At 62.4% G+C, this 57,671-nt stretch carries 45 protein-coding genes, 1 tRNA gene and 1 pseudogene (1 of these 47 running past the window's edge); 24 read left to right on the top strand and 23 right to left on the bottom strand.

The annotated features are described in order from the left end of the window. The 3 genes from NKI95_RS29595 to NKI95_RS29585 form a co-directional block, all read left to right on the top strand. Window positions 1–450, top strand: partial view of a L,D-transpeptidase gene (locus tag NKI95_RS29595; RefSeq protein ID WP_352721255.1) — the 3' portion only. 375 nt of this gene lie to the left of the window's left edge; only the last 450 of its 825 coding nucleotides appear in the window; its start codon lies off the left edge, out of view; the stop codon is at window positions 448–450. 400 nt (window positions 451–850) lie between these two features. Then, on the top strand, window positions 851–2,059 hold the full coding sequence (locus NKI95_RS29590) for an ImmA/IrrE family metallo-endopeptidase (protein WP_352721254.1): 1,209 nt from the start codon (window positions 851–853) through the stop codon (window positions 2,057–2,059). Beyond that, window positions 2,031–2,570 carry a DUF4411 family protein gene (locus NKI95_RS29585; RefSeq protein WP_352721252.1) on the top strand — a complete coding sequence of 180 codons (540 nt, stop codon included), beginning with the start codon at window positions 2,031–2,033 and terminating at the stop codon, window positions 2,568–2,570. The genes NKI95_RS29590 and NKI95_RS29585 overlap by 29 nt, the downstream gene beginning before the upstream one ends. A gap of 199 nt (window positions 2,571–2,769) precedes the next feature. Here the strand turns inward: NKI95_RS29585 and NKI95_RS29580 are convergent, their stop codons facing one another. Next, a complete protein-coding gene (locus tag NKI95_RS29580; RefSeq protein WP_352721250.1) occupies window positions 2,770–4,302 on the bottom strand; it encodes a helicase HerA-like C-terminal domain-containing protein in 1,533 nt (510 codons plus the stop codon). Window positions 4,303–4,577: 275 nt separating this feature from the next. Between NKI95_RS29580 and NKI95_RS29575 the strand changes: the two genes are divergently transcribed. The 4 genes from NKI95_RS29575 (at window position 4,578) to NKI95_RS29560 (ending at window position 8,827) form a co-directional block, all read left to right on the top strand. Beyond that, a complete protein-coding gene (locus NKI95_RS29575; RefSeq protein WP_352721248.1) occupies window positions 4,578–6,020 on the top strand; it encodes a methylmalonyl-CoA mutase subunit beta in 1,443 nt (480 codons plus the stop codon). After that, window positions 6,017–8,140 (top strand): methylmalonyl-CoA mutase, encoded by a 2,124-nt coding sequence (gene scpA / locus NKI95_RS29570; protein ID WP_352721246.1) that lies wholly within the window; start codon window positions 6,017–6,019, stop codon window positions 8,138–8,140. The genes NKI95_RS29575 and scpA overlap by 4 nt, the downstream gene beginning before the upstream one ends. A 73-nt stretch (window positions 8,141–8,213) precedes the next feature. Beyond that, complete coding sequence (locus tag NKI95_RS29565; protein WP_352501761.1) at window positions 8,214–8,444, top strand: AbrB/MazE/SpoVT family DNA-binding domain-containing protein; 231 nt, start codon at window positions 8,214–8,216, stop codon at window positions 8,442–8,444. Next, a complete protein-coding gene (locus tag NKI95_RS29560; RefSeq protein WP_352721244.1) occupies window positions 8,441–8,827 on the top strand; it encodes a type II toxin-antitoxin system death-on-curing family toxin in 387 nt (128 codons plus the stop codon). Before NKI95_RS29565 ends, NKI95_RS29560 begins: the two co-directional genes overlap by 4 nt. On the opposite strand, the gene NKI95_RS29555 is transcribed toward NKI95_RS29560, so the two are convergent. Further along, complete coding sequence (locus NKI95_RS29555; RefSeq protein WP_352566519.1) at window positions 8,824–9,297, bottom strand: GreA/GreB family elongation factor; 474 nt, start codon at window positions 9,295–9,297, stop codon at window positions 8,824–8,826. The genes NKI95_RS29560 and NKI95_RS29555 overlap by 4 nt on opposite strands. A 130-nt stretch (window positions 9,298–9,427) precedes the next feature. On the opposite strand from NKI95_RS29555, the gene NKI95_RS29550 reads away from it, so the two are divergent. Next, on the top strand, window positions 9,428–10,804 hold the full coding sequence (locus NKI95_RS29550; RefSeq protein WP_352721242.1) for a TIGR03808 family TAT-translocated repetitive protein: 1,377 nt from the start codon (window positions 9,428–9,430) through the stop codon (window positions 10,802–10,804). Here NKI95_RS29550 and NKI95_RS29545 read toward each other — a convergent pair. Next, window positions 10,797–11,801, bottom strand: coding sequence for an asparaginase (locus NKI95_RS29545; protein WP_352721240.1), 1,005 nt, complete (start codon window positions 11,799–11,801; stop codon window positions 10,797–10,799). The genes NKI95_RS29550 and NKI95_RS29545 overlap by 8 nt on opposite strands. A 129-nt stretch (window positions 11,802–11,930) precedes the next feature. Further along, window positions 11,931–13,097 carry an acetyl-CoA acetyltransferase gene (locus tag NKI95_RS29540; protein ID WP_352721239.1) on the bottom strand — a complete coding sequence of 389 codons (1,167 nt, stop codon included), beginning with the start codon at window positions 13,095–13,097 and terminating at the stop codon, window positions 11,931–11,933. Between the two features lie 225 nt (window positions 13,098–13,322). Here NKI95_RS29540 and betI point away from each other — a divergent pair, with 225 nt between their 5' ends. Genes betI through betB form a run of 5 tightly spaced genes read left to right on the top strand, consistent with a single transcriptional unit; the run spans window position 13,323 to window position 19,625 of the window. After that, on the top strand, window positions 13,323–13,913 hold the full coding sequence (betI, locus tag NKI95_RS29535) for a choline-binding transcriptional repressor BetI (protein WP_352721237.1): 591 nt from the start codon (window positions 13,323–13,325) through the stop codon (window positions 13,911–13,913). Then, window positions 13,910–15,439: a choline-sulfatase gene (betC, locus tag NKI95_RS29530; RefSeq protein ID WP_352721235.1), complete on the top strand. Its 1,530-nt coding sequence runs from the start codon at window positions 13,910–13,912 to the stop codon at window positions 15,437–15,439. Before betI ends, betC begins: the two co-directional genes overlap by 4 nt. Further along, entirely contained in the window at window positions 15,439–16,446 is a 1,008-nt protein-coding gene (locus tag NKI95_RS29525; RefSeq protein ID WP_502909275.1) for a pyridoxal-phosphate dependent enzyme, read from the top strand. Before betC ends, NKI95_RS29525 begins: the two co-directional genes overlap by 1 nt. 3 nt (window positions 16,447–16,449) lie before the next feature. Further along, the gene (gene betA, locus NKI95_RS29520) at window positions 16,450–18,102 is read left to right on the top strand and encodes a choline dehydrogenase (RefSeq protein ID WP_352721231.1); all 1,653 of its coding nucleotides are present in this window, start codon (window positions 16,450–16,452) and stop codon (window positions 18,100–18,102) included. Window positions 18,103–18,161: 59 nt separating this feature from the next. Beyond that, complete coding sequence (gene betB / locus NKI95_RS29515; RefSeq protein ID WP_352721230.1) at window positions 18,162–19,625, top strand: betaine-aldehyde dehydrogenase; 1,464 nt, start codon at window positions 18,162–18,164, stop codon at window positions 19,623–19,625. Here betB and NKI95_RS29510 read toward each other — a convergent pair. Further along, window positions 19,589–21,859: an AGE family epimerase/isomerase gene (locus NKI95_RS29510; protein ID WP_352721228.1), complete on the bottom strand. Its 2,271-nt coding sequence runs from the start codon at window positions 21,857–21,859 to the stop codon at window positions 19,589–19,591. The two genes, betB and NKI95_RS29510, sit on opposite strands and share 37 nt — an antisense overlap. 17 nt (window positions 21,860–21,876) lie before the next feature. Next, on the bottom strand, window positions 21,877–23,391 hold the full coding sequence (locus NKI95_RS29505) for a phosphomannomutase/phosphoglucomutase (RefSeq protein WP_502909276.1): 1,515 nt from the start codon (window positions 23,389–23,391) through the stop codon (window positions 21,877–21,879). A 206-nt stretch (window positions 23,392–23,597) separates the two neighbouring features. On the opposite strand from NKI95_RS29505, the gene NKI95_RS29500 reads away from it, so the two are divergent. Next, window positions 23,598–23,674: transfer RNA gene (locus tag NKI95_RS29500), tRNA-Pro, on the top strand. A 70-nt stretch (window positions 23,675–23,744) separates the two neighbouring features. Here the strand turns inward: NKI95_RS29500 and NKI95_RS29495 are convergent. The 4 genes from NKI95_RS29495 to NKI95_RS29480 all read right to left on the bottom strand — a co-directional run bounded on the left by NKI95_RS29495 (window position 23,745) and on the right by NKI95_RS29480 (window position 29,158). Then, window positions 23,745–25,364, bottom strand: coding sequence for an ABC transporter ATP-binding protein (locus tag NKI95_RS29495; protein WP_352721226.1), 1,620 nt, complete (start codon window positions 25,362–25,364; stop codon window positions 23,745–23,747). Between the two features lies 1 nt (window position 25,365). After that, a complete protein-coding gene (locus tag NKI95_RS29490) occupies window positions 25,366–26,484 on the bottom strand; it encodes an ABC transporter permease (protein WP_352468531.1) in 1,119 nt (372 codons plus the stop codon). Further along, on the bottom strand, window positions 26,477–27,400 hold the full coding sequence (locus NKI95_RS29485) for an ABC transporter permease subunit (protein WP_352721224.1): 924 nt from the start codon (window positions 27,398–27,400) through the stop codon (window positions 26,477–26,479). Before NKI95_RS29485 ends, NKI95_RS29490 begins: the two co-directional genes overlap by 8 nt. A gap of 165 nt (window positions 27,401–27,565) precedes the next feature. Then, window positions 27,566–29,158: a peptide ABC transporter substrate-binding protein gene (locus tag NKI95_RS29480; RefSeq protein ID WP_352721222.1), complete on the bottom strand. Its 1,593-nt coding sequence runs from the start codon at window positions 29,156–29,158 to the stop codon at window positions 27,566–27,568. A gap of 381 nt (window positions 29,159–29,539) precedes the next feature. Between NKI95_RS29480 and NKI95_RS29475 the strand changes: the two genes are divergently transcribed. Together NKI95_RS29475 and NKI95_RS29470 are read left to right on the top strand one after the other, a co-directional pair. Further along, on the top strand, window positions 29,540–30,019 hold the full coding sequence (locus NKI95_RS29475) for a TadE/TadG family type IV pilus assembly protein (protein ID WP_352721220.1): 480 nt from the start codon (window positions 29,540–29,542) through the stop codon (window positions 30,017–30,019). A 1-nt stretch (window position 30,020) separates the two neighbouring features. After that, complete coding sequence (locus tag NKI95_RS29470) at window positions 30,021–31,805, top strand: pilus assembly protein TadG-related protein (protein ID WP_352721219.1); 1,785 nt, start codon at window positions 30,021–30,023, stop codon at window positions 31,803–31,805. Between the two features lie 16 nt (window positions 31,806–31,821). Here the strand turns inward: NKI95_RS29470 and bglA are convergent, their stop codons facing one another. The 10 genes from bglA to NKI95_RS29420 form a co-directional block, all read right to left on the bottom strand. Continuing rightward, on the bottom strand, window positions 31,822–33,450 hold the full coding sequence (gene bglA / locus NKI95_RS29465) for a beta-galactosidase BglA (RefSeq protein WP_352721217.1): 1,629 nt from the start codon (window positions 33,448–33,450) through the stop codon (window positions 31,822–31,824). Continuing rightward, window positions 33,440–35,446: a glycogen debranching protein GlgX gene (gene glgX / locus NKI95_RS29460; protein WP_352721216.1), complete on the bottom strand. Its 2,007-nt coding sequence runs from the start codon at window positions 35,444–35,446 to the stop codon at window positions 33,440–33,442. The genes bglA and glgX overlap by 11 nt, the downstream gene beginning before the upstream one ends. Before the next feature lie 401 nt (window positions 35,447–35,847). Next, complete coding sequence (locus NKI95_RS29455; protein ID WP_352721214.1) at window positions 35,848–37,476, bottom strand: alpha-D-glucose phosphate-specific phosphoglucomutase; 1,629 nt, start codon at window positions 37,474–37,476, stop codon at window positions 35,848–35,850. Between the two features lie 3 nt (window positions 37,477–37,479). Then, on the bottom strand, window positions 37,480–38,925 hold the full coding sequence (glgA, locus tag NKI95_RS29450; protein WP_352721212.1) for a glycogen synthase GlgA: 1,446 nt from the start codon (window positions 38,923–38,925) through the stop codon (window positions 37,480–37,482). Between the two features lie 3 nt (window positions 38,926–38,928). Next, window positions 38,929–40,194 (bottom strand): glucose-1-phosphate adenylyltransferase, encoded by a 1,266-nt coding sequence (glgC, locus tag NKI95_RS29445; RefSeq protein WP_254819896.1) that lies wholly within the window; start codon window positions 40,192–40,194, stop codon window positions 38,929–38,931. Window positions 40,195–40,229: 35 nt separating this feature from the next. Beyond that, window positions 40,230–42,443, bottom strand: a complete 2,214-nt coding sequence (gene glgB / locus NKI95_RS29440) for a 1,4-alpha-glucan branching protein GlgB (protein WP_352721211.1) — start codon at window positions 42,441–42,443, stop codon at window positions 40,230–40,232. A gap of 145 nt (window positions 42,444–42,588) precedes the next feature. Then, window positions 42,589–45,057: a glycogen/starch/alpha-glucan phosphorylase gene (locus NKI95_RS29435; protein ID WP_352721209.1), complete on the bottom strand. Its 2,469-nt coding sequence runs from the start codon at window positions 45,055–45,057 to the stop codon at window positions 42,589–42,591. 175 nt (window positions 45,058–45,232) lie between these two features. Further along, window positions 45,233–46,021 (bottom strand): ATP-binding cassette domain-containing protein, encoded by a 789-nt coding sequence (locus NKI95_RS29430; RefSeq protein WP_352721208.1) that lies wholly within the window; start codon window positions 46,019–46,021, stop codon window positions 45,233–45,235. Continuing rightward, complete coding sequence (locus NKI95_RS29425) at window positions 46,018–47,100, bottom strand: ABC transporter permease (RefSeq protein ID WP_352721207.1); 1,083 nt, start codon at window positions 47,098–47,100, stop codon at window positions 46,018–46,020. Before NKI95_RS29425 ends, NKI95_RS29430 begins: the two co-directional genes overlap by 4 nt. 88 nt (window positions 47,101–47,188) lie before the next feature. Then, window positions 47,189–48,205, bottom strand: a complete 1,017-nt coding sequence (locus NKI95_RS29420; protein ID WP_352721264.1) for a sugar ABC transporter substrate-binding protein — start codon at window positions 48,203–48,205, stop codon at window positions 47,189–47,191. Between the two features lie 229 nt (window positions 48,206–48,434). Here NKI95_RS29420 and NKI95_RS29415 point away from each other — a divergent pair, with 229 nt between their 5' ends. The 6 genes from NKI95_RS29415 to NKI95_RS29390 all read left to right on the top strand — a co-directional run bounded on the left by NKI95_RS29415 (window position 48,435) and on the right by NKI95_RS29390 (window position 53,830). After that, on the top strand, window positions 48,435–49,664 hold the full coding sequence (locus tag NKI95_RS29415; RefSeq protein ID WP_352721205.1) for an ROK family transcriptional regulator: 1,230 nt from the start codon (window positions 48,435–48,437) through the stop codon (window positions 49,662–49,664). Window positions 49,665–49,666: 2 nt separating this feature from the next. Then, entirely contained in the window at window positions 49,667–50,113 is a 447-nt protein-coding gene (locus NKI95_RS29410) for an RbsD/FucU family protein (protein ID WP_352721203.1), read from the top strand. Continuing rightward, entirely contained in the window at window positions 50,110–51,033 is a 924-nt protein-coding gene (locus tag NKI95_RS29405; protein ID WP_352721201.1) for a carbohydrate kinase family protein, read from the top strand. The genes NKI95_RS29410 and NKI95_RS29405 overlap by 4 nt, the downstream gene beginning before the upstream one ends. Before the next feature lie 254 nt (window positions 51,034–51,287). Beyond that, on the top strand, window positions 51,288–52,430 hold the full coding sequence (locus NKI95_RS29400; RefSeq protein WP_352721200.1) for a DegT/DnrJ/EryC1/StrS family aminotransferase: 1,143 nt from the start codon (window positions 51,288–51,290) through the stop codon (window positions 52,428–52,430). Window positions 52,431–52,448: 18 nt separating this feature from the next. Further along, complete coding sequence (locus NKI95_RS29395) at window positions 52,449–52,655, top strand: hypothetical protein (protein ID WP_352721199.1); 207 nt, start codon at window positions 52,449–52,451, stop codon at window positions 52,653–52,655. A 155-nt stretch (window positions 52,656–52,810) separates the two neighbouring features. Further along, window positions 52,811–53,830, top strand: coding sequence for an LLM class flavin-dependent oxidoreductase (locus tag NKI95_RS29390; protein ID WP_352721198.1), 1,020 nt, complete (start codon window positions 52,811–52,813; stop codon window positions 53,828–53,830). A gap of 56 nt (window positions 53,831–53,886) precedes the next feature. Here the strand turns inward: NKI95_RS29390 and NKI95_RS29385 are convergent, their stop codons facing one another. Beyond that, window positions 53,887–54,513, bottom strand: a complete 627-nt coding sequence (locus NKI95_RS29385) for a CDP-alcohol phosphatidyltransferase family protein (protein ID WP_352721196.1) — start codon at window positions 54,511–54,513, stop codon at window positions 53,887–53,889. Window positions 54,514–54,765: 252 nt separating this feature from the next. Here NKI95_RS29385 and NKI95_RS29380 point away from each other — a divergent pair, with 252 nt between their 5' ends. Next, the gene (locus tag NKI95_RS29380) at window positions 54,766–55,239 is read left to right on the top strand and encodes a phosphatidylglycerophosphatase A family protein (RefSeq protein ID WP_352721195.1); all 474 of its coding nucleotides are present in this window, start codon (window positions 54,766–54,768) and stop codon (window positions 55,237–55,239) included. 95 nt (window positions 55,240–55,334) lie between these two features. Next, window positions 55,335–55,739: pseudogene (locus NKI95_RS29375) on the top strand (isocitrate/isopropylmalate family dehydrogenase); the annotation flags it as partial. A gap of 150 nt (window positions 55,740–55,889) precedes the next feature. On the opposite strand, the gene NKI95_RS29370 reads toward NKI95_RS29375, so the two are convergent. Next, window positions 55,890–57,197: a type II toxin-antitoxin system HipA family toxin gene (locus NKI95_RS29370; protein WP_352721194.1), complete on the bottom strand. Its 1,308-nt coding sequence runs from the start codon at window positions 57,195–57,197 to the stop codon at window positions 55,890–55,892. Next, entirely contained in the window at window positions 57,197–57,448 is a 252-nt protein-coding gene (locus NKI95_RS29365; RefSeq protein ID WP_352721192.1) for a helix-turn-helix domain-containing protein, read from the bottom strand. The genes NKI95_RS29370 and NKI95_RS29365 overlap by 1 nt, the downstream gene beginning before the upstream one ends. Window positions 57,449–57,671 lie beyond the last annotated feature (223 nt).

Below are 57,671 nucleotides of genomic sequence, written 5' to 3'. Positions count from 1 at the left end.
GGCTTCGAATGGTCGGGCGATGCCGTGGTCCAATGGAAGCAGAAATGGCCGAAATGGACGCCGCCAGACGAAATGATAGCGCGGCAGCCGGAGTTGAAGCCGTACAGCGCCGATAATGGCGGCATGCCGGGGGGGCTCAAGAACCCGCTAGGCGCGCGGGCGCTCTATCTCTTCCAGGGCAACCAGGACACGCTCTACCGCTTGCATGGTTCGCCGGAATGGAGGTCGATCGGCAAGTCGGTGTCGTCCGGCTGTGTTCGCCTGATGAACCAGGACATTATCGATCTCTACGATCGTGTGCCGAACAAGACCCCGGTCGTGGTGACGGCCGATATCGGCCAGCCGATGGTGGCGACAGCAAACCGCAAAGCCATTCCGATCGACGCCGGCGTGCCGGAAGGATCGATCCTGCTCGGCCCGATAAAATCGATCACAAATTCGATCTTCTGAGCTGGTCGAAAGCGCAGGGGCGGCGGGCTTTCGCCGCTCTGGCTGGCTTCCGGTCAGATAGCACCCCTGGCCCAAGACTTTTTGCGTTATGTGGCAATTTATGACCCGGACGTGACTTCCGCAGTCGGCGTGCCAACGGCAGATCTGCGCCGCATGTCGGTCGTAAAGGCCAGTCTTCCCGTTGCCCAGAAGTTGACGACTTCGGCGACCGCGCTGGACCTCATGATTGCGGAGCGGGCATTTGACCGACGCGGGATTGCTATCGACAATCGTCGTGTCGATAGACGTTGGGCGAAGCCGTTGACCTGTTCCTAAATATATGTCCACCTCGCAACGAAGCGTTCGCTTACGGGTTGTATGATGGCGCGAGCAAATATGACCGGCCCAACAAAGGTGAGGAATGCCAAGCGTCAATCCCGACGTGCTGAAGTGGGCCCGCGAAACGGCTGGGCTTGACCTTGAACGCGCAGCGAAAAGGCTGGGCCTCAAGGACACGCGTTCTGTCGCCGGTGCGGATCGTCTTGCGGCGTTGGAAAATGGCGATGGCGAACCGTCCAGGCCATTGCTCCTGAAGATGGCAAAAAACTACCGGCGCCCATTACTTGCGTTTTATCTGCCCGCGCCGCCAAAGCGGGCCGAGCGTGGCGAAGATTTCCGCACCTTGCCAGTAGACTATGCTCGGCGGGACGAGGCCTTGGTTGATGCTTTGTTGCGCGAAGTCCGGGCAAGGCAGGAGATGGTCCGCTCGCTTCTCGAAGTTGAAGACGAGGCAAGAAAGCTGCCTTTTGTTGGTGGCTTCGATATCAATGGTGGCACCAAGGCACTCGCAAAAGAAATTGAGGGCACTCTCAGTTTCAACCTCGCTCAATTCAGGCGCGGTGGCCGAAATGATGCCTTCGCCTACCTGAGGGACCTCGCCGAACAAGTCGGTGTCTTCGTGCTCCTGATTGGGAATCTTGGGAGTCACCATAGCACCCTTGATGTCGAGCTTTTTCGCGGAGTTGCCTTGGCGGACCCTGTCGCTCCTGTCGTCGTCATCAACGATCAGGACAGCGAAGCAGCATGGGCTTTTACTCTGCTCCACGAACTGGCGCATATCTGGATCGGCCGCACGGGAATCAGCGGGGCAAATCCTTCCTCCGCGATAGAGGTGTTTTGCAACGACGTTGCTGGGCAAATCCTGATGCCTGAAGGCGAATCTGCACGTGAAGACGCTCTACGAGGCGCACCAACCGAACAAGTCATCGCGAGAATAAGGCAACTCGCTGACGCTTGGCGCGTGAGCCATTCTGCAGTTAATTATAAGTTGTTTCGCGAGGGATTTATTTCGCGTGAGGTGTGGGCCGAGATCAGTGGCATCCTTCGTCGCTTTTGGCTTCAAAGCCGAGCGGCGGCGCGAGAGCGAAATAAGGAGAACGAAAACGGACCCGACTACTACGTCGTTCGTCGGCACAGGCTGGGTAATCGGCTGGTGACCCTTTCCGGACGGATGCTTGCGGAGGGCGCTCTCTCGCCATCTATGGCAGGCAGAATCTTGGGAGTTAAGCCGACCAACGTTTACGCTTTGACGGGGGCGTCGGGTGTCGACGCCTCTGGCCGCGCAGCCTGAGGGGGCAACGATTTATCTCCTCGATGCGAACGTCCTAATCACCGCCATGAATTCATACTACGCATTCGATCGCGTGCCCGAGTTCTGGGAGTGGTTATTGCACTGGGCTGAACGCGGTGCGGTCAAGATTCCCCTCGAAATCCTCGAGGAGATCGTTGGAGGAACCGATGACCTGGCTCAATGGCTTGGTGACAAAGACAATAGGAATGCGCTTTGCTTCGAAGAAGAAGCCGATGTTGGACGAGTTCGGAACGTCCTGGCGAATGGTTATGGAAATGATCTTACAGACGCCGAAATCATCAAGATTGGACGTGACCCCTTCCTAATATCGTATGCCATGTTTGCCCCGGATGTCCGGACAGTTATTACGACCGAAGTATCAAAGCCGGCAGCCCAACATGCAAACCGCAGGATTCCTGATGTCTGTAATCAAATGCACGTCACGTGGGGCGACAGTTTCTTGCTCATTCGAGACCTCAATTTCGCGACCAAATGGCGCGATCGCATTTAGAACGTCGTTCGCTCTACTTGTAAGAACGTTTGGCCGAACGTCGTCCGCTAGGGGTCAGATCAGGTCGCTGCTCGCGAGGGCCTGAGGGTCCGCCTATGTCAATCGGTGCCTCGAAGCTGCCAGTCGCTGTCGGCCGCGATTTCGGTCTAACAAGCATCGCGACGGTAGCTCATCGCGCGAAGCTGACCTTCGCCCTGCCTCACCGCCCCCTGGCCAAACTCCCCAGAATACCCCGCACGATCGCCCGTCCGACCGACGAGCCGACCGAGCGCACCACGGATTTGATCGCCGCCTCCGCCACCGTCTGGCGGTTGGAGGGGCGCGGCGCGCGGCGGCCGCCAGCTGGCTGAGGATCGTCATTGCCGAAGCCGGGAATGGTCCAGCGCGAACGGCCGCCCTCCTGCTGCTGGGCTTGCGCCTCCTGGGCGTCCTTGGCCTTTTTCTGCAGCATCTCGAAGGCCGATTCGCGGTCGATGGTCTGATCGTATTGTCCCGCAACCGGGCTCTCAGTGATCAGCTTGCGGCGCTCTTCGGGTGTGATCGGGCCAAGGCGCGAGGACGGCGGGCGGATCAGCGTCCGCTGCACCATGGACGGCACGCCCTTGGCTTCCAGCGTCGAGACCAGCGCCTCGCCGGTGCCGAGCTGGGTGATCACGGTCGCGCAGTCGAAATCGGGATTGGGTCTGAACGTCTCGGCCGCCGTCTTGACGGCCTTCTGTTCGCGCGGCGTATAGGCACGAAGTGCGTGCTGCACGCGGTTGCCCAACTGGGCCAGCACCGTTTCAGGGATATCCAGCGGATTTTGCGTGACAAAATAAACGCCGACGCCCTTCGAACGGATCAGCCGGACCACCTGTTCGACGCGGTCGACCAGCACCTTCGGCGCGTCGTCGAACAGAAGGTGCGCCTCGTCGAAGAAGAAGACCAGCTTCGGCTTGTCCGGGTCGCCGACCTCGGGCAGTTCCTCGAACAGTTCCGACATCAGCCACAGAAGGAACGTCGCATAGAGCCGCGGATTCATCATCAGCTTGTCGGCGGCGAGCACGCTGATGGCGCCGCGTCCATCGCGCGTGGTGCGCATGATATCGGCGATCCGCAATGCCGGCTCGCCGAAGAAATTGGCAGCGCCCTGCTGTTCCAGAACCAGCAGCGTGCGCTGGATGGCGCCGACGGAAGGTTTCGTCACATTGCCGTAGCGGGCGCCGATCTCTTCGGCGCGGTCGGCGATATTGGCCAGCAGTGACTGCAGGTCCTTCAGGTCGAGCAGCAGAAGGCCTTCCTCGTCGGCGATGCGGAAGGCGATGTTCATGATGCCTTCCTGCGCCTCGGAAAGGTTCATCAACCGCGACAGAAGCAGTGGCCCCATCTCCGAGATGGTGGCGCGGATCGGGTGGCCCTGCTCGCCGAACAGATCCCAGAAGATGACCGGGAATTCCTGGAATTCATAGGGATCGAGCTTGACCTGCTCAGCCCGCTTCACCAGGAAATCCTGCGCTGTGCCCATCATGGCGATACCCGACAGGTCGCCCTTGATGTCGGCGCAGAATACCGGCACGCCGGCATTGGAGAAACCCTCGGCCAATATCTGCAGGGTCACCGTCTTGCCGGTGCCGGTCGCGCCGGTGACCAGGCCGTGACGATTGCCATATTGCAGCAAAAGCTGTTCGGGCCGCTGATAGCTGTCGTCCGGCTTGCGGCTGGCTCCCATGAAGATACTGGTATTGTCGGCCATGTGTCCGGTCTCCGCAAACCTATAGGGTTGAATGCCCTGATCCCTTGAAGAAAAGGGAGCCCCGCCGCAGGTATAGTGAGGCCATTGCGCAGCGACAATGGGCGTCGTCGAAAATGGCTTTTGGAGCTTGCGGAACCTGCCCATGTTTGGCAATCGGTTGACGGTCACCATCACGGAAGGCGTGTCGTACGGCATGTGTGCTGCATTGTGATATCGGGCCGGGGACCGTAGACTGACATAGTCGGCCGCTGCGGCCGCTAGAACGAGGAGAACCGATGGGCGCCGGTGCCTTGACCCAGGATGCCGACCTTCCGAACGCCGACCGGCAACGATGGCTGGCGCTGGCAGAGAAGGCGCTGGCCGGCGGGTCCTTCGAGGAAAAGCTCGTCTCGCATACGGACGACGCCATCCGCATCGAGCCGCTCTACGAGCGTTCGGTAACCGCCGAGCCTGTCGTGCGCGCCAACCCGGAATCACCGTGGATCGTCAGCCAGCGTATCGACGATCCGGACATAGGCCGCGCCAGTGCGCAGGCGCTGGAAGACGTCGCGCAGGGTGCTACAGGACTGTCGCTTGTCTTCGAAGGTGCGCCGAACGCCTTCGGCTACGGCTTGCCGAGGACGGCGGAGGCGCTGGAGGGCGTACTCGACGGCGTGCCGCTCAACCGCATCCAGATCCGCATCGACGCCCATCCCTGGAGCCGCGCCGTGGCCGACTGGCTGGTGGCGTTTTTGACCAAGCGCCGCTCCGACCCGGCAAAGCTCAATCTCTCCTTCGGCATCGATCCGGCGGCGATCTTTGCCGGGACCGGCAGGCTGCGCATGTCGATCGAGGCTTTACAGGCTTCGATGCCGCAGTCGCTGGCGCATTTTTTTTCGATGGGTGTGCCTGGTGTCCTGCTGGAAGCGGACGGGCGGGTATTCCACAACGCCGGCGCCACCGAGGCGCAGGAGCTTGGCACCATGCTCGCGTCGGCCGTCTCCTATCTGAGGCTGTTCGAGAAGGCGCGCCAGCCGCTTGTCTATGCGGCGCCGCATATCGGCTTTGCGCTGAGCGTCGACCAGGACCAGTTCGTGTCGATGGCCAAGGTCAGGGCGTTGCGCAGACTGTGGGCGCGTGTCCAGGAGGCTTGCTCGATACCGCCCTCCACCGCCAGCATCCATGCCGAAACCTCCTTCCGGATGATGACGGCGGCCGACCCGGAAACCAACATCCTGCGCACCACCATCGCCGCTTTTGCGGCTGCCGCCGGCGGCGCGGATTCGATCGCCATCCTGCCGCACACCATCGCGCACGGCCTGCCCGCGGGTTTTGCCCGCCGCGTTGCCCGCAACGCGCAACTGATCATGGCCAATGAAAGCCACATCGACCACGTCGCCGATCCGGCTTGCGGTTCGGGCGCTGTCGAAGCGCTGACTGCGGAGCTCTGCGCGGCGGCCTGGCAGGAGTTCCAGCAGATCGAGGCGGAAGGCGGCGTGCTGTCCAGCCTCGAACAAGGCCACATCCAGAGACGCGTCCAGGCAGCTTCCGCGCGCCGCAACGCAGCCTACCAGGCGGGCGAACGGGCGATCGTCGGCACGACGCTGCACCCGTCGAAAACCGAACGTCCTGTCGAGACGCTGGCGGCGGAGCGGCGGCCTGCCTTCACCGAAGGCGTTGCGGTGTGCGAGCCGCTGTTTCCGATCCGCATCGATCAGTCGATCGGAGCCGTACCATGATCCCGGATTTCAGCCAGATCGGCTGGTCGCCGCCACGGCGGGCGCCGGTCGAGGTCAAAGGCCAGCGGATGACGCCGGAAGGCATCGCCGTCAAGCATCTCTACAACCAGGGCGATCTCAAGGGCTTGCCGCATCTCGATACCTATCCGGGCCTGCCGCCCTTCGTGCGCGGCCCCTATCCGACAATGTATGTCCAGCAACCCTGGACGATCCGGCAGTATGCCGGCTTCTCGACGGCAGAGGAATCCAACGCCTTCTACCGGCGCAACCTTGCCGCCGGCCAGAAAGGCCTGTCGGTCGCCTTCGATCTCGCCACGCATCGCGGCTACGACAGCGACCATCCGCGCGTCGCCGGCGATGTCGGCATGGCCGGCGTCGCCATCGATTCCATTCTCGACATGCGCCAGCTGTTCGACGGCATCCCGCTTAACGAGATGACGGTATCGATGACGATGAACGGCGCGGTGCTGCCGATCATGGCGCTCTATATCGTGGCGGCGGAGGAACAGGGCGTTGCGCAGAAGGACCTCACTGGGACCATTCAGAACGACATCCTGAAAGAGTTCATGGTGCGCAACACCTACATCTATCCGCCAAAACCTTCGATGCGGATCGTGTCGGACATTTTTTCCTACACCTCAAAGCATATGCCGAAGTTCAATTCGATCTCGATCTCCGGCTACCACATGCAGGAGGCGGGAGCGACGGCGGACCTTGAACTCGCCTACACGATTGCCGACGGTATCGAATATGCCCGCGCCGGTGTCGCGGGCGGCCTCGACATCGACCGTTTCGCGCCGCGCCTTTCCTTCTTCTGGGCGATCGGCATGAATTTCTTCATGGAAGTCGCCAAGCTGAGAGCAGCGCGCCTTTTGTGGGCCAGCCTGATGCTGAAGAACTTTTCGCCTAAGGACGAGCGCTCGCTGTCGCTGCGCACCCATTGCCAGACTTCGGGCTGGTCGCTGACGGCGCAGGATCCCTACAACAACATCATCCGCACCGTGATCGAGGCGATGGCCGCCACTCAAGGCCACACGCAGTCGCTGCACACCAATTCCTTCGACGAGGCAATGGCGCTGCCGACCGACCATTCGGCCCGCATCGCCCGCAACACACAGCTCATCCTGCAGAAGGAGTCCGGCACGACGCGCATCATCGACCCGTGGGGCGGCTCCGCCTATCTCGAACGGCTGACGCATGATCTGGCGGCGCGTGCGCTAGCACATATCGAGGAGGTCGAGAACCTCGGCGGCATGGCCGCGGCGATCGAAAAGGGCCTACCGAAGCTGCGCATCGAAGAGGCAGCCGCGCGCACCCAGGCGCGCATCGATTCAGGCGAACAGATCGTGGTCGGTGTCAATGCCCACCGGCCTGGGACGGATATCGATGTCGACGTGCTGAGGATCGACAATGCCGAAGTCAGGGCGCGGCAATTGTCGAAGCTGCAGCGGCTGAAAGGCACGCGTGACGTCGCCGCCGTCGAGAGCGCGCTCGATGCGCTTACCCGTGCTGCCGGGAGTAACGGAAACCTGCTGGAATTCGCCATCCGGGCCGCACGCGCCAACGCCACGGTCGGCGAGATTTCGCTGGCACTGGAAAAAGTCTTCGGCCGCCATGTCGCCTCGGTGCAGACGATCTCCGGCGTCTATCGCAACGCGCTTGCTCACAGTCCAGTGGTCGACCGGCTGCAGGACAAGATCGTAGCGTTCGAGGAGAAGTCCGGCGGCAGGCCGCGCATTCTGGTCGCCAAGATGGGGCAAGACGGCCATGATCGCGGCCAGAAAGTGATCGCCACCGCCTTTGCCGACCTCGGCTTCGACGTCACCGTCGGGCCGATGTTCCAGACGCCGGACGAGATCGCCAAGCTGGCGGTCGAGCATGACGTGCACGTCGTCGGCGCCTCGTCGCTGGCAGCAGGCCATTTGACGCTCATTCCCGAACTCAAGCTTGCACTGAAGAAGCTCGGCCGCGACGACATGCTGATCGTCGCCGGCGGCGTCATCCCGCCGCAGGATTACGACGCAGTCCGGCAGGCAGGCGCCACTGAAATCTTCCCGCCCGGCACGGTCATCCCGGAAGCGGCGGACCGACTGATGGACCGGCTGCTGCAGGCGGGCTGACGCTTTGTTATAATGTCTGTTGTAACGAGAAGCACGCTGAGTTATAATCAGCGTTGCAACAGGATGTCTCACCATGAACACGACCATTCGCAAGATCGGCAATTCCGAAGGCGTGATCCTGCCGAAGGAAATTCTCGATCGCATGAATCTGAAGGCGGGCGACAGCATCGTCATCGTTCAGGAAGGCGATGAGCTTCGCCTACGCCGCACCGAGGACACTGCCGAAGAATTCGAGCGCAAGATGAAGATTGCGCGCGAGCGGATGAAAAAGTATGAGGTTGCTTACCGCGCGCTCGCAAAATGACCGAGCATCATTCGAGGGAGTTCGTGGAGGCGCTTCATGCCGAGCAGTTGCGCCTCCACGGCGGCGCAGCGGGCATCCGCGACGAAGGAATGCTGGAGTCGGCGCTCTACAGGCCGCAGCAGAGGGAAATCTATGGCGAGCCCGATCTCTGTGAGTTGGCGTCCGGCTACCTTTTCGGTATTGCCAAAAACCATCCATTCGTCGACGGCAATAAGCGTACTGCTTTCGCGGCGGCCGATCTGTTCCTTTATTTCAATGGCTTGAGCATCGAAGCCGAGCAGGCGGACATTATTCAACTGGTCATGATGGTCGCCGCCGGCGAAATCGACGAGGCCGGTGCCGCGGCGTTCTTCCGCGACCATGTCGTCGAGCTCAAAGACTAACTGTCGGAGAGCTTGACGATCTCCCATTCCTTGCCATTGACCACGGCAACTTCGCCGACCTTCTTGCCGAACAGCGCCATCGCCATCGGCGACATATGGGAAATTGTCCCCTTGGCCGGATTGGCTTCATCCTCGCCGACGATCTTCCAGTGCACCTTTTTGCCGTCGTCGCTTTCCAGGGTGACGCCCATGCCGAAGCGAACCATGTCGCTGCCCGGTTCCGGCACCGAAAGCTCAGCGCTTTCACGCCGCGCCGTCCAATAGCGGAGATCACGCGACACCAGCGCGATCCGCTCGCGGTCGGCCCTCTTTTCGGCTCTGCCCAGTTCGTCGCGCAGAGCGGCCACCTCCGCATCGATCAGCGCCAGGCCGCGTTCCGTCACCAGATTGCGGTGATGGCTGATCGGCCGCTCGCCGATGCCGGCGATGGCGTTTTCGCTGTCTTCCTCGCGGGTGAAGGCCCTGCTCATTTATCGAACTTATGCCTGACGCGACGACTCCACAAGCCGTAGCCGGCGAACCGACGTCGGGGCCGATCCGGCCGATCCTGTCTGGCACGAATCCTGCGGCGCGACCGTTGAACGCAAGGAATCTGTGCCGATGTTGAACAGACGAACGCTGCTTGCGCAGACCGCCGGCTTTGCCGTCATGGGGCTTTCGCTCGGCAAGGCAGCGGCGAAAAACCTGCCCGGCATCGAGAAAGCCGCGATGCGTAGCGCGATCAACGCAAGCGAGCTCGGCGTCCGGCCCGGCGCGCTTGACGACCAGAGCAAGGCCTTCACCAAGCTGCTGCGCGACGCGCACGACCGCGACATGCCGGTGTTCCTGCCGCCGGGGATCTATATCGTTTCCAACCTGTCGCTGCCCGGCCGCGTGCGCCTGTCCGGCGTGCCGGGCGCATCGCGGATCGTCTACGGCGGCAATGGCCATCTCATCATGGCCGAACAGGCCGAGCATATCGAACTCAGCGGGCTGGTGTTCGACGGCAGCAACCGCTGGATGGGCGACTACACGCATGGCCTGCTCGATCTGCGCCGCATCGCCCATCTGGTCGTCGACAACTGCCAGCTTACCGACAGCGGCAAGAACGGTCTGGCGCTCGAACACGCCTCGGGCCGCATCGAGCGCTCGGAGATTTTCGGTGCGGCCGATGCCGGCATCTATTCGGTCGAGGCCGATGGCCTGGAAATATCAGGCAATAGCGTCTCCGACTGCGCCAATGGCGGCATCCTCGTGCACCGCTGGCAGGCGGCTGAAGACAACACCATCGTCAGCGGCAACCGGATCGAACGCATCCAGGCGCGCGGCGGCGGAACCGGCCAGAACGGCAATGGCATAAATGCCTTCCGCGCCGGCAATGTCATCATCTCCGGCAATATTGTTTCGGACTGCGCGTTTTCGGCGATCCGCGCCAACAGTGCCAGCAATTTGCAGATCACCGGCAATACCTGCTCGCGCTCGGGCGAAACGGCCGTGTATTCCGAATTCTCCTTTGAAGGTGCCGTCATCGGCAATAACATCGTCGATGGCGCTGCGAACGGTATTTCGATCGTCAATTTCAACGAAGGCGGCCGCATGGGCGTCTGCTCCGGCAACATCGTCCGCAATCTGTCGACCAGCGGCCCCTACCCTGCCGACGCGCCCGGCTTCGGCGTCGGCATCAGCGTCGAGGCAGACACCACCGTTTCCGGTAATGTCGTCGAGAATGCGCCGCTCTACGGCATGCAGATCGGCTGGGGACCGTTCATGCGCAATGTGGTCGCCATGGGAAACATCATCCGCAAGGCGGGGACCGGTATCGTCGTCACCGTGGTCGAAGGTGCCGGAACGGCAATCATTTCCGACAATGTCATCGACGGGGTCCAGAACGGCGCAATCATCGGCCAGCGCTGGGCCGAGCCGGTGACCGGCGACCTCGCCGCGTCAGGCAATGCCGGCTATGCGCATCTGACCGTCGAGCGCAACCACGTCAGTTGAGGGTGGCCGTCGGCCGGAGCGCGCCGACTTTGGCGCCGATCCGGCTTTCGATAGGCGGATTTGCCTGTTCGATCAGTTTCGCAGCGAGCGCGTGGTCGGCGTGCAAAAGCTTTGCCAGCACAGCCGCCACCATCACTTCAGCGGCGCGGCCGGCGCCATCGTCGCATTTCAGCGCGATGCCAAGGCCAAGCTCCGGAACGGCGGCGCAAAAAACACCTTCGGCGCCTCCCTTGACGAAAATCCGACCCGGGGCGGCCTCCATCATCGCGACGTCGGACCTGCCCGTGCCGGCGACGAAAAACGGCTCGGCCATGCAGGCAGAAAGCAGCCGCTTCGCCGCCCGGGCGCGCACCGGCTCGAAGCCGGCACCTGTCGCCATGCGGGCAAAGCCAAGGGCAAAGCTGCGCAATGGCACGGCATAGGTCGGAATCGAGCAGCCGTCGGTGCCGCGGTGATCGGCGTCATGGGCAGCGCCGGTCACCGCCTCCATCGCTTCGCGCACCATCTCCTGCAAAGCATGGCCAGCCTTGACGTAACCAAGATGGGCGATGCCGCTGTGAACGCAGGTGCATAGGAAGCCTGAGTGCTTGCCGGAACAATTGTTGTGCAGCGCGTTCGGCACGCTGCCGGCGCGGGCAAGCGCCAGCGTCGCTCCATGGCTCGACGGCCAATGCGCGCCGCATTCGAGTGCCGTCTCGTCCAGGCCGGCCTTCGCCAGCATGGCGCGCGCGAGCTCAACATGTGGCGGCTCGCCGGAATGCGAGGCGCAGGCCAGCGCCAGCTCCCGGTCACCGAAGCCGTAGACATCGGCAGCGCCGCTCTCGACCAGCGGCAACGCCTGGATCGCCTTGACCGCCGAACGCGGGAACACCGGCTGTGCCGTGTCGCCGATCTCCCAGACAGGCTTGCCGGCAGCGTCGAAGACGGCAACAGCGCCGCGATGCGCGCTCTCGACGATTGCGCCGCGCAAGACTTCGACCAGAACCGGATTTGTCATGAATTCCCCGCTAGCGCATGATCTCGAAAATCGGAATCCATTTCGAAAAGGATCATGCGCAAAATCAAAGTGTTACAGCGTCCTTTGCGCTCCCGAACGGTCGCGCGGCGCTGTAATGCGGGGCCGCTTTTATCTGATCCGGTCGAGAATGGAAACGTAGTTGGCGACCGCGGCGCCGCCCATGTTGAAGATGCCGCCGAGCTTTGCTCCCGGCACCTGGATGCCGCCCGCCTCGCCGACGAGCTGCATGGCGCTCAGCACATGCATCGATACACCGGTGGCGCCGATCGGATGGCCCTTGGCCTTCAGCCCGCCCGACGGATTGACCGGCAGCCTTCCATCTTTCGCCGTCTCGCCATCCAAGGCCAGCTTGGCGCCCTCGCCCGGCTTTGCCAGGCCCATCGCCTCATACTCGATCAGTTCGGCGATGGTGAAACAGTCGTGCGTCTCGACGAAGGACAGGTCGCCGAGCGTCACGCCCGCCTTCTTCAACGCCTGGTTCCAGGCCTGCTCGCAGCCTTCGAAGGCGAGGATGTCGCGCTTCGACATCTGCAGGAAATCCTGCACATGCTCATTGGCGCGGAAAGCGACCGCGCGGCGCATCTTCAGCGCCGTGGCCGTGTCGGCAAGGACAAGCGCGGCGGCACCGTCCGACACCAGCGAGCAGTCTGTGCGCTTCAGCGGACCGGCGACGAAGGGGTTTTTTTCGCTTTCCTGCCGGCAGAACTCGTAGCCGAAATCCTTGCGCATCTGCGCGTAGGGATTGTCGACGCCGTTCTTGTGGTTCTTGGCGGCGATCATCGCCAGCGCATCCGACTGGTCGCCGTAGCGCTGGAAATAGGCTTGGGCGATCTTGCCGAAGACGCCGGCGAAGCCTGCCGGCGTGTCACCGTCCTCCGGCAGATATGAGGCCTTGAGCAGGTTCTTGCCGATCTCCGGACCGGGCGTCGTCGTCATCTGCTCGGCGCCGACCACCAGCACGATACGGGCGGCATTGGCGTCGATGGCGCGGATGCCTTGCCTGACCGCCGCCGAGCCGGTGGCGCAGGCGTTCTCGACGCGGGTCGCCGGCTTGAAGCGCAGCCGGTCGTCGGCCTGGAGGACCAGGCTCGCGGTGAAATCCTGGGCGGAAAACCCGGCGTTGAAGTGGCCGAGCACGATCTCGTCGACGTCATCTGGACCGATGCCGGCATGGTCGAGCGCCTCGACTGCCACCTTGGTGATCAGGCCCTCCAGCGTCTCGCCTTCGAGCTTGCCGAAGCGCGAATGCGCCCAACCGACGATGCATGCTGTCATGGCGATCTCCATCCTGTGGACTGGGCTACGCGATACTGCGGCGCGCCTCAGCATTGTTCAAGCATGAACCGTTCCGCCGGCGTCGTGAAGGGGCCAGAACCGCACAATCGCTTGATCTTGATATCTGGTCATAGTGCCTGGCTTTTGCCAGCAAATCAGGCTGGATTTTTGTTGATTGATGCGTCAATAAAAAATAATCTTCGCCATGACAAGACCGGAGCAAGAATGCCGAAACTCGGAATGGAGCCGTTGCGCCGCAGGGCGCTCATCGACGCAACGATCTCGGCGATCGGCGAGCGCGGTTCGCTTGATGTGACGATGTCGGAAATCGCCGGGCGCGCCGGCGTGTCCTCGGCGCTTGCCCACCATTATTTCGGCGCCAAGGACGAATTGCTGTTGGCGACGATGCGGCACATCCTGAGCGAGCTCACCGCCGATACACGCCGTGCACTTCGCGCGGCCGGCACGGCGCGCCAGCGCGTCTCGGCAGTGGTCGCGGTCAATTTCTCCGACATCCAGTTCCAGCCCGAAACGATCGCCGCCTGGCTCGCCTTTTATGTCGAAGCGCAGAAATCGGCAGCACTTCGCCGGCTGCTCAAGGTCTATGCGCGGCGGCTGCATTCCAATCTGCTCAGCGGGCTGACCGGCATCCTGCCGAGAAGCGAGGCCGACCGGGTCGCCGAAGCGACGGCGGCACTGATCGACGGGCTCTATATCAGGCGCGCGCTGAAGGACGGCGTCCCCGATGCCGCGACCGCGATTGCACTGGTCGAGGACTATCTCGAAACGAAGCTCAGCGGACGGCAGAAGCAGTGACATCCAAGCGACCCAACATCCTGATCGTGATGGTCGATCAGCTCAACGGAACGCTGTTTCCGGATGGGCCGGCGGAGTTCCTGCACGCGCCGCATCTGAAGGCGCTGGCCACACGTTCGGCGCGTTTTTGCAACAATTACACCGCCTCGCCGCTCTGCGCGCCGGGCCGCGCCGCATTCATGAGCGGCCAGTTGCCGTCGCGCACCGGGGTCTACGACAACGCCGCCGAATTCGCGTCTTCGATCCCGACCTTTGCCCATCATCTGCGCGCTGCCGGCTATCACACCTGCCTCTCCGGCAAGATGCATTTCGTCGGCCCGGACCAATTGCACGGTTTCGAGGAGCGGCTGACCACCGACATCTATCCGGCCGATTTCGGCTGGACGCCGGACTATCGCAAGCCCGGCGAGCGGATCGACTGGTGGTATCACAATCTCGGCTCGGTGAGCGGCGCCGGTACTGCCGAGATCACGAACCAGCTGGAATATGACGACGAGGTCGCCTTCCATGCGGTGCAGAAGCTTTACGATTTTGCCCGCGTCTCCGACGATGCCGCACATCGGCCCTGGTGCTTGACGGTTTCCTTCACCCATCCGCACGATCCCTACGTCGCACGCCGGCGTTACTGGGACCTCTACGAGGATTGCCCGGCGCTCGAGCCTGAGGTCGGCTTCATTCCTTACGACAGGCAGGACCCGCATTCGCAGCGGCTCTACCGCGCCAGCGACTATGACAGCTTCGACATCACCACTGAGCAGATACGCCGCGCGCGGCGCGGCTATTTCGCCAATATCTCCTATCTCGACGACAAGCTCGGCGAGCTGCTGTCGGTGCTCGAGACGACGCGCATGCTCGACGACACGATCATCCTGTTCTGCTCGGACCATGGCGACATGCTCGGCGAGCGCGGGCTGTGGTTCAAGATGTGCTTTTTCGAGGGTTCGGCGCGGGTGCCGCTGATGATCGCCGGCAAGAGCATTGCCGCCGGCCTGATCGACACGCAGGTCTCCAACCTCGACGTGACGCCGACGCTTTGCGATCTCGCCGGCATCGACATCAGCGCGATTGCGCCGTGGACCGACGGCCAGTCGCTGCTGCCGCTGCTGAACGGAAAGAAACGCTCCGCGCCGGTGCTGATGGAATATGCGGCCGAAGGCTCCAATGCGCCGATGGTGGCGATGCGCGAGGGCCGCTACAAATTCATCCATTGCGAGATCGACCCGCCGCAACTGTTTGATCTTGAATCGGATCCGCGGGAATTGACCAACCTCGCCGCCGATCCGGCCAATGCAGCTTTGGTGGCCGCTTTCACCGACAAGGTGCGGGCGCGCTGGGACATGGCGGCGTTCGATGCCGCGGTGCGTGCCAGCCAGGCACGCCGCTGGGTGGTCTACCCGGCGCTGCGCAACGGCACCCATTACCCTTGGGAATTCCAGCCGCTGCAGAAAGCATCGGAGCGCTACATGCGCAACCACATGAACCTCGACCTGCTCGAAGAGCAGAAGCGCTTTCCGCGAGGCGAATGATGGCAGATAGTCTCGTCCCCTCGCTCGACCATCTCAGGCAGGCCTATGCCGTCACCTCGAAGGCGACGCAGGTCACGCCGCTGCTGGAATCGGCGGCACTCGCGCGCGAGGCCGGCGCCGCCCGCGTCTTCGTCAAGGCCGAGTCGCTGCAATGGGCCGGATCGTTCAAGGTGCGCGGCGCCTATTGGCGGCTGAAGCGGCTGTCGCCCGACGAAGCCAAAATGGGCGTCGTCGCCTATTCCTCCGGCAATTTCGCGCAAGGGCTGGCAGCGGCAGGCCAGGCGCTTGGCATTCCCGTAACCATCGTCATGCCGATCGACGCGCCTGCCGCCAAACGCGATGCCACGTCGGGCTATGGCGCGCGTGTGGTGCTGACCGACCATGGCGAGCGCGCGCGTGAGGAAGTCGCCGCCGCCAAGGCGCGCGAGATCGCCGCGAACGAAGGCCTGGCGCTGCTGCACCCGTTCGACGATCCGGAGATCGTCGCCGGCCAGGCCGGTGCCGGACTGGAGGCACTCGACCAGCTCGCCGCCAGGCAAGCCGAGGCCGATCTCTTGTTCTGCTCGGTCGGCGGCGGCGGCCTGATCGGCGGTGTTTCGCTGGCCTTCCACTACCTGTCGCCAGCCACGAAGATCATCGGCGTGGAGCCGGAAGGTTTTGACGGCATGGGCTCGTCGTTGGCGCATGGCGCCATCGAAACCATGCCGATCGGGCCGAAATCGATCTGCGACGGGCTGATGTCGCGGCGGCCCGGCGACGCGCCGTTCGCAGCGGTGAAGGCCGCCGGCGTTCGCGGTGCCACCGTCGACGATGCGTCGGTGCGCCGCGCGATGCGCATCGCTTTCGAGCGGCTGAAGCTGGTGCTCGAGCCTTCGGGCGCTGCTTCGCTCGCGGCACTGCTCGGCGGCAAGGTCGACGTGACCGGCAAGACCGTTCTCGTAATGGCAACCGGCGGCAACGTCTCACTCGCCGATTTCATTGCGCATATGAACCATGGGCGCACATGAACCATGCTTGAAGCGGATTTCGTCATTATCGGCTCCGGCTCGGCCGGTTCGGCCATGGCCTACCGGCTGTCGGAGGACGGCAAGCATTCGGTGATCGTCATCGAATATGGCGGCAGCGATATCGGGCCGCTGATCCAGATGCCGTCGGCGTTGTCGATCCCGCTCAATATGAGCCTCTACGACTGGGGCTTTGTCAGCGAGCCGGAGCCGCACCTCGGTGGCCGCGTGCTGGCGACGCCGCGCGGCAAGGTGATCGGCGGCTCGTCGTCGATCAACGGCATGGTCTATGTGCGCGGCCATGCCCGCGACTTCGACTACTGGGCCGAACAGGGCGCGGCCGGCTGGGGCTTTGCCGACGTGCTCCCCTATTTCAAGCGCATGGAGGACAGCGCAGGCGGCGAGGATGGCTGGCGCGGCCATGGCGGCCCGCTGACTGTGCAGCGCGGCTCGAGGACGAACCCACTCTATGGCGCCTTCGTCGAGGCAGGCCGTCAGGCCGGCTTCGAGCTGACCGACGACTATAACGGCGCGAAGCAGGAAGGCTTTGGGCCGATGGAGCAGACCATTCGCGGCGGCCGTCGCTGGTCCGCGGCGAGCGCTTATCTGAGGCCGGCGCTGAGGCGGAAAAATGTCAGCCTGGTCAAGGGTTTCGCCCGGCGGGTAATCATCGAGAATCAACGCGCCACCGGCGTCGAGATCGAAGTGCGCAAACGGATTCAGGTGGTCAGAGCGCGGCGCGAGGTGATCGTTGCCGCGTCCTCGATCAACTCGCCCAAGATCCTGATGCTGTCCGGCATCGGCCCCGGCCAGCACCTTAGGGAGAACGGCATTCCGGTGATCGCCGACCGGCCCGGAGTCGGTCGCAATCTGCAGGACCATATGGAACTCTACATCCAGCAGGAATCGACGAAGCCGATCACGCTGAACTCGGTGCTGAACCCGTTTTCGAAGGCGCTGATCGGGGCACAATGGCTGTTCTTCAAGTCCGGCCTCGGCGCCACCAATCATTTCGAGGCGGCCGCCTTCGTGCGCTCGCGCGCCGGCGTTGATTATCCCGATATCCAATATCACTTCATCCCGGCCGCGGTCCGCTATGACGGCAAGGCGGCGGCGAAGGCGCATGGTTTCCAGGCGCATGTCGGGCCGATGCGGTCGAAGTCGCGCGGTTCGGTCACGCTGCGCTCGCCCGATCCCAGATCGAAGCCGGTGATCCGCTTCAACTACATGTCGCATCCGGATGACTGGACGGAGTTCCGCCACTGCATCCGGCTGACCCGCGAGATCTTCGGGCAAGCGGCCTTCGATCCGTACCGCGGCAAGGAACTGTCGCCGGGTTCGCATGTGCAATCGGATGAGGAGCTCGACGCCTTCATTCGCGACCACGCCGAAAGCGCCTACCACCCTTGCGGCACCTGCAAGATGGGCCGTGCCGATGATGCGATGAGCGTCGTCGATCCGGAATGCCGCGTCATCGGCGTCGAAGGGCTGCGGGTCGCCGATTCCTCGATCTTTCCACGCGTCACCAACGGCAATCTCAACGCGCCATCGATCATGACCGGCGAGAAGGCCGCCGACCACATTCTCGGGCGCACGCCGCTGCCACCGTCCAACCAGGAACCATGGATCAATCCGCGCTGGCAGGCGTCGGACAGATAGGCCATGATCCGGCGGACGCATATTCCGCATGCCGCGAAAAGACGATTTGGAGAACAGTCATGCGCGCCCAGCCAACGGCATCGCACTATGTCAACGGCCGTTACATCGACGACGAGCGCGGCGCGCCGCTGCAGGTAATCTATCCTGCAACCGGCGAGACCATCGCCATGCTGCGCTCGGCGACGCCGAACGTGCTGGAGCTCGCGATCGAGGCGGCGCGTGCGGCACAACCGGCCTGGGCGCGGCTGAAGCCGGTCGAACGCGGCCGCATCCTGCGCCGCGCCGCCGACATCTTGCGCGCGCGCAATGCCGATCTGGCGCGCATCGAGACGCTGGATACCGGTAAGCCTATCCAGGAGACGCTGGTTGCGGACGCCCCGTCGGCGGCCGACTGCCTGGAATATTTCGGCGGCGCGGTCGCCGCCTTTAATGGCGAGGCCGTCGATCTCGGCGGACCCTTTGCCTATACCAGGCGCGAGGCGCTCGGCGTCTGCGTCGGCATCGGCGCCTGGAATTACCCGATCCAGATCGCCGGCTGGAAATCCGCACCCGCCCTCGCCATGGGCAATGCGATGGTGTTCAAGCCCTCGGAAAACACGCCGCTTTCAGCACTGGCGCTCGCCGAAATCTATACCGAGGCCGGCCTGCCCGACGGCCTGTTCAACGTCGTGCAAGGTTTTGGCGATGTCGGCGCCGGCCTTGTCGGCCATGAGGTCGTCGCCAAGGTCTCGGTGACCGGCTCCGTGCCGACCGGCCGCAAGGTGCTGTCGCTCGCCGGCTCGAAGATGAAGCACGCGACGATGGAGCTCGGCGGCAAGTCGCCGCTGATCGTCTTCGAAGACGCCGACCTCGAAAACGCCATCGGCGGCGCGATGCTCGGCAATTTCTATTCGACCGGCCAGATCTGCTCCAATGGCACGCGGGTGTTCGTGCAGAGCAGCATCCATGACCGTTTCGTCGACAGGCTGACCGAGCGGACCAAGAAAATCCGCATCGGCGATCCGCTCGATCCGGACACGCAGATGGGGCCGCTGGTCTCCAAGGCGCAGCATGACAAGGTGGTCTCTTACATCGAAGCGGGCAAACAGGATGGCGCGGTGCTCGCCTGCGGCGGCAACGTGCCGGCGTTGCAGGGCTTCCAGGGCGGCTTCTTCGTCGAGCCGACGGTGTTCACCGGTGTCGCAGACACGATGCGCATCGCGCGCGAGGAGATTTTCGGGCCAGTCATGAGCGTGCTGAAATTCGACAGCGAGGACGAGGTGATCGAGCGCGCCAACGATACCGAATTCGGCCTCGCCGCTGGCGTGTTCACCCGCGATCTGGCGCGCGCCCACCGCGTCATCGCCGAATTGCAGGCCGGCACCTGCTGGATCAACGCCTATAATCTGACGCCGGTCGAAATCCCGTTCGGCGGCTTCAAGCAGTCCGGCGTCGGCCGCGAGAATTCGCTCGCGGCACTGGCACTCTATTCGCAGCTGAAGTCGGTCTATGTCGAGACGGGGGACGTCGCCAGCCCATACTGATCCTTGCGGGCGGTGCCATCCAGATACTGGGTCAACGCGCAGACCAGATGATAGAAGATGCTGGCCGGCACCTCGCTTGCCAGCGAGCGGCCACGCTCGTCAATGCGGTCGATCCACAGGCCGAGCGGTGCCGGATTGATGTGCCAGCGGAACAGCCGGCCGACACGCGCCTCGATTTCCGGCTTCAGGTCGGGACCGCCCGAACCATCCAGCGCGATCGCCGCCTTGATCGCTTCGGCCTGCGGCCAACTGCGCGAGACGCGGTCGAGCGGCAGCCCTTGCCGCGAGACCGCGCCGTAGGCGAGGCCTGTGGCGCGGTTGAGGCCATTGGCAATTGCCGACGCGTAAAGCTTCCGGGCAAGGCCGGTCAAGCCGCTCTGGCCGCTGCGCCCGGCGAAGTCGACCAGCAGCGAGGCCCATTCGAAATGATGGCCGGGTTCGGTCCACGTGCCCTTCTCACCAGGGGCCGGCCGCCATTCATTGTCGAAATACTCACCCAGCGTCCAGCTTTCCGGGTCGAAGAAATGGCTGCGAAACAGATCGACGATGCGCGCGGCGCGGCGAAGATAGGCGCGCTCGCCCGTCGCCTGATGCCAGGCCAGGAATGCCTCGAGCAGATGCATGTGCGGGTTGGAGCGGCGCTCGCCCTCGCCGCTCGAGGTCTCGCGGAAGCCGGTCAGGCGTTCGTCCTCGAGATGCGCGTCGATGAACGCAAAGGTCTCCTCGCCAAGCCGCAACGCATCGGGATTGCCGCACATATGGGCATGCGCCAGCGCCAGGAGCACGCAGGAATGGTCATAGGCATCCTCGGCGGCGTCGGCGACAGTGCCGTCGATGTTGAGCGTGCGTACCCAGCCGCCATTGTCGGTGCGGCCGTGCCTGGCCATGAATTCGAGGCCGTGGCTGATCAGCCGATCGGCCGGGCCGTTCCAGCCGCGCGCCTTGGCGACCGCGAAGGCGTAAATCTGCCTGGCCTGAGTGCGCATGCGTTTTGGTTTCATCAGCGGGGCGGCATCGAAACCGAGCGCCTCGTGGAACCCGCCATGGCGCTCGTCGACGCCGACCGTCGACCATAACGGCACCGTCTCCTCGAACAGCCAATGGTGAACGCGGCGCTGCCAGGCGCCGCTTTCGATGACTCGATCGTCGGCGGGCGTGAACCTGGTCTCCAGGCGACCGCTCTTTTCGAGCTGCTCGACGATCTTCTTGACGTTCTGGCTGTGGCTGACCGGAGCGACGAAAGTGGCGTCGGCGGTCGACACGATGGCGACGTCCTTCAGGCCTATGGCCGACAGCAGGCGGCCGTCGCTGCGGATATAGGAGTTCTCGCAATCGATGGCGACGACGTCGCCGACGATGACATTGCCCTGGGTGTCGGAGGGGCCGACGTCGAGCAGCGATTGCCAGGAGCCGAGATCGTTCCAGCGAAAGCCGGCCGGCACCATGGCGATGCCGCTGGCGCGCTCCATGATCGCATAGTCGATCGATGTCGATGGGATGGCGGCATAGAGCTCCAGAGGCATGTAGAGGCCGGAAAGGTCCGATGTCGCAGCTTGGTAGGCAGCCTCTGTGGCGCTCCAGATGTCTGGCTGGAAAGCCATGAACGCGTCGCGCATGGCACTGGCGCGAAACAGGAAGATGCCGGTGTTCCAGTAGAAATTGCCGGCCTCGAGATAGCTCTGCGCGGTGGCGAGATCGGGTTTTTCGACGAAACGCGAGACATCGCAGATACCATCGCGCTCGCCGGCCACCTCGATGTAGCCATACCCGGTCTCGGGTTGGGCGGGCTTGATGCCGAACACCACCAGCCTGCCTTCGCGCGCCGCCGCCGTGCCGGCCTCGACGCTCCGCCAGAATTGCTGCGCGGTCGCAATCTCATGGTCGGACGGCACCACCAGCACCAGGCTGTCGCCGAATTCCGACAAGGTGCGCAGGCTTGCCAAAGCGACGGCCGCGGCAGTGTTGCGCCCGGTCGGCTCGAACAGCGGGCCGCCGCCGGAAAGCTCGTGACCAGCAATGTCGGCATGAACGCGGTCGGCATGCCTTTCCGACGCAATCAGGAAAACCGGCGTTTCGCCCTCCGGCCGCGCGGTCAGCCGCCGCAGCGTCTTGGCCAGCATCGAGCCGTCGCCGGAGAAATCATGGAACTGCTTGGGATTGTCCTCGCGCGACAGCGGCCACAGCCGCGAGCCGACGCCGCCGCTCATCACAAAACTGACGATCCGTTCGGTCATGAAAACAAGCCCCGCGTTCAAAAGGTCTGATTGTAGGCGCCGACTTCCGGGCTGCGGCGCAGCACCCCGTCGACGGCTTCGAACATCTGCCGCCGCCGCTCGGACGATACCGGGCTTTCGACCACCACCACAAGCTCCGGCTTGTTCGATGATGCCCGCACCAGCCCCCAGGTACTATCCTCCGCCACGACCCTGACGCCGTTGACGGTGATCAGTTCGGCTATCTTCTGGCCGGCGAAGACCGCGCCCTCGTCCTTCATCTTGCGAAAGTCGCCTACGACGCGCTCGACGACGCCGTATTTGAGCTCGTCGGCGCAGTGTGGCGACATGGTCGGCGTGCCGAAGGTTAGCGGCAGATCGCGATAGAGGTCGGCCATGCTGCTTTGCGGGCTGCGATCCAGCATCTGGCATATGGCGATGGCCGTTACCAGGCCATCGTCATAGCCGCGGCCGATCGGCGGATTGAAGAAGAAATGGCCCGATTTTTCGAAACCGGCGGCGGCGCCGAGTTCGGCGACGCGCCGTTTGATATAGGAGTGACCGGTTTTCCAATAGTCGGTGACCGCGCCATTTTCCCGCAGCACCTTGTCCGTCATGAACAATCCGGTCGACTTGACGTCGACGACGAAAGTCGAGCCTGGGTAGAGGTGCGAGATGTCGCGCGCCAGCATGACGCCGACCTTGTCGGCGAAGATCTCGTTGCCTTCATTGTCGACCACGCCGCAGCGATCGCCGTCGCCGTCGAAACCGAGCCCGACATCGGCGCCCGTTTCCAGCACCTTGTCGCGAATGGCGTGCAGCATCTGCATGTCTTCGGGGTTGGGATTGTAGTTGGGAAACGTATGATCGAGCTCGACGTCGAGCGGGATCACCTCGCAGCCGATCCTTTCCAGTGCCTCGGGAGCGAAAGCCCCGGCGGTGCCGTTGCCGCAGGCGGCTACCACCTTGAGCTTCCTGGAGATACGCTTGCCCGCTGTCAGATCGTCAAGGTAGGTTTTGCGGAAATCCGCAACGAAGTCATAGGAGCCACCACCGACAAGGTCGAAATCGCCTGAGAGCACTATCGCCTTCAACGCGCTCATCTCCTCCGGACCAAAAGTCAGCGGGCGCGCCGCGCCCATCTTGACGCCGGTCCAGCCATTCTCGTTATGCGAGGCAGTGACCATGGCGACGGAGGGCGTGTCGAGCGCGAACTGGGCGAAATAAGCCATCGGCGACAGGGCAAGCCCGACATCCTTGACCCGTGCGCCGGCCGCCATCAGCCCGGAAACCAACGCCAGCTTGATGGCAAGCGAATAAGAGCGGAAATCGTGACCGGTGACGATGTCGGGTCCGGCACCCAGGCGGCGGATCAGCGTGCCGAGCCCCATGCCGAGCGCCTGGACGCCGATCAGATTGAGTTCCGGCGGCTCGTTCGAGCCGGGATGGCCGAACCACCAGCGCGCATCATATTCGCGAAACCCGGACGGCTTGATCAGCGCCGAGGTTTCAAACTCAAAAGTGTTTGGTCTGACATCGCTAACGATCTTCATCGACAAGGCTGCAAACTCCAGGCGGCTGAATCAGGTGCTTCGAGGCAAGTGGACGATTACCCAGAAGCCCCTTTAAGCCGTGTTTGTGCGACAGGAAACTGAAACCTGTATGACGTGGCGGCTAAAGCGAAAGAAATGCGACCGAAGCGCTGCCATTGGCGCTTGCAGTAACCAAACGCGGCGGCTATAAGCCCGCGGTCTGGTCACGGAGTGTAGCGCAGCCTGGTAGCGCACATCGTTCGGGACGATGGGGTCGCAGGTTCAAATCCTGCCACTCCGACCAGAAAAAACAGCGGCTTAGCTGTTCTTGTTCCCGAAACGACCACCATCCGCCGCAGTTCTGACCAATCGCGCTATGCGCTCAGGCGAAATCGCGTCACGTCGATGGCCGCGGCCATCAGCGTCTGTGTGTAGGTGGCCTGCGGGTTGCTGAAGATCGCCTCGGCCGGTCCCTCCTCGACGATCTTGCCCTGCTTCATGACGATAATGTAGTCGGCCATGGCGCGCACGACGGCGAGATCGTGGCTGATGAACAGATAGGACAGCTCGTGGTCGGCTTGCAGCTTGCGCAGCAATTCGACGATCTGCTTCTGCACCGAGCGGTCCAGCGCCGAGGTCGGCTCGTCCAGCACCACCACTTTCGGCTTGAGGATCATGGCGCGCGCAATGGCGATGCGCTGCCGCTGGCCGCCGGAGAATTCATGCGGATAGCGGTTGCGCGTATTGGGGTCGAGCCCGACTTCGAGCAAGGCGTCGACGGCGCGGAGATCGCGCTGCCTGCCCGACAGATTGGGCTCGTGGACCAGGAGCCCCTCGGTGATGATCTGGCCGACGGTCATGCGTGGCGATAGCGAGCCGAATGGATCCTGGAAAACCAGCTGCAATTCGCGCCGCAGCGGCCGCATCGCCTGCCGGTCGGCGTGGGAAATGTCGCGGTCGCCAAGCCGGATGATGCCGTCGCTGGGCAGGAGCCGCAGCAAGGCGCGGCCGAGCGTCGATTTTCCCGAGCCGGATTCGCCGACGATGCCGATGGTCTGGTTACGCCTCAGCTGGATCGAAATGCGATCGACAGCGCGCAATATCAGCGGTTCTCCGCCAAGAAATCCGCCGCCGATCTTGAAGGTCACCTCGACGTTCCTGCCTTCAAGCAGGACAGGGGCATCCGGAGGCGGCGGCGCCTTGGTGCCGGTCGGTTCGGCGGCGAGCAGCATCTTGGTATAGGCGTGCTGCGGGTTGGCGAAGATCGCTTCCGCCTCGCCCTCCTCGACGACCTCGCCATAGCGCATCACATAGACCCGATCGGCAAAGCGCCTGACGATGCCGAGATCGTGAGTGATGAAGACGATCGCCATGCCGAGCTTACGCTGCAGTTCGGCGAGCAGCATGAGGATCTGCGCCTGGATGGTCACGTCGAGCGCGGTCGTCGGCTCGTCAGCGATCAGTATGTCGGGGTCGTTGGCCAGCGCCATGGCGATCATGACGCGCTGGCGCTGACCGCCCGACAACTCGTGCGGATAGGAGTTCATCCGCCGCTCCGGATCGGGAATATGGACCAGCCGCAGCAACTTGAGCGCCTCCTCGCGTGCTTCGGCGGCGCCAAGTCCACGATGCTTGCGGATCGGTTCAATCAACTGGTTGCCGATCGAATAGAGCGGGTCGAGCGAAGTCATCGGCTCCTGGAAGATCATGCTGATCTTGCGGCCGCGGATCTTGTTGAGCTCGGGCTTGCTCAAGGTCAAAAGATTGCGGCCGCGATAATCGACGGTGCCGGTGGCTTCGCCGTTCGAGGCGAGCAGGCTCATCGCCGCCATCATCGTCTGGCTCTTGCCGGAACCGGATTCGCCGACGACGGCGACGGTTTCGCCTGATTTGACGTGGATGTTGATGCCCTTCACCGCCTCCACCACACCGTCGAGGGTGCGGAAGCGGACGCGAAGGTCCTTGACGCTGAGGATGGTTTCGGAAGCAGCCATCTCAACGATCCTTCGGGTCGAGCGCGTCGCGCAGCCCATCGCCGACGAAATTCAGCGCGAACAGCGTGGAGACGAGAAAGAAGGCCGGGAACAAAAGCAGCCAGTTGGCCGAGCCGATGTTCTGGGCGCCGACCGAGATCAGCACGCCCCAGCTGGTCATCGGCTCCTGGACGCCGAGCCCGAGGAACGACAAAAAACTCTCCAGGATGATGACCTGCGGCACCAGCAGCGTCATGTAGATCACCACCGGCCCGAGCAAATTGGGGATCACGTGGCGCAGCAGAATGCCGCGCTGCCTGACGCCCATCGCCTCCGCCGCCTGGACATATTCTTGCCGGCGGATCGACAGCGCCTGTCCGCGCACGATGCGCGCCATGTCGAGCCACAGCACGGCGCCGACGGCCAGGAACATCAGCACGAAATTCCTGCCGAAAAACACCACCAGCATAATGACGAAGAAGATGAACGGCAAAGAATAGAGCACGTCGACGATACGCATCATCACCTCGTCGACTCTGCCGCCGGCAAGGCCGGCGGTGGCGCCGTAGAGCACGCCGATGACCACGGCCACAATGCCGGCAAGCAGGCCGATGGCCAGCGATATGCGCCCGGCCATCAGCGTTCGGGACAGGAGATCGCGGCCGGTATTGTCGGTGCCGAACAGGAAATATTGCTGCTTGATCGAGGCACTCATCACCATTTCGAGACCGTCCGGCGATTTGCTCTCGATCTTTGTGTCATCAAAGGTATCGGAACGATCAAGGTAGCGAATGTTGCGGTCGTCGATCGGCTTGGACGATCTGACGGTAACGAACACACGGCTGCCCTCCTGCCGCCACTCCTTGATGTCGACGCGCATACGCCTGATCGCCTCATCGAGAGCGCCTTCGATCATGTCGGCCTTCGGATAGGCGGAGAAGCTCGGCGGCGTCCGGACATAGTCGGCATAGATGGTTGTGTATTGGTGCGGCACGAAATAGGGCCCAAACACGCTGATGACGGCGATGAAGGCAAGATAATAGAGACTGAACATGGCCGCGCGATTGGCCTTGAGGCGTGCCCAGGCGTCCCCCCACAGGGATCGGCCGACGACCGGTGCGGCAACTGCGATATCAGTCATAGCGCACCCTCGGATCGACGACACCATAGAGGACGTCGACGATCAGGTTGAAAACGATGGTGAAGAGCGCGATGACCACCACCGTCCCCATCACCAGAGTGTAGTCGCGGTTGAGCGCGGCACCGACAAAATGGCGGCCGATGCCCGGGATAGAAAAGATGGTCTCGACGATGATCGAGCCTGTGAGAAGGGCTGCGGCTGCCGGACCGGTGAAGGAGACGATCGGCAGGATGGCGCCGCGCAACGCATGCTTGACGACGACTGACCAGTCGGACAGGCCGAGCGCGCGCGCGGTGCGGATGTGATGCGAGTGCAGCGATTCGATCATCGAGCCGCGCATCAGGCGGGCGACGATGGCGATCTGCGGCAGAGCGAGCGTCAGCACCGGGCCGACCTTGTTGATGAGGGCTCCATCGCCCCAGCCACCGATCGGCAGCAGCTTCCAGGTCAATCCGAATACAAGCTGGATTACCGGGGCGATGACGAAGGTCGGTATGGTACTGCCGGCGGTCGCCAGCGCGATCACCGAATAGTCGGCAAGCTTGTTCTGGTTGAGCGCGGCAACAGTGCCGAGCACGCTGCCGAGGAGCAGCGCCAGAACGAGCGCCGAAGCGCCGAGTTGGATCGAGATCGGCAGGCCTTCCCTGAACAGCTCGCCGACGGTGAAATCCGGCATGTTGTAGCTGGGGCCGAAATTGCCGCGCAGAAGATTGCCTAGATAATGGAGGTACTGCAGCCAGAGCGGGTCGTTGAGGCCGAACTGGGCTTCGAGATTAGCTCTGATCTCGGGGCTCAGGCCCCGCTCCTGGTTGAACGGTCCGCCCGGTGCGACGCGTATCAGGAAGAACGCTATGGTCACGATGACGAATAGCGTCGGGATGGCGGTCAGCAGCCGCCGAAATACGTAACGCAGCATCGATGCCCCGCTTGATCCAGAGCAGCGCGCGTCCAGCTGGACGATTGCGCTCTAGCCTTCAAATCTTCGCACCGACATTGTCGAAAATCGAATCCGGTTCCCGGGCCGATGCGATGGCAAACCAGCGCCGCCGGGCATTGAGGTGCGCGGCGGCCTGGCTAAGGGTCAGTCCTTGCTGATGAAGCGGGACGGATGGATGTCCATCACATTGTCGTCGAAGCCATGCAGCTTCGAGGAAACGATGTCGTGATAGCTATAGTAGAGGATCGGAATGTTGCCGACCTCATCGACGAGGATGCGCTCGGCCTTGGCGAGTTCCTTCATACGCTCTTCGGGCTTGCCACCGGCGGCGGCGGCCTTGTCCATGGCCTCTTCGTATTTCGGGCTGTTGTAGATGGAATAGTTGTTGCCACTGGCCTTGCGGGAGATGCCAAGGAAGGTTTCCGGATCCTTGTAATCCGCAATCCAGGCGGCACGCGCGACGTCATAGTCGCCCTTCTGCTCGAGGAACGAGTAGTGGGTCTTGGTATCGGTGTTGAGCAGGCTGACCTCGACGCCAAGCGGCTTCAGCTGTTCCTGGATGGCGACAGCGGTGTTCTTGTGGTTTTCCGAGGTGTTGTAGCGGATTTCCATCTTCAACGGATGCTCGGGCGTATAGCCGAGCTTTTCCAGGATTTTCTTGGCTTCATCCTCGCGGTCGATCTGCGACATGTCGGCGTATTTGGCCAGTGCCGGCGTGTAGCCCTCGATGCCCGGAGGCACCATAGAATAGCCGGGCAGCATCGAATTCTGCCAGACTTTTTCGGCGAGGAAGTCGCGATCGATCGCCATCGAGATGGCGTTGCGCAGTTCGACATTGGCCCACGGCGCCTTGTCGGTCTTGATCGCATAATAGTAGGTGCCGAGATATGGCCCGACACGGACCTGGTCGCCGAATTTGGCCCTGAGGTCGGCGAGCTGTTCGGTCGGCAGGTCACCGTAACTGTCGAGTTCGCCGGCCTCGAAGCGCTTCATCGCCGACGAGCGATCCTCGGTCGGGATGTAGTTGACCACGTCGAACTTGACGCTCGCGGCGTCCCAGAATTTCGGATTCTTGACCAGCTTCAGATGGTCGTTGGGAATCCACTCCGCCGCTGTAAAGGCCCCGTTGGAGACCAGCTTGCCTGCCTTGATCCAGTCGGCGCCAAGCTTTTCGATAGACGCCTTATTAACCGGATAGGTCGCCTGATGGGTCAGCATCTCCAGGAAGTAAGGCGTTGGCGCCTTGAGCGTGACTTCGAGGGTATTTGCGTCAATCGCCTTGACGCCCATTTCCTCCGGCTTGCCCTTCTTGGTGTTGACTTCCTCGGCACCCTTCACTGGATAGAGCATGGAAGCGTATTCGGCAGCGGTGGCCGGATCTTCCAGCCGACGGAACGAATAAACGAAGTCGTCCGGCGTCACCGGGCTGCCATCCGACCAGAGGCCGTCCTTGCGCAACTTGAAGGTGTAGACAGTGCCGTCGTCGGACACCGTCCAGCTTTCGGCGGCGCCCGGAATGAGATTCGTCTTCTGGTCATGCATGACGAGGCCCTGGAACAGGTCGCGTATGATATCGGCTTCGTAGACCGTCGAGGTCTTGTGCGGATCGAGCGTCTCCGCTTCGGCGGCGGCTCCGCGGTTGTAGACGGTTTCGGCGAAAGCCGGCGTGTAGAACGTACCGGCGGCCAAGACCATGGTCGTGGCGAGTACCGTCGCCTTCAGCACATGTTTCAGCATGGAGTTCTCCCTAATGACGTCGCCCTTCAGCCACGTCTCTAAGTGTTGACGCCCCGAAACCGATTGATTGGTTCCTTTCGAGCGCGCAGCCGGTTCCCTTTCCGGCAGCTGGTGGCCAAACAGTAACGTGGAGATTTTTTATTTCAACAGACTCTCGGGGTCACCCAAAGTAAGGGGGCCGGGGCAGTCGCTTTGCGAGCGGCCAATCAATGATCGAAACCATGAGTTTGGCTGGGTTTCCTGGCTAGAACGCCGATCTGGGAAATAATCTGGCCGATCATTTCAGTTTACCGGAATGTATTAATTGGTTCTTAGGCAACCAAGGGTTACAAATTTCGATGGGTTCGGCAGATCGACCTTATGGTCCAACGGGCAAGGGCAATGAACAAGATAGACAGTAATACTGTCGCATTAAAGCGTAAAATATCGCGCCAAATAAGGACAAATCTACGCAAAATTGGAGATGAGTCGGGAACTTCCGCGGTCGAATTCGCCCTGCTTTCACCGGTCTTTATCCTGCTCATACTCGGAATGGTTGCATATGGTATCTATTTTGGTGCAAGCAACTCCTTGCAGCAGATCGCCGCCGATGCCGCCCGCACTGCAATTGCCGGATTGAATCAAACCGAGCGCCAGGCGCTGGTGGCCGGTTTCGTCAAAAACAATGCCAGTGGATACCCGTTCGTCGATTCCGGCAAGCTGACCTATCAGGCGACGGACAGCACGGCCGACGGAAATCAGTTCGTCGTGTCGATCCAGTACGATGCCAGCAACCTGCCGATCTGGAACCTGTTACCAAGCGTTGCGATGCCCCAAACCACGATCTCACGCAGGTCTACCATAAGGATTGGAGGCATTTGAAATGTCGCAGTTCTTGCTGAGGGGCATCGGCCGGATCGCTCGCTCGATGGTTGGCGACGAGAAGGCGAACTTTGCCGTCATGACGGCGCTGATAGCGCCATTCGCGCTGGGGCTGGCGGCCTTCGCTGTCGACGAAGGTTCGATCTACACGGAGCGCAGGGAAGCCCAGGCGATGACCGATCTGGCGGCGATCACCGCGGCGTCGAACATCAACAATATGGAAGCCGCGGCGGTAACCACGCTCAGTGACAACCGAATGCCCGGCATCATTGTTCAAAAGCCGGGTGAGACAATCGTTCCCACGGTTGGGAAAACCGTCGTGTCCGTCACCGGCGGCCGATACTCAGCGGCGTCCTCCGTCGAAGTCGACAAGCGCTTCGAAGCGGGTAAAACGCCTTACAACGCCGTTCGCGTCACTCTGCAAAAAATCCCCGCCCGGTATTTCGCCAGTTCGCTCATCCCTACCCCGGTTGTCGGCACCGAAGCCATTGCCAGCGTGACCCCCCAAGCGATGTTCTCGGTCGGGTCCAGGTTGCTCAGCGTCAATGGCGGCATCCTCAACGCGCTTCTCAGCAAGCTGCTGGGCGCCAACATCTCGCTCAGCGTCATGGACTACAACGCCCTGATCTCGGCCGATGTCAACGTGCTTTCGTTCGTCGATGCCCTTGCCGTACAGTTGCAACTAACAGGTGTCAGCTATTCCGACGTGCTGGCGTCAAAAGCGACGGTAGGCCAGATCGCGACCGCCATGGCCAATGCGTCCGGGTCGGGCAGCGCCAGCAAACTTGTGCTGCAGACGATCGCATCTAGGGCCACCAACGCGGTCAAGATACCCCTCAGTCATCTTATCGATCTTGGCTCGATCGGTAGGCTCGGCCTCGGACAAAAGTCTCCCGGCTTTTCCGTCGACGCAAGCGCGATGGGCATGCTGGGTGCCGCCGCCTCGCTGGCCAATGGCTCAAACCAGGTCCAGGTCGATCTCGGCGCCACTATTCCGGGACTTACCTCCACCACGCTCGCCATCGCTATCGGTGAACCGATGCAATATTCACCCTGGCTGGCCGTCGGGGAAAAAGGCACCGTGGTGCGCACCGCGCAGACGCGCATCAAGCTGGTCACCACAGTCGGCATCGGCAATTCCAGTCTCGGCGGCGGCATCAGTCTGCTGTCCGTCAACCTGCCTCTGCATGTCGAAGTCGCCTATGCGGAAGCCAAGCTAACCGACATCAGCTGCCCGACGGGCCGGCCGGATAGCATCAAGGTCTCGATCGCCGCGCAGCCCGGTGTGGCCTCGCTGCACCTTGCCGCCAGCGACGCCGACAACAACCCATCGGCCTTCGCCGATTTCAGCAATCCGCAATCGTTCTCCGATGCCACGATTGCACAGGTAAGCGTGAAGCTTCTGCTGCTCACCCTCAATCTGCTCGATGTGAAGGGTTCTTCATCACTTGCCATCACCAACAACGATCCGACCACATTGACCTTCGACAGCACCGATATCGCCAACAAGACGATAAAAACTGTCGCCACAAAAAACCTGACGCAATCACTCACGACATCGCTGGTCAGCGGCCTCTCGCTCTCGGTCAATGCACTGGGCCTCGGGCTGGACGTGACGGCCCTGCTCGGAACGGTGAAGCCGGCGGTGGTAACGGTTCTGAACGGCGTGACGGCGCCTGTCGACACACTGGTCTATAACGTGCTTGCGGCGCTTGGTGTGCATGTCGGCGAGGCCGATGTCCGGGTTGTCGGCGCGACTTGCGGGCGCTCCGTGCTCGTTCAATGAGATGATGAAATAGAGATCAGCCGATCCGGCCGAGGAAGCAGCCTAGCGGCGGCAGCGACAGAGTTCTTTCCTGCAAAACCCCGTCAGCACCGCCAAGATCTATCGGTTCTATCGCATCCAGATCTGGCGGCAATTGCCAGTCGGCCAACTCGTCGGCGAAATTGAAGACGCAGAGCAGCTTTTCGTCACCGCCTTCTCGAACGAAAGCAAGGACGTCGCCTTCGGCATCGAGGAACCGGATCGAGCCTCGAACCAGCGCCGGATGCTGCTTGCGCAAGGCCAGCATCGCCCGGTAGCTCGCCAGGACGGACGTTTGCTCGCCGTACTGGACGTCGACCGCCCGGGCGCGATGGCTTGCCGGGATTGGAAGCCACGGCTTGCCGGTCGAAAAGCCGGCATTGTCGACGCTAGCCTCCCAGACCATCGGCGTTCGGCACCCATCCCGCCCCTTGATTGCCGGCCAGAAGCGGACGCCGAAAGGATCGCGCAAATCCTCGAAGGCCAGTTCGGCCTCCTCCAGCCCGAGCTCCTCGCCCTGGTAGAGGCAGATTGATCCGCGCAGGCAGGAAAGCAGCACAATCGAGAATTTCGCCAGCTTGTCCGGCGCGCCGCCCTGCCTTGCCCAGCGGCTGACATGGCGCACGACATCGTGGTTGGAAAATGCCCAGCAAACCCAGCCGTCGAACACCGTACTCTCGAAGGCCTCGACACAGCCACGCACATGCGCCGCCGAGAATTGCGGGCCGAGCAGGTCGAAGGTGTAGGACATTTGGAGCTTGTCGCCACCGCCGGTATAGGCGGCGAGTGTCTGCAACGAACGGGTTTCGTCGCCAATCTCGCCGACCGCGGCGCGGCCTTCATATTCGTCAAGCAAGGCCCGGAAGCGCCTGAGGAAAGCCAGGTTTTCCGGCTGGCTCTTGTCGAACAGATGCTCCTGGTAAAGATAGGTGCTGGTTGCCGTATTGACGCCGGCGACGCTTTCCGCCAAAGGCGGGTTGCTGCGCAGCCAGCGGTCGTGGACATAGTAGTTGACCGTGTCCAGCCGAAACCCGTCGACGCCGCGCTCGAGCCAGAACCGCACCGTTTCCAGCAAGGCGTCCTGCACCTGCGGATTGTGGAAATTAAGGTCCGGCTGCGAGGCGAGGAAATTGTGGAGGTAATATTGCCTGCGCGTTGCGTCCCATTCCCAGGCCGGGCCGCCGAAAAGCGACAGCCAGTTGTTAGGGGCGGTGCCGTCGGGCTTCGCATCGGCCCAGACGTACCAGTCGGCCTTGGGGTTGTCGCGGCTCGTGCGGCTTTCGACGAACCATTCGTGCCGATCCGACGAATGCGACAAGACCTGGTCGATGATCACCTTCAGGCCGAGTCGATGCGCCTCTGCAATCAGCGCGTCGAAATCCTCTGATGTGCCGAACATCGGATCGACGGCGCAGTAATCCGAAACGTCGTAGCCCATGTCGGCCATTGGCGACTTGAAGAAAGGCGACAGCCAAACTGCGTCGACACCAAGCGATGCGACATGGGCCAGCCTCGAGGTGATGCCGTTGAGATCGCCGCTGCCGTCGCCTGTCGTGTCCTGGAAGGAACGCGGGTAGATCTGGTAGATGACGCAGCCGCGCCACCATTCGGCATTGTCAGCCATCATGGCTCTCCTCTGCGCCCGCCTGCGCGGTCCTGCGTTCGATCATGAATATGACCGTTCGCCCAGGCACCGGCCGTGAGATATCGCCACTATCCGTTTCGATGGCTGGGCGCCAATGAAAACCCGCCCGTTCCGGCAGCGTGAACATGCAGGCCCGGCGGTCGCCATTGATGATCACTGCAAGACGACTGTCCCGATCGCTAGCGAGAACCATGACCAGCCGGTGCCGCGTGGCATCGTGCCAGGCTGCCTCGTCGAGCGTCACGCCGGTTTCAGTCAGCCAGGCAACGTCTGGCATTTCCGAGCCGGCCGCTGGCTCGCCGGTGAGAAGGCTTGCGTCCAAAAGCGCCGGCACGGCACGACGCATCTTGGCGAGCAGAACGGTGTACTGCTCAAGCGCCTGGTCGCGCCCGGCCCAGTCGAGCCAGGTGATGTCATTGTCCTGCGCGTAGGCGTTGTTGTTGCCGCGTTGCGTGCGGCCGAACTCGTCGCCGGCCGTCAGCATGATCGTGCCGCGCGAGGCAAAGAGCGTCGCCAGCAGCGCGCGCTGGTCATCGAAACGGGCCGTAACGATTGCGCGGTCGTCGGCCTTGCCCTCGACGCCATTGTTCCAGGACAGGTTGTCGTCGTGACCATCGCGGTTCTGTTCGCCATTGGCCTCGTTGTGCTTGTGCTCATAGGCAACGATATCGGCCAGCGTCATGCCGTCATGCGCAGCGATGAAATTGACGCTGCGGCTCGTTGTCTGGCCTGCTTTGGAAAAGACGTCGGACGAACCGGCAAGCCGCGTCGCCAGCGCGCCGATCATGCCGCCGTCGCCGCGCCAGAAGCGGCGGATATCGTCACGGTATCTGTCGTTCCATTCGAGGAAGGGCGGCGGAAAATTGCCGAGCTGATAGCCATCCGGTCCGATGTCCCAGGGCTCGGCGACCAGCACCCGGTCGCCAAGAACAGGGTCGTTGCGAATGGCGTTCAGCAGCGGCGCATCAGCGTCGAAAACGCCGTCGACGCGGCCGAGGATCGGCGCCAGATCAAAGCGGAATCCGTCGACACCGGCGTGCTGGGCAAAGTGACGAAGTGCGTCGAGGACCATTTCCCGGACGACGGGATGATCGCAGGCGAGCGTATTGCCGGTTCCGGTGTCATTGACCAGAGCGCCGTCGGCCTCGTGCCCGTAGTAGGCGCGGTTGTCGAGCCCGCGCAGCGACAATGTCGGGCCGAGCCGGTCGCTTTCGCCGGTGTGGTTGAACACCAGGTCGAGGATGGCGCCGATGCCGGCCTCACGCAGCGCGGCAACCGTGGCGCGCAACTCGGCCAGACCGCCGGGCGCCAGTCGCGGATCGAGCGCCATGAAGGTCACGGGATTATAACCCCAGGCGTTGCGCAGACCGAGCGGCGGTAAATGCCGTTCGTCGATCGATGCAGTCACCGGCATCAACTCAATGGCTGCGACGCCGAGTTTTTGCAGATGCTCGACAACAAGGGGATGAGCGAGCGCTGCAATGGTGCCGCGTTGCTTCTCGGGAATGTCCGGATGCAGCTTTGTGAAGGCGCGTACCGGCACTTCGTAGATGAGGCCGCCGGACCGAAACAGAGGCGGCAAGGCAGGCAAGGGTTCCGGCAAGGCGCCAGCAATGGCCTTCGGCATCAGCGACGCCGTGTCGGCCGCCTCGCCCCGGCGCGCGGCCAGCCGGCCGTCATAGGCATAGGGCCTGTCGATCTCGACGGCATAGGGATCGGCCAGCAGCTTGTCGGGATCGAACCAGAGACCGTGTTCCGGCGCGTAGTCGCCGTCGGCGCGGAACCCGTATCGGGTGCCGGCGGCGAGACCGGCAACAAAAAGCGTATGCACGCCGTCGCCCTCGGGCTGGAGTTCAAGCCGGTCGATCTCGCGGTTGCCGCGCTCGTCGAAGATCGAGACCCAGATGCGCCGAGCCGACGAGGACCATGCGGCGAAGCGGATACCTTCCTTGGTGATGGTTGCGCCGAGCTGGCTCACGCGGACCAACCTTGTTGTTGAGCAGCGCAAAGGTTCGGGATTGGCCGAGCAGGCCTCTCCAACTTCGTCATCCCTGGGCGAAGCAGGAGCGAAGCTTCGTCGCGAAGACCCTTGGATCCATGCCGTGGCCTCGGCCGAAGTGCACGGCCGAACAGAATTCTGCACCGTGGCATCGCTCTGGAGTCATGGCATGGATCCTGGGGTCTGCGCCGCGTCGCTTCGCTCCTTGCTTCGCCCCAGGATGAGGAAACGACAGGTGTTGTGGTCGATCTCCAAGGCATTCGATCCGCCAGCGCAAGCACATCCGACCTGTCAAATATCTGCGTCGCGAAAGCAGCACCCCGATCGGCAATACGGTCCAACCCTCCTGATAAGCGCGAGGACAAAGTTGGATGCCAAGCTCACGTAATCACGCTCGGCTTGGCGCGGCCGGTATGGCTGCGAATCCCGGCAATGTCGTCGGCGGCCGCAATCAGGTCGGCAAGCGCCTCCTGGGTGTCGAGATCGTGGCGGCTGTTGTCCGGCTCGTAGCGCTCCACATAAAGACGTAGCGTCGCGCCCGAGGTGCCGGTGCCTGACAGGCGGAAGACGACGCGTGAGCCGCCTTCGAACAACGCCCTGATGCCCTGGTTCTTGCTGACCGAGCCGTCAACCGGATCGTGATAGGCGAAATCATCGGCGCTGGCGATCGTCATGCCGCGCACGCTGGTGCCAGGCAGCGAGCCAAGCTTGGCGCGCAGCTCGTCGACAAGCGCGTTGGCGCGATCGGTCTCGACCTCCTCGTAGTCGTGGCGCGAATAGTAGTTACGGCCATAGGCCGCCCAATGCTGGGTGACGATCTGCTTGGCGCTTTCGCCGCGCACGGCAAGGATGTTGAGCCACAAAAGCACGGCCCACAGGCCGTCCTTTTCGCGGACATGGTTGGAGCCGGTCCCGGCACTCTCCTCGCCGCAGATCGTTGCCATGCCGGCATCGAGCAAATTGCCGAAAAACTTCCAGCCGGTTGGCGTCTCGTAGATGCCGATGCCGAGCTTTTCGGCGACGCGGTCGGCAGCACCGCTGGTCGGCATCGAACGGGCGATGCCTTTCAGCCCGGCCTTGTAGCCCGGAGCCAGATGGGCATTGGCAGCGAGCATCGCCACCGAATCCGACGGGGTGATGAAAATGCCCTTGCCGATGATCAGGTTGCGGTCGCCGTCGCCGTCGGAGGCAGCGCCAAAGTCTGGCGCATCCGGCCCCATCATCTCGTCGTAGAGGTGTTTTGCATGCACCAGATTGGGATCGGGATGGTGGCCGCCGAAATCCGGCAGCGGGATAAAATTGCGGGCGGTGCCGTTCGGCGCACCGAGCCGGTTTTCGAGGATCTCCTTGGCGTAGGGGCCGGTCACCGCATGCATGGCATCGAAGCGCATGCGGAAGCCCGATTTGAACAGCGCCCGCAAGGCATCGAAATCGAACAGGCTTTCCATCAGTTCGGCATAGTCGGTGACCGGATCGATGATTTCGACGGTCATGTCAGCCGCCTTGACCGTGCCGATCGTGTCGATGTCGACCGGCCCGATATCGGCGATCTTGAAGCTCGAAATCGCCTTGGTTTTTTCGAAGATCGCGTCGGTCAGCTTTTCCGGCGCCGGGCCGCCATTGCTGGCATTGTACTTGATGCCGAAATCCTCATGCGGGCCACCCGGATTGTGGCTGGCCGACAGGATGATGCCGCCGAAGGTCTTGTATTTGCGGATAACATGCGAAGCGGCCGGCGTCGACAGGATGCCGCCCTGCCCGACCATCACCTTGCCGAAGCCGTTTGCCGCGGCCATGGCGATGGCCTTCTGGATGACCTCGCGGTTATAGAAGCGGCCGTCGCCGCCGATCACCAGGGTTTTTCCCTCGAATCCGTCCAGCGCGTCGAAGATCGACTGGATGAAGTTCTCGGCATAGTGCTCCTGCTGGAACACCGGGACCTTTTTACGCAGCCCGGAGGTGCCGGGCTTCTGGTCGGGATAGGGTTTGGTGGCGATAGTGCGGATCATCAGTCAGGCAGCCCTTTTCGAAAGCAGCAAGCGATAAAGTTGGACATATTTTTCGGCGCTTTTGTCCCACGACACGTCGGCCTTCATGCCTTGCCGCTGCATCGACGCCCACACAGCGGGATTGGCATGCGCCTCGACAAGGCGGCGGACGGCGTGCAGCAAGGCGCCGGCATTGGCGGGCGCGAATTGGAAGCCGGTCGCCACGCCGGCCGAGATGGCGGCTTCGTTGGCATCGATGACCGTGTCGGCAAGGCCGCCGGTGCGGGCGACGACCGGCACACAGCCATAGCGCAGGCCGTAAAGCTGCGTCAGCCCGCACGGTTCGAAGCGCGACGGGATAATGATGGCGTCGCAGCCGCCCTGCATGGTGTGGGAGAGCCCCTCGTCATAGCCGACGACGACGCCAATGCGTCCGCGATGGCGGGCTGCGGCGGCAAGCAACGCGCCTTCCAGCCCAGCGTCGCCAGACCCAAGGATTGCCAGCCGTGCACCTGCCGCGACGATGCCGTCGACGGCAGCCGCCAATATGTCCATGCCCTTTTGCCAGGTCAGCCGGCTGACGACGCAGACGATCGGGCTGTCATCGCGATCGAGGCTGAAGCGATCCTCGACCGCGGCCTTGTTGAGCATTCGCGCCTTGAGCGTCTTTGCCGTGTAGTTGGAGACCAGATGCGTGTCGGTTTCCGGGTTCCAGATCTCGGTATCGATGCCGTTGACGATGCCATGGAGATCGACGGAGCGCATATTGATCAGGCCGTCGAGGCCCATGCCGAATTCGGGCAAGCGGATTTCCTGCGCATAGGTCGGGCTGACCGTGGTGATCGCCCACGCAGCCTGCAGGCCGGCCTTGAGGAAGCCGACGCCGCCATAATATTCGACGCCGTCGAGCGCCATCGCCGCCGCCGGCAGGCCAAGCTCGCCAAAGATGCCGGCGCCGAACTGACCCTGGAATGCGAGGTTGTGGACGGTGATCATCGACGGCGTGCCGATCGCCTTGCCGTAGCGCATATAGGCGAGCGTCATTGCCGACTGCCAGTCATGGGCATGGACGATATCGGGCAGGTAGCCCGAGATGGCGCCGCCGGCGATGTCGCCGCCGACCTGGCTCAAGGCCGCGAACCGTCGCCAATTGTCCGGCCAGTCGGCGCCGGTCGCATTGCCATATGGACCGCCGGGACGGTCGAAAAGATGCGGCGCTTCAAGCACGAACAGGTCGAGCCCGGCAATCTGGACGGCATGCACCGAAGCCTTGCCGCCCTGCAGCAATGGATATTGCTGAACCGCCTTCTTTTTCCTGAAGGCGCCCATCACCTGGGGATAGCCGGGGACGAGCGTGCGCATGGTGACGCCGTTGCCGGCCAATGCCACGGGTAAGGCGCCGGTTACGTCGGCGAGCCCGCCGGTCTTGACCAGCGGAAAGATCTCGGGCGCCACCGACAGAACCTGCATGCACTACGATCCCAGCCTGTTGATCATGTCCTGCGTGACCAGGCAGATGCCTTTTTCCGAAACGCGGAAACGCTTGGCGTCCAGGACGGGATCCTCGCCGACCACCAGACCCTCCGGGATCCTGACGCCGTGATCGATGACCACGCGCTTCAGCCTGGCGTTGCGGCCGACATGGACGTCCGGCAGCATGACGACCTCCTCCAGCGTCGAATAGGAATTGATGCGCGCGCCGGTGAAGATCAGGCTTCGCTTCAGCGAAGCGCCCGAAACGATGCAATCGCCCGACACGAGAGACGACACGGCAGACCCGCGGCGGCCATCCTCGTCATGCACAAACTTTGCCGGCGGCTTCAACTCGGCATAAGTCCAGATCGGCCAGTCGCGGTCGTAAAGGTCGAGTTCCGGCGTGATGTCGGTCAGGTCGATATTGGCTTCCCAATAGGCGTCGACAGTGCCGACGTCGCGCCAATAGGCCTCGTTCTCGGCGGTCGAGCGCACGCAGGATTTGGCGAAGCGATGGGCGATGGCCTTTCCGTGCTCGACGATGTAGGGGATGATGTCCTTGCCGAAGTCACGGCTGGAGCCGGGTTCCGCCGCATCGCGACGCAATTGCTCCATCAGGAACTTGGTCTTGAACACATAGATGCCCATCGAGGCCAGCGCGAAATCCGGTTTGTCGGGAATGCCCGGCGGATCGGCGGGCTTTTCGATGAAGGAGATGATGGTGTCCTTGGGATCGACATGCATGACGCCGAAGCCGGTGGCTTCCATGCGCGGCACTTCGAGGCAGCCGACGGTGACATCGGCGCCGGCCTCGACATGCTGGCGCAGCATCATTTCGTAGTCCATCTTGTAGACGTGGTCGCCGGCCAGGATGACCATGTATTCCGGCCCATAGGCCTCGATGATGTCGATGTTCTGGTACACGGCGTCGGCGGTGCCCTCATACCATTGCGTTTCCGACACACGCTGGCTGGCCGGCAGGATGTCGAAACTCTCGTTGCGCTCGGGCCGCAAGAAGTTCCAACCGCGCTGCAAATGGCGGATCAGCGAATGCGCCTTGTACTGGGTGGCGACGCCGAGGCGGCGGATACCGGAATTGAGCGCATTGGAGAGGGCGAAATCGATGATGCGGGTCTTGCCGCCGAAATAGACCGCCGGCTTGGCGCGGCGGTCGGTCAGTTCCTTGAGCCGGCTGCCACGGCCGCCGGCCAGCACATAAGCCATGGCGTCGCGTGCCAGCGGCTGTGTTCGTTTTATTTCAGCCATTCCTATCCTCCCAGGTTAGATGCTCCAGACATAGCTCAGTCCGGGACGAATTCGAGCATGATCGTCGATAACGGCGGCAAAAGCATCGTCGCCGAAATGCCTCCTCCTTCCGCCTGAGCGTCGACGACGCCGCTATTGCCCTTGCCGGAACCGCCATAATCCGTGGCATCGGTGTTGATGATCTCGCGCCATTTTCCGGCCTGCGGTAACGGCACGCGGTAATTGTCGCGCGGCACCGGCGTGAAGTTGGAAATGACGGCGACCGGGTTGCCACCCGGCGCGCTGCGCAGCCAGGCAAATACCGAGTTCGCGCTGTCGTCGACGATCAGCCAGGAAAAGCCCTCCGGCTCGCAGTCGCGGCCATGCAGCGCCGGGCGCGAGCGGTAAAGATAGTTCAGATCGCGCACCGTCTGCCAGACGCCGCGGTGAAGCCGGAAATCGAGCAGGTTCCAGTCGAGCGCGCGCGCCTCGCTCCACTCGCGGCGCTGTGCGAACTCCTGGCCCATGAACAACAGCTTCTTGCCGGGATAGCCCCACATGAAGGCGTAGTAGGCGCGCAGCGTCGCGAATTTCTGCCAGTCGTCGCCGGCCATCTTGTTGAGCAGCGTGCCCTTGCCGTGCACCACCTCGTCATGGGACAGCGGCAGCACGAAATTCTCGCTGAAGGCGTAGACCAGGCCGAAGGTGATGTCGTTGTGGTGATGTTTGCGGAAGATCGGCTCCTTGGAGAAATACTCCAAAGTGTCGTGCATGAAGCCCATGTTCCATTTGAAACCGAAGCCCAGTCCGCCTTCATGCACCGGCTGCGAGACTTTCGGCCACGAGGTCGATTCCTCGGCGATGGTCATCACGCCCGGATGATGGCCGTAGACCTCCTTGTTCATACGCTGCAGGAAGCTGACCGCTTCGAGGTTCTCGCGCCCGCCTTTCTCGTTGGGAATCCATTCACCGGTCTTACGCGAATAATCGAGATAAAGCATCGAGGCGACCGCATCGACGCGCAGACCGTCGACGTGATATTTCTCGGCCCAGAACAACGCATTGTTGACAAGGAACGAGACCACCTCGCGACGACCAAAATTGTAGATCGCGGTGTTCCAGTCGGGATGGAAGCCCTTGCGCGGGTCGGCATGCTCATAGAGCGCGGTACCGTCGAACTTTGCCAGACCGTGTTCGTCAACCGGGAAATGCGCCGGCACCCAGTCGAGGATGACGCCGATGCCTGCACGGTGGGCACCGTCGACGAAGCGGGCAAAACCGTCCGGATCGCCAAAGCGGGCAGTCGGCGCATAGAGACCGGTCGTCTGGTAGCCCCAGGACGGGTCATAGGGGTGCTCGGAGATCGGCATGAATTCGATGTGGGTAAAACCGGTCTCGACCACGTAAGGGATCAGCCTGTCGGCGAGTTCGTCCCACGACAGGAAGCTGCCGTCGTCGTGAAGCCGCCATGACCCGGCATGGACCTCGTAGATCGATACGGCTTCGCGCCTGTGGTCGGCATTGCGCCAGTAGTTCCGGTGCGCCTCGTCGCCCCATTCGTGCGCCGGCGGCAGCGCCGTCACCGAGGCGGTGGCCGGGCGCAGTTCGGACTTGAAGGCGAACGGATCTGCCTTGAGCGGCAATCTCACGCCATCCGGCCCGATGATCTCATATTTATACGGGCGGCCAGCGCCGATGTCGGGAATGAACAGCTCCCAGATGCCGGTATCGCGGCGGTCGCGCATGGTGTGCCTGCGGCCGTCCCACTCGTTGAAGTCGCCGACCACCGAGACGCGCCTTGCATTGGGCGCCCATACGGCGAAATGCACGCCCGATGCACCTTCATGGTCGATGAGATGGGCGCCGAGCTTGTCGAACAGCCTGAGATGCGACCCTTCGGCGATGTAATAGTCGTCCAGCGGACCGAGCACGGGGCCGAAGGAATATGGATCGGTCAGCCACCAGTCACCGCCGGAATTCCTGGCATGATAGCGTAGCGGCTGGCGTTTGCGCAGCGACAGTCTGCCTTCGAAGAAGCCGCGGTCGTCGCGTCTCGACAGCTCGCCGGCCTTTTTGCCGGTCAGCGTATAGGCGGTGACGAACTCGGCATGAGGGACGAAGCAGCGGGCGACAAAGCCCTTCCCCGCCTCATGCACGCCGAGCACGGCGAACGGGTCGCCATGCGTGCCGGCGACAATCGCCGCGACATCGTCGGCTGGCGCCAGTCCGTCCGGCCCGCTTGTCGCAACGGTCGCGCGCGGCTTGCTCATCAGGCAGTGTCCCTCCTCGGGCACCAAGTGTGTGTTTCTAGTGAAGTTTTGAATTCGACAGTCGCAGGCCGCCTGACCTTCCAAGGGATGCGAAGGTCAAATCACTCCACTAGGGCCACATTGTTCCTGGTCTCATGCAATCACATCAGGCGGGCACGTGCCAGATGTCTTTCGCATATTGGCGGATCGTGCGGTCGGACGAGAACCAGCCGACGCGGGCGACATTGCGGATCGCTCTGGCGTACCAGTCCGGGCTGTTGCGCCAGACGGCATCGACGTCGCGCTGGGTGGCGGCGTAGGCATCGAAATCCGCAGCGACCATGAACCAGTCGCTCTGATAAAGGCCGTTGATCAGGTCGCGATAACGGTCCGGATCGTCAGGCGAAAAGACCCCGGACGACACCGCGGCAAGCGCCTGCGCCAATTCAGGCGATCCCTCGATTACGACGCGCGGATCATAAGCATTGTTGCGCCGCTCGGCGACTTCCTCTGTGGTCAGGCCGAAGATGAAGATGTTGTCGTCGCCGACGCATTCCTTGATCTCGACGTTGGCGCCGTCGAGCGTGCCGATGGTCAGCGCGCCGTTCAGCGCGAACTTCATGTTGCCGGTGCCGGACGCTTCCATGCCGGCGGTCGATATCTGCTCCGAAAGATCGGCGGCCGGCATCATGATCTCGGCAAGGCTGACATTGTAGTTCGGCACGAACACCACTTTCAGCAAACCGCGCACCGCCGGGTCGCGGTTGATGACCCGGGCGACGTCGTTGGCAAGTTTGATGATCAGCCTGGCGTTGTGATAGCTGGGCGCCGCCTTGCCGCCGAAGAATTTGACGCGGGGCATCCAGTCGCGCTCCGGATGCGAGCGGATCTGGTCGTAAAGCGCGACCGCTTCGAGAATGTTCAAGAGCTGGCGCTTGTATTCGTGGATGCGCTTGACCTGGATGTCGAACAGCGCCGAGGGGTCGACCTTGATACCGAGCCGGTCGGCAACGAGATTGGCAAGCCTCGTCTTGTTCGCCCGTTTGACAGCGGCGAACTTGTCGCGGAAGGCGGCGTCCTCGGCGAAAGGATCAAGCCGGTTTATCTCGTTGATGTCGTCGAGGAAACCGTCGCCGATCGCCTCTCGGGTGAGTGCCGTGAGGCCGGGATTGCACTGTATCAGCCAGCGCCGCGGCGTGATCCCGTTGGTCTTGTTGTTGATGCGGTCCGGGTAGAGCCTGTGGAGATCGGCAAACACCGTCTCCTTCATCAATTCCGTGTGCAGTGCCGAGACGCCGTTTATCGAGTGCGAGCCGACAAAGGCCAGGTTGCCCATGCGCACGCGGCGATCGCCATTTTCCTGGATCAGCGAGATGCGGCTGATCTGCTCGTCCGAGAACTGGTCGGAGGCGCGCGCCTCGAGCAGCACCTCGGCGTTGATGGCGTAGACGATCTGCATGTGGCGCGGCAACAGCCGCTCGAACAGCGGCACGGGCCAGCTTTCTAGCGCCTCGGGAAGCAGCGTGTGGTTGGTGTAGCCGAAGGTGCGCTTGGTGATGCTCCAGGCCTGATCGAAATCCATGCCGTGGACATCCATCAACAGGCGCATCAGCTCGGCTACGGCGATCGCGGGATGGGTGTCGTTGAGATGGATCGCCGCCTTGTCGGGCAGCGATTGCAGGTCGCCATACTGGCTGAGATGACGCTGGACGATGTCCTGCAGCGAGGCGGTGGAGAAGAAATACTCCTGCCTGAGCCGCAACTCCTGGCCCGCCTTGTGGGAATCGGCCGGGTAAAGGACGCGCGACAACGCATCGGCCTTGTTGCTTTCGGCGAGCGCGCCGATGTGATCGCCGGCGTTGAACTTGTCGAGCAGGATCGGGTCGACCGGCATGCCGGACCACAGGCGCAGCGTATTGACGCGGTTGGCCCGCCAGCCGACAACCGGCGTATCATAGGCGACTGCCAGAACATGTTCGGTCGGCTTCCAGACGTGGCGCTCGAGCCGGCCGTCCTTCGAGGTGACCGATTCCACCGAGCCGCCGAAGCCGACCTCGAAGGAGCGTTCGCGACGCTCGAACTCCCAGGGGTTGCCGTGATCGAGCCATGTCTCGGGCAGCTCCACCTGCCACCCGTCATGGATCTCCTGCCGGAACATGCCGTTGGCGTAGCGGATGCCGTAGCCATGCGCGGGTATATTGACGGTCGCCATGCTTTCCATGAAGCAGGCGGCGAGCCGGCCAAGCCCGCCATTGCCAAGGGCAGCGTCAGGTTCGAGCGCTGCAATGATGTCGAGGTCGACGCCAAGCGACGAAAGCGCCTCGCGCATGTTGTCCATCAGGCCGAGATTGGAGAAGGCATCGCGCATCAGGCGGCCGATGAGGAATTCCAGCGACAGGTAGTAGACGCGCTTTTCCTGCTGGGCGTAGGCCTCTTGGGTCGCCTGCATCCAGTGATCGACGATGCGGTCGCGCACAACCTTGATCGAGGCGGTGAGCCAGTCGTACTGGGTTGCAACGTTGGTGCCCTTGCCGACCCTGTATTTGAGGGCCTGCAAGACTTCGTCGGCGAGCGTCTTGGGATCCGGGTTTTCGAGCGTGGGCAGAGGAGCTTCGGTTGTCATCGCGCGCGTCATGCTGCCTCTCGTGACGTTGCCAGGATCATGCGGCTTTCACCATCTCTGCCAATGCTAATGCATCTCACCGAATGTTCAATCGATTCAGGCGACCGCAAGCCGGGTTGCCCTGCGGCAATTTGGTATTTTGAAACAGCGCGTTTGGGCCCCTCGGCGATGGGCCTCAAGTTCTTGCTCAAGCCGCCAGGGCCGCTTCCGGCGGCACCTTGGCGCCGGTCATGAAGGCGACTGCGTCGGACATCGTATACTGCTTCGGATCGATGACGCACAGGCGACGGCCGAGCCGATGAATGTGAATGCGGTCCGCCACCTCGAAGACATGCGGCATATTGTGTGAAATCAGCACGATCGGCAGGCCTCGCTTCTTCACGTCGAGGATCAATTCGAGGACGCGGCGGCTCTCCTTGACGCCAAGTGCTGCCGTCGGCTCATCCATGATCACCACCCGACTGCCAAAGGCGGCGGCGCGCGCCACTGCCACGCCCTGGCGTTGACCGCCGGAGAGCGTTTCCACCGCCTGGCTGATGTTCTGGATGGTCATCAGGCCAAGTTCGGTCAGCTTGTCGCGGGCGCGCTTTTCCATCGCCGGACGGTCGAGCATGCGCAGCCAGCTGCCAAGAAAGCCCTGCTTGCGGATCTCGCGGCCGAGGAACATGTTGTCGGCGATGGACAGCGCCGGCGACAGCGCCAGGTTCTGGTAGACGGTCTCGATGCCGGCTTCGCGGGCCTCCATCGGCGATTTGAAGGCAATAGGCTTGCCTTCAAGCCGGATCTCGCCTTCGTCGGGGGTGACGGCTCCGGAAATCGCCTTGATAAGCGACGACTTGCCGGCGCCGTTGTCGCCGATGACAGCAAGGATTTCGCCCGGATAGAGATCGAAATCGGCATTGTCGAGGGCAGTGACGCGACCGTAGCGTTTGACCAGGCTGCGGGCGGTAAGGATCGGTTCCTGAGTCTGGTTCATGCCGAGATCTTCCTGATCCACTGGTCGATACCAACAGCGATGATGATGAGGGCGCCGACGGACAATTGCGTCCATTGAGGATCTGTCCCCCAAAGCCTGAGGCCGAGCGCGAACACCCCGACGATCAGCGCACCGAAGATGGTCCCGAGGATGGAACCGCGGCCGCCGAACAGTGATGTGCCGCCAATCACCACGGCGGTAATCGAATTGATGTTCTCGAACTGCCCGGCCTGCGGCGAGACCGATCCGATGCGTCCGATCAAGGCCCAGCCGGCGATGGCACAAATGATGCCAGTCAGCGTATAGACCGTGACCAGCATCCGGCTGACGCGCACCCCCGACAGTTCCGCGGCTTCCGGGTCGTCGCCGACTGCGTAGACATGCCGGCCCCATGCCGTGTGATTGAGCACGTACCAGGCAATTGCCCCCATGATCAGCACCAACAGCACGCCATAGGTGAAGACGGCGCCGCCGATCCTGAACGAGCCGCCGAAAAACTGCAGCAGCGGTGCCGTCGCCTCGAGATCTTGGCTGCGGATGGTCTCGTTGCCGGAATAGATGAAGTTGATGGCAGCGTAGATCGACCAGGTGCCGAGCGTCACGATGAAGGGCGGCAGTTTCACCCAGGCGATGAGAATGCCGTTGATCAAGCCGCAAATCGCGCCGACAAGCAGCCCGACGGCAACGGCGACCGGCGCTGGAACACCGTAATGCATGGCAAACTGGCCCATAACAACCGAGCTCAGCACCATGATGGCGCCGACTGACAGGTCGATGCCGGCGGTGAGCACCACCAGTGTCTGCGCGATGCCGACCATGCCGGTTATCGCCACCTGCTGGAGGATCAGGGTGAGGGTGAAGGGAGAAAAGAAGCGGCCACCGACGACGACTGCGAACAGAACCACCGAGATGAGCAGGATGATCAGCGGCACCATGGCGGGGCTTTTGTGCAAGCGGTGCTGGATGCTCTCCAATGTCGAGCGGGAATGCGTCTCGAATGAAGCGACGCTGGCGTCGCTGGCGGCCAGGACCGTCTCGAATTCCTGCGGTCCCTTGCTCTTGGTTGTTTCGACGCTCAAGTCGGCCTCCCCGCCTGTGATGTGGAGCGGCCGAAACCGCTCCACATTCTCTATTGTTGTTTGAAGTTGAGCCGATCAGGGGATCAAATCAACCCCAGCACTTGCTGAGGCCTTGCTTCGTGTCGATGGATTCGATGCCGGCGGCAGGCTTGTCGGTGATCAGCGTGACGCCGGTGTTGTAGAAATCCAGACCGGGCGACGGCTCCGGCTTCTTGCCGGTGTCGGCAAAGGTCTTGATCGCTTCGATGCCGAGCGAGGCCATGAGCAGTGGATATTGTTGTGAAGTGGCGCCGATCACGCCCTCGGCAACGTTCTTGACACCGGGGCAGCCGCCATCGACCGAGACAATCAGGACGTCCTTCTCCTTGCCGACGGCCTTCAGCGCCTGGTAGGCGCCCGCGGCCGCAGGTTCGTTGATGGTGTAGACGACGTTGATATCCGGATCCTTCTGCAGGCAATTCTCCATGGCAGTATGCCCGCCATCCTCATTGCCGCTCGACAGATCATGACAGACGTTGCGTGCGTCGGTTTCGTCGCCGATCTTCTTGGGATCGCCGAGGTCGATGCCGAAGCCCTTCATGAAGCCCTGATCACGCTGCACGTCGACGGAGGGCTGGCTGGCGATCAGATCCATATAAGCGATGTGCGCGTCCTTGGCCTTGTCGCCCAAGGTAGCCTTTGCCCAGGAGCCGATAAGCTCGCCGGCCTTGAAATTATCGGTCGCAAACGTCGCATCCGCGGCGTTGGCAGGCTCGAGCTGCGTGTCGAGAGCGATCACCAGCACCCCTGCATCGCGCGCCTTCTTCACCGCCGGCACAATGGCCGCAGTGTCGGTGGCGGTGATCAAAATGCCCTTGGCGCCGTCGGCGATGCAGGATTCGATCGCCGCAACCTGGCCCTCATTGTCACCTTCCGCCTTGCCGGCATAGGCTTTCAGATCGACACCGATTTCCTTGGCTTTCGCGGCGGCACCTTCCTTCATCTTGACAAAGAAAGGATTGGTGTCGGTCTTGGTGATCAAGCAGGCGCCGACCCCGGCGGCCGATGCCGTCGAAGCAAAGGCCATCAGGCTCAGTCCGGCCGCGGCAAACACGGTGGATTTCAACAGTTTTGACGTGGTCACGATTTTCCTCCCATGGAACCATTTAGGATGCCGGCCAACCGGCATCTGCAGCGCGTCCGACGAAATCTCCCAGTGTCGGCGCCGACCTCAAGAGACACCAGTCCGCCAGCACTGTCAATAATTAAATCACTCTTATTTATTATTGACAACGCTGGATTGTTCACTCACTCTAGACCAAAAGCATTGAGGGGAAACGACGGGAGGAACAGGGGTGGAGACCGGCATTACGAGGCACGGCTCGCCCGATGCGGCCGAAAGCCGCCTGCACCGCGGCACCAATCAAAGCGGCATGCGGGACCACAATGAGCGGCTGGTGCTGTCGCTGGTGCGCCAGCACGGCAGCCTGGCCAAATCCGACATTGCACGCATGACGGGCCTTTCGGCGCAGACAGTCTCGGTCATCATGCGCGAGTTGGAGGAGGACGACCTGCTCGTCCGCCAGGCGCCGTTGCGCGGCAAGATCGGACAGCCCTCGATACCCATGGCGCTCAATCCCGACGGCGCCTATTTCATCGGCCTGAAGATCGGCCGCCGTAGCGCCGAACTGGTGCTGATCGATTTCCTCGGCAACGTACGCTCGATGCTGCAGCATTCCTACCGCTATCCGGCGCCGCGCGAGACGGTGGAATTCGTCACAAGCGGTATGAAGAAGATGCGCGGCGAACTCACCCCTGCGCAGGACAAACGCATCGCCGGGCTTGGCATCGCCATGCCGTTCGAATTGTGGAACTGGGCCGACACCGCCGGCGCGCCGCGCGAAATCATGGACGAATGGCGCCATCGCGATATTCGCGCCGATATCCAGGCGCAATGCGAATTTCCAGTCTATCTGCAAAACGACGCCACGTCGGCCTGCGGCGCCGAGCTCGTGTTCGGCCAGGCGGCGGGCGCGGCGCGCGATTTCGTCTATTTCTATATCGGCGCCTTTGCCGGCGGCGGCATCGTGCTCAATGGCCGGCTTTTTGGCGGCCCAACCGGCAATGCCGGCGCGCTGGGCTCGATGCCGGTGCCCGGGCCGGACGGCAAGCCGACCCAGCTGATCGACGTGGCGTCGATCGCCATGCTGGAAAAGGCGCTCAACGCGCGCGGCGTCGAGGCCTCGCATCTGTGGACCTCACCGGAGGACTGGGGCGAGATCGGCGCCGAGCTCGACGACTGGATCACCAGCGCCTCGCAGGCACTCGCCTATGCCATCGTTGCGGCGTCCTCTGTCATCGATTTCGAAGCCGCGGTGATCGATGGATGGATGCCGCTCGCCGTGCGCCGCCGGCTCGTCGGTGCCGTCATCGAAGCTATCGGCAGGATCGACGGCGAAGGCCTGAGGCTGCCGGGCGTTCGCGAGGGAACGGTCGGCATCCATGCGCGAGCGCTAGGTGGCGCCAGCCTGCCGCTATCGGAGCGCTTTCTCATCAGCTCGACCACGATTTCCCGGAGCTTCTGAGCATGCTGATCGGCATCCCGGCGCTGCTCGGCCCGGAGCTTCTGGCGATATTGCGCGCCATGGGCCATGGCGACGAGATCGCCCTGGTCGACGGCAACTACCCGGCCGAGCAGCAGGCACGGCGGCTGATCCGCGCCGACGGCCATCATCTCGTCCCGGTGCTCGACGCCATATTGAGCGTGTTGCCTGTCGACGACGCCGTGCCTGGCGCGCTTTTTCGCGCCTCGGCCAAAGGCGATCCCCTGCTCGCCGATCCGGTTCATCATGAGATCGAAGCGATCTGCGCCAGGCGTGTGCCGGGCCGCAAGGTGGTTGCGCTTGCCGGCGCCGACTTTTATGCACGGGTCAAGGCCGCGCACGCGATCGTAGCGACGAGCGAGCCGCGGCTTTATGCCAACATCATCATCCGCAAGGGCGTGATCTATCCGCCGGAAAGCAAGACTTCATGATCCTCTGCTGTGGCGAAGCCCTGATCGACATGCTGCCGCGCACCACGACGGAGGGCGAGCCGGCCTTTGCGCCTTACGTCGGCGGCGCCGTCTTCAACTCGGCAATTGCGCTCGGCCGGCTCGGCGCGCCGGCCGGCTTCTTCTCCGGCCTGTCGTCGGATCTGTTCGGCGGCCAGTTCAGGGAGGCACTGGGGGCCAGCAAAGTCAGCTCGACCTATGCGCACACCTCGCCGCGGCCGACCACACTTGCCTTCGTGCGGCTCACCAACGGCCAGGCGACCTACACGTTCTACGACGAGAACACGGCCGGGCGCATGCTGACCATCGAGGACCTGCCGGAACTCGGCAGCGAGATCGAGGCGATGCTGTTTGGCGCCATCAGCCTGATCTCGGAACCGGCCGGATCGGCCTATGAGGAGTTCATGCGGCGCGAGCATGAGCGCCGCGTGATGATGCTCGACCCCAACATCCGGCCAAACTTCATTCCCGACAAGGCCAGGCACCTCAGGCGCATCCGCAGCATGATGGCGATGGCCGACATCGTGAAACTGTCGGACGAGGATTTGAACTGGTTCGGCGAAGCTGGCTCGCATGAGGACGTCGTCCGCAACTGGCTGGATCGCGGCCCAAAGCTGATCGTCGTCACCCATGGCAGCGAGGGCGCGGTTGGCTATAGCAGAGAGCACAAGGTCACGGTCGTGCCGGACAAGGTCAAGGTGGTCGATACGGTCGGCGCCGGCGACACGTTCAATGCCGGCATCCTTGCCTCCTTGCACGAGCAGGGCCTGCTGTCGAAGACGGCAATCGCCAGCCTGCCGGAAGAAGCCATCCATAAGGCGCTGACGCTCGGCGCCAAAGCCGCGGCGGTGACGGTGTCGCGGGCCGGTGCCAACCCGCCATGGCGGCATGAAATCGCCTGACCGGCTGGCAACAGCCTCATAGACCTGCTTGCCAGCGATCACTTTATGTTTCGCCCAGCTAGTGGGGCGGGATACAAAGGCCACATCAAGCAGGCCGAAGCCCGGATTTCCCCGTGTTTAAGAGGGCAGATCGGAAATCAGAGGTAACAGGCTGCGACACTTGAGCAATTCAGGGTTTTGCCCCGCGGCTTTCTCGGCCGTGCCAAGTCTGCTACCAGCGGCCGGTTATCTGGCTAAAACCGTTTGAGGCCGACATGCAGTTCATCGATCTTGGGGCGCAGCGCGAACGCATCCGCGACAGGCTGAAAGCGGCAATCAACCAGGTTGTCGACGAGGGCCGCTATATTCTCGGACCTCAGGTCACCGAATTCGAAAACAAGCTCGCCGCCTATATCGGCACCAAGCATGTAGTCGCTTGCGCCAACGGCACGGACGCGCTGCTGCTGCCGCTGTTTGCTGCCGGCATCGGCCCGGGCGACGCGGTGTTCGTGCCGAGCTTCACCTTCGCCGCCACAGCCGAAGTGGTGGCGCTGACCAAAGCCGAACCGGTGTTCATCGATGTCGATGCCGACAGCTACAATATCGACATCGCAAGCCTCGAGGCGGCAATCGCCATGATCAAGGCGGAAGGCCGGCTGACGCCGAAGGCAATCATTCCCGTCGACCTGTTCGGCCTCGCCGCCGATTACGAGGCGATCATGGCCATCGCCAATCGCGAAGGCCTGATGGTCATCGAGGATGCGGCGCAGGCGACCGGCGGCTCGGCTGACGGCAAGATGTGCGGCTCGTTCGGCACCGTCGGCTCGACCAGCTTCTATCCGGCAAAACCGCTCGGCTGCTACGGCGACGGCGGTGCGATGTTCACCAATGACGATGCGCTGGCCGAACAGCTGCGCTCGTTCGCCTTCCACGGCAAGGGCGAGACGCAATACGACAATGTTCGCATTGGCATCAACTCGCGGCTCGACACGCTGCAGGCGGCGATCCTGATCGAGAAGCTGGCCATCCTCGAAGACGAGATGGTGGCGCGGCAAGCGGTCGCCAATCGCTATGCCGAAGGTCTCGGCGATATCGTCAAGGCGGCGCGTAATCTGGGCGGCGGCCGCTCGGCCTGGGCGCAATACGCCATCGAAACGCCGAAGCGCGACGGGCTCAAGGCACATCTCGGAGATAAGGGCATTCCGTCGGTCATCTACTATGTGAAGCCGTTGCACAGCCAGATTGCCTATCGCGATTATCCGCGCACGCCGACCGGTCTTGCGGTTTCGGAAGAGCTGCCGAAGCGCATCCTGTGCCTGCCGATGCATCCCTATCTGAGCGAGGCCGACCAGGACCGGATCATCGAAACGATCCGTAACTATATCGGTTCGAATTCGGCGCATGTGGCGGCGGCATAAATTCGAAAGTTTGAGAGAGTGGTCGCGGATTACATCGACGAGTTCATCATGTTCTGCGTCGGGTTGTGGATGGCTGGCGTTGGTTTCGGATTTCTCGCGGACCCGTCTCAAGCTCGACCCGGCCAGCAGCAGGCATGGTGGACCAACTTTGGGACCCACTTTAAATGGATGGGACCGCTATTGATCCTAATCGCGATATTGCTCGCCTTCGCGGCACCTTCCTAGATGCGCTCGCGCCGGCAACAGGCTCGGCATTGACGGATCGCTCATCAACAACGGACCGTTCACCTCAAACTGGGGCGGTCGGTTCCGATTTCGGGATGCTTTGCTCTGCGCCGAAGCATAGTCTGCACCTGTCTTCCCTCTAGGCTGGCTATTTCATGAAGAAGATTGGTTTCCTCTCGTTCGGGCACTGGACGCCCTCGCCGCAATCGCAGACGCGGACGGCATCCGACGCGCTTTTGCAGTCCGTCGAGCTGGCGGTCGCGGCCGAGGAGCTGGGTGCGGACGGCGCGTATTTTCGCGTGCATCACTTCGCGCGCCAGCTCGCCTCGCCTTTCCCGCTGCTGGCAGCGGTTGGGGCGAAGACCAGCCGAATCGAGATCGGCACGGCGGTGATCGACATGCGTTACGAGAACCCGCTCTATATGGCCGAGGACGCCGGCGCCGCCGATCTAATCGCCGGAGGGCGTCTGCAGCTGGGCATCAGCCGCGGCTCTCCGGAGCAGGTAATCGAGGGATGGCGCTACTTCGGCTACGCCCCGCAAGAGGGCGAGAGCGATGCCGACGTGGCCCGCAGACACACCGGAGTGATGCTCGAAGTGTTGCTGGGCAAAGGCTTTGCGCAGCCCAACCCGCGGCCGATGTTTCCCAACCCGCCTGGCCTGCTTCGCGTCGAGCCACACTCGGAGGGCCTGCGCGAGCGCATCTGGTGGGGCGCCGCCACAAACGCCACCGCAGAATGGGCGGCGAAACTTGGGATGAACCTGCAGAGTTCCACGCTCAAATTCGATGAAGGCGGAAAGCCGTTTCACATCCAGCAAGCCGAACAGATCAGGGCTTTTCGCGAAGCCTGGAAGGCGGCCGGCCACACGCGCGAGCCGCGGGTGTCGGTGAGCCGCAGCATTTTTGCGCTGGTCGACGATCGCGACCGCGCCTATTTCGGCGGCAACCAGGGCGGAGATCAGTTCGGCTATATCGAGGCAGACAGGCTTGCCGTGTTCGGCCGCTCCTATGCCGCCGAGCCGGACGTCCTGATCGAGCAGCTAAAGGGCGACGAAGCCATCGCTGAGGCCGATACGCTGCTGCTCACAGTCCCCAACCAGCTCGGTGTCGACTACAATGTCCATGCCATCGAGGCGATCCTGACCCATGTCGCCCCTGGCTTGGGCTGGCGCTGACGCGACTTTGTTGGAAAAGCCACGGCGGTCGATACGATGCTCGCGTTCTAGCGGTCTCACGGCTGCTTCCCGTCGGCTCGTTTCAGCATCGCAAATGCGCGGCTGATCCGTTGCAGCGCTGTCGCGTTGGCCAGCACTGCGTAAAGCGCGAACCCGCCCGCCAGAATCCAGGGCGAAGCCGCACCCATGGCGGTCGCGACTCCGTCGGCGGCGAGCAGCACGCAAATGAACACCAGACGTTCCATTCGCTCGAAGAAATCCGGCCAACCATCGTTTTCCACAGGGATTTCCAGCGCCGTCCGCGCCTTGGCGTAACTGGTGAGGATCCCGCCGGCGAACGCGAACATTGCGATCGCCCACAGATCGGCGACCCAGCCGATAGCCGCAAAGACGGCCAATTCCTGATAGCGGTCGACGACAGCGTCGAAATAGCCACCGGCCTTGGTGCTCATATTTGTCCGGCGGGCGACCGCACCGTCCAGCGCGTCGAAGGTGAAGGCAAACGCCAGGCAAAGGCCAAAGGCAAGACTTGAATGGTGATAGACATAGGCGGCCGACGACAAAGCGACGAGCGCGAGCCCGCTGGCCGTAACCTGGTTCGGCGTCATGCCGATCCCGATCAGCGGAGAGGCGGCCTGCTCCCATAGCGGGTCGATGCGACTTTTCATGAGACCGGCGATCATGGCGGCTCCTCTGATGATGTCGTTTCACCGAGCTTTACCAGCAATTTGCGGGTTTGTTCCACCGTCGCCAGCGTTCGACTTGGTCAACGCAGACGGAGAACTGGCTCAACAGCGATTTCTTTTTGGCGGATGCGGCCGGCGGATTAAGGTGCTCGCCAAGCTGACGGCGCAAATCGACCGGCGGTCTGGCGGCCGCACCCGAACGATGTGACTATGATTGCTTGCCATCCGTCGGAAGCCGGCCGAAACTCGATGCATAAATTTTCACCCAAGTTTGCCTACCTGCTCGCGACCTCTCTTGGCGCGGGATTATCTCCAATATGGCCGGGCACGGCCGGCGCAATGGTTGGAGTGGCTGTTGCCGCAGCTCTGATACCTGCATCGCCTTGGCTGACCGTGCTTGCCTATGCGGCCCTGTTCGCCGTCGGCGTATGGGCGTCATCGCATGTCATCTCCCGTACCGGGACGGAGGACCCGCAGATCGTCGTCATCGATGAGACCTTCGGCGCCGCCGTGACACTTTCCATGCTGCCACTCGACCCACTCTGGTGGGCAGCAGGCTTCCTTGCTTTCCGGTTTTTCGACGTCGTCAAGCCTTGGCCCATCCGTATCATGCATGACAAGCTAAGGGGTGGGGCCGGCATCATGCTGGACGATGCTGCCGCGGCTGTTGTCGCTGGGGCGTTGCTGCTCCTGCTGAACGGTTTGATTGAACATTTTCGGTAACGGCGACATTCGGTCTGCCAAGACCACGTGGTCCATCGGAGTTTAGCGCCACAAGGGGAGACCGGACCAACGCGAAGCTACAGGATTGCGGCCATTGGGACGACATCGCCCGTGAGGTCGCGGCCGATTTCCCGGATGTCGCACGGGACAAAATGCTGGTCGACGCGATGACGGTGCGCATGACGCTCAATCCGCGCTCGCTCGACACGATCGTAGCGACCAATCTTCACGCCGATATACTGTCGGATATTTCGGCGGCACTTGCCGGATCGATCGGCATCGCGCTGACTGCGAACCTCAACCCTGAGCGGCGGTTTCCGTCGATGCTCGAGCCGATCCACGGCTCGGCCTTCGACATCACACGCAAGGGCATCGCCAATCCGGTCGGCACGTTTTGGTCGGCGGTGATGATGCTGGAGCATCTCGGCGAGCCGGCTGCCGCGGCGCGCCTGATGCGCGCCATCGAGCGCGTGACCGCGGACGCGTCACTGCACACGCCCTGATCTGAATCAGCTGATTGGCCTGGTTAGAAAGTTACAGGCTGGCAAGTCCTTGGGTTGATTACATCCCGCGCGGCGTTGCTGCTGCTACGGAAGATCAATTGGACCGTCCCAATGGCTATCAGTCTGGTTGTGCCTCGATCTTCAGCATCACACCTCTTCCAGTCTGCGCACGCGAGCTTTGACCCCATTGCTAATGGCATCCGCGACTTGCGAAGGGAAACCCTTTGGGAGTGATGCAGAAACTAATTCAATTGCCGTTAGCGCCTGTTGGCGCAGCTCGTCAAAGATCGCCGTGACGGGTTTTGGACCAATTCCTGCCTTGGCGGCGGTCTGGAAGAAATGGCGCGGCAAGACGCTATCGATAAGGTAGTGGCGTGCGTCGCCTATAGCCATCGCCAACTTCATCTTGTTGCGCCTGATCTGTCCCGCATCAAGGCTGGTCTGCGCTGAGATCACATCATATAACGGCGTCATGCGGAACCGGCCGCCGGGAGAAAGAAAGACGCTAAAATTCTTGGCATGCCCATCTGTGGCGCCGAGAAGCCAAAAGGCGACCACGGCCTTCAGAACCGCAGCTTGATCTAGCTCCGGTTGGTCGCTTCCCTTCATCAGACCAAGGATAGCCGGAACCCCAGGCCCGCCATCGGATTCGTATTTCAGCGACGGAGGCACAGACAAAGCCTGGCAGCAGTCTTCCTGGGGCAAGCGCAGGAGACGGTTGTCACTCGTCCATCGGCGATCGAAACGTTCGACTACGAGCACGCGATTGCCTTCGAACTCCTCGATTGCGGCGACGGCGCACGGGAGCCCTAGGGCGGCTGTCATCTTGAGGCAGAAAAATTCGTTTTCAACACTGAAGGAAAGATCGATGCCGTTTGGCAAGCGTCCAATCTGTGGCTTGAGGATGTGTGTTGTAGCAGTCGTCGCCAGCGGCTTGTACCAACGTCCTTTCCAGAACAAGAGCGCAGTCTTTTCCTGAGCGCCAGCGATCGAGATCCGGAAATCCTCATCCTCGCCGAGCCCGAGGGGGGCCGATGCCAGTTCGCGGAGGAGACGAGCAATCTCGGTATCGTCAACGGGTTTGCCGTCGACGATACCGGCGGGGCCCGGCTCGACATCATCCGGCAGGAATTGCAGTGCGCCGACACAATCCCGTCCGACAGCGGCAAGCAAGTCGTAGGCATCTATCCCTTGAGCATGAACACGTTCCGCCATACGGCGGCGAATCGGGATGCTGTCGGGCAAAAGATTGTCGAAGACGGCAACGACCGGTGCACCGATATAGCGATCTTCGCGTAGAGGCAGAGACAGCGAGACTGGTAGCGCGTGCTCCCAGGCAAGCCAGGACGGATCATACTGAAAATCGATCGCGCCGCTGGATTGTCTATTCAGCCGCCCGACGAGACGGCTGTTCAAGAAGACATTGAGCGGGAGGTGCCGCCGCGGACGAGCCATCAGAAGACGTCCTCGATCTCGGTCGAATTTGCCCTGGTCCGAGAGCGGACAACCAATTCAAGGTCGAGCGCTGCGAGAATGTCGCAAAGCGTTCCGAGCTGTGTCCCGGGCGCACCATTCTCGACGGCCGAGATGGTGGCTTGGCGCAGCATCGTGCGCTCCCCGACAGTCGTCTGATTCAGGCCGAGTTTGCGGCGCTGCCGGCGGATGGCATCTCCGAGTTGCTTGGGCGTTCGGGCGATTTGGTCCACAGCGTACCTCTCTAGCTATGAGATATACGCTTCCGAAGATAAATTTCAATATGCGCTTCAGCGAATAAACTGGAAGATACGCTCCGCCGTATAACCCCCTCCTATCCCGCGTGGCCCTCACAGCCATGCCTCGACTTTCAGCTAGAGCGGTTCCCCCTTTGACGGAATCAAAGGGGATTCCAGATTTATCTGTTTTGTGATTCAAGATGCTGGCTGGAGTGGA

This window comes from Mesorhizobium sp. M0306, assembly GCF_040321655.1.
Lineage (GTDB): Bacteria > Pseudomonadota > Alphaproteobacteria > Rhizobiales > Rhizobiaceae > Mesorhizobium.
Note: the sequence above shows the minus strand (reverse complement) of the source record. Positions and strands in the feature narration are given on the sequence as shown.

Excerpts from the sequence above, each read along its gene's own strand:
- NKI95_RS29590 (WP_352721254.1), top strand. The coding sequence starts at position 851 with ATGCCAAGCGTCAATCCCGACGTGCTGAAGTGGGCCCGCGAAACGGCT.
- NKI95_RS29580 (WP_352721250.1), bottom strand. The coding sequence starts at position 4,302 with ATGGCCGACAATACCAGTATCTTCATGGGAGCCAGCCGCAAGCCGGAC.
- NKI95_RS29575 (WP_352721248.1), top strand. The coding sequence starts at position 4,578 with ATGGGCGCCGGTGCCTTGACCCAGGATGCCGACCTTCCGAACGCCGAC.
- scpA (WP_352721246.1), top strand. The coding sequence starts at position 6,017 with ATGATCCCGGATTTCAGCCAGATCGGCTGGTCGCCGCCACGGCGGGCG.
- NKI95_RS29565 (WP_352501761.1), top strand. The coding sequence starts at position 8,214 with ATGAACACGACCATTCGCAAGATCGGCAATTCCGAAGGCGTGATCCTG.
- NKI95_RS29560 (WP_352721244.1), top strand. The coding sequence starts at position 8,441 with ATGACCGAGCATCATTCGAGGGAGTTCGTGGAGGCGCTTCATGCCGAG.
- NKI95_RS29555 (WP_352566519.1), bottom strand. The coding sequence starts at position 9,297 with ATGAGCAGGGCCTTCACCCGCGAGGAAGACAGCGAAAACGCCATCGCC.
- NKI95_RS29550 (WP_352721242.1), top strand. The coding sequence starts at position 9,428 with ATGTTGAACAGACGAACGCTGCTTGCGCAGACCGCCGGCTTTGCCGTC.
- NKI95_RS29545 (WP_352721240.1), bottom strand. The coding sequence starts at position 11,801 with ATGACAAATCCGGTTCTGGTCGAAGTCTTGCGCGGCGCAATCGTCGAG.
- NKI95_RS29540 (WP_352721239.1), bottom strand. The coding sequence starts at position 13,097 with ATGACAGCATGCATCGTCGGTTGGGCGCATTCGCGCTTCGGCAAGCTC.
- betI (WP_352721237.1), top strand. The coding sequence starts at position 13,323 with ATGCCGAAACTCGGAATGGAGCCGTTGCGCCGCAGGGCGCTCATCGAC.
- NKI95_RS29525 (WP_502909275.1), top strand. The coding sequence starts at position 15,439 with ATGGCAGATAGTCTCGTCCCCTCGCTCGACCATCTCAGGCAGGCCTAT.
- betA (WP_352721231.1), top strand. The coding sequence starts at position 16,450 with ATGCTTGAAGCGGATTTCGTCATTATCGGCTCCGGCTCGGCCGGTTCG.
- betB (WP_352721230.1), top strand. The coding sequence starts at position 18,162 with ATGCGCGCCCAGCCAACGGCATCGCACTATGTCAACGGCCGTTACATC.
- NKI95_RS29510 (WP_352721228.1), bottom strand. The coding sequence starts at position 21,859 with ATGACCGAACGGATCGTCAGTTTTGTGATGAGCGGCGGCGTCGGCTCG.
- NKI95_RS29505 (WP_502909276.1), bottom strand. The coding sequence starts at position 23,391 with ATGAAGATCGTTAGCGATGTCAGACCAAACACTTTTGAGTTTGAAACC.
- NKI95_RS29495 (WP_352721226.1), bottom strand. The coding sequence starts at position 25,364 with ATGGCTGCTTCCGAAACCATCCTCAGCGTCAAGGACCTTCGCGTCCGC.
- NKI95_RS29490 (WP_352468531.1), bottom strand. The coding sequence starts at position 26,484 with ATGACTGATATCGCAGTTGCCGCACCGGTCGTCGGCCGATCCCTGTGG.
- NKI95_RS29485 (WP_352721224.1), bottom strand. The coding sequence starts at position 27,400 with ATGCTGCGTTACGTATTTCGGCGGCTGCTGACCGCCATCCCGACGCTA.
- NKI95_RS29480 (WP_352721222.1), bottom strand. The coding sequence starts at position 29,158 with ATGCTGAAACATGTGCTGAAGGCGACGGTACTCGCCACGACCATGGTC.
- NKI95_RS29475 (WP_352721220.1), top strand. The coding sequence starts at position 29,540 with ATGAACAAGATAGACAGTAATACTGTCGCATTAAAGCGTAAAATATCG.
- NKI95_RS29470 (WP_352721219.1), top strand. The coding sequence starts at position 30,021 with ATGTCGCAGTTCTTGCTGAGGGGCATCGGCCGGATCGCTCGCTCGATG.
- bglA (WP_352721217.1), bottom strand. The coding sequence starts at position 33,450 with ATGATGGCTGACAATGCCGAATGGTGGCGCGGCTGCGTCATCTACCAG.
- NKI95_RS29455 (WP_352721214.1), bottom strand. The coding sequence starts at position 37,476 with ATGATCCGCACTATCGCCACCAAACCCTATCCCGACCAGAAGCCCGGC.
- glgA (WP_352721212.1), bottom strand. The coding sequence starts at position 38,925 with ATGCAGGTTCTGTCGGTGGCGCCCGAGATCTTTCCGCTGGTCAAGACC.
- glgC (WP_254819896.1), bottom strand. The coding sequence starts at position 40,194 with ATGGCTGAAATAAAACGAACACAGCCGCTGGCACGCGACGCCATGGCT.
- glgB (WP_352721211.1), bottom strand. The coding sequence starts at position 42,443 with ATGAGCAAGCCGCGCGCGACCGTTGCGACAAGCGGGCCGGACGGACTG.
- NKI95_RS29435 (WP_352721209.1), bottom strand. The coding sequence starts at position 45,057 with ATGACGCGCGCGATGACAACCGAAGCTCCTCTGCCCACGCTCGAAAAC.
- NKI95_RS29430 (WP_352721208.1), bottom strand. The coding sequence starts at position 46,021 with ATGAACCAGACTCAGGAACCGATCCTTACCGCCCGCAGCCTGGTCAAA.
- NKI95_RS29410 (WP_352721203.1), top strand. The coding sequence starts at position 49,667 with ATGCTGATCGGCATCCCGGCGCTGCTCGGCCCGGAGCTTCTGGCGATA.
- NKI95_RS29405 (WP_352721201.1), top strand. The coding sequence starts at position 50,110 with ATGATCCTCTGCTGTGGCGAAGCCCTGATCGACATGCTGCCGCGCACC.
- NKI95_RS29400 (WP_352721200.1), top strand. The coding sequence starts at position 51,288 with ATGCAGTTCATCGATCTTGGGGCGCAGCGCGAACGCATCCGCGACAGG.
- NKI95_RS29390 (WP_352721198.1), top strand. The coding sequence starts at position 52,811 with ATGAAGAAGATTGGTTTCCTCTCGTTCGGGCACTGGACGCCCTCGCCG.
- NKI95_RS29385 (WP_352721196.1), bottom strand. The coding sequence starts at position 54,513 with ATGATCGCCGGTCTCATGAAAAGTCGCATCGACCCGCTATGGGAGCAG.
- NKI95_RS29380 (WP_352721195.1), top strand. The coding sequence starts at position 54,766 with ATGCATAAATTTTCACCCAAGTTTGCCTACCTGCTCGCGACCTCTCTT.
- NKI95_RS29370 (WP_352721194.1), bottom strand. The coding sequence starts at position 57,197 with ATGGCTCGTCCGCGGCGGCACCTCCCGCTCAATGTCTTCTTGAACAGC.